This window comes from Caballeronia sp. AZ10_KS36 (assembly GCF_023631105.1).
In the GTDB taxonomy this organism is placed as follows: Bacteria; Pseudomonadota; Gammaproteobacteria; order Burkholderiales; family Burkholderiaceae; genus Caballeronia.
In genome coordinates, this window is sequence record NZ_JALQDQ010000025.1 from 397,078 (window position 1) to 452,966 (window position 55,889).

General features: G+C 64.3%; 55 protein-coding genes (1 of these 55 running past the window's edge). 26 read left to right on the plus strand and 29 right to left on the minus strand.

Annotated features, from left to right (window positions below; genetic code table 11):
• The 4 genes from NCR35_RS17240 to NCR35_RS17255 all read left to right on the plus strand — a co-directional run.
• Positions 1–1,311, plus strand: the 3' portion of a protein-coding gene (locus NCR35_RS17240) for an Hsp70 family protein (protein ID WP_250535309.1). 573 nt of this gene lie to the left of the window's left edge; the window shows 1,311 of its 1,884 coding nt (coding positions 574–1,884); its start codon lies beyond the left edge, outside the window; it ends in the stop codon at positions 1,309–1,311.
• Entirely contained in the window at positions 1,312–4,131 is a 2,820-nt protein-coding gene (locus NCR35_RS17245; protein WP_250535310.1) for an Hsp70 family protein, read from the plus strand.
• A 140-nt stretch (positions 4,132–4,271) separates the two neighbouring features.
• Positions 4,272–4,430, plus strand: a complete 159-nt coding sequence (locus NCR35_RS17250; protein WP_175941360.1) for a hypothetical protein — start codon at positions 4,272–4,274, stop codon at positions 4,428–4,430.
• Between the two features lie 244 nt (positions 4,431–4,674).
• A complete protein-coding gene (locus tag NCR35_RS17255) occupies positions 4,675–6,684 on the plus strand; it encodes an ATP-binding response regulator (protein WP_250535311.1) in 2,010 nt (669 codons plus the stop codon).
• On the opposite strand, the gene NCR35_RS17260 is transcribed toward NCR35_RS17255, so the two are convergent.
• From NCR35_RS17260 to NCR35_RS17280, 5 genes are all read right to left on the minus strand, one after another.
• Positions 6,671–7,348, minus strand: a complete 678-nt coding sequence (locus tag NCR35_RS17260; RefSeq protein ID WP_250535312.1) for an alpha/beta hydrolase — start codon at positions 7,346–7,348, stop codon at positions 6,671–6,673. The two genes, NCR35_RS17255 and NCR35_RS17260, sit on opposite strands and share 14 nt — an antisense overlap.
• A 12-nt stretch (positions 7,349–7,360) precedes the next feature.
• Positions 7,361–7,750, minus strand: coding sequence for an MAPEG family protein (locus NCR35_RS17265; protein WP_248322510.1), 390 nt, complete (start codon positions 7,748–7,750; stop codon positions 7,361–7,363).
• A gap of 40 nt (positions 7,751–7,790) precedes the next feature.
• Entirely contained in the window at positions 7,791–8,633 is an 843-nt protein-coding gene (locus NCR35_RS17270; protein WP_250535313.1) for a metallophosphoesterase family protein, read from the minus strand.
• Positions 8,630–9,637, minus strand: coding sequence for a diacylglycerol/lipid kinase family protein (locus NCR35_RS17275; protein WP_250535314.1), 1,008 nt, complete (start codon positions 9,635–9,637; stop codon positions 8,630–8,632). The genes NCR35_RS17270 and NCR35_RS17275 overlap by 4 nt, the downstream gene beginning before the upstream one ends.
• Before the next feature lie 131 nt (positions 9,638–9,768).
• The gene (locus NCR35_RS17280) at positions 9,769–10,209 is read right to left on the minus strand and encodes a CBS domain-containing protein (RefSeq protein ID WP_175941349.1); all 441 of its coding nucleotides are present in this window, start codon (positions 10,207–10,209) and stop codon (positions 9,769–9,771) included.
• A gap of 294 nt (positions 10,210–10,503) precedes the next feature.
• On the opposite strand from NCR35_RS17280, the gene NCR35_RS17285 reads away from it, so the two are divergent.
• On the plus strand, positions 10,504–11,460 hold the full coding sequence (locus NCR35_RS17285; protein WP_250535315.1) for a chemotaxis protein: 957 nt from the start codon (positions 10,504–10,506) through the stop codon (positions 11,458–11,460).
• 121 nt (positions 11,461–11,581) lie between these two features.
• Here NCR35_RS17285 and NCR35_RS17290 read toward each other — a convergent pair whose 3' ends face one another.
• The 3 genes from NCR35_RS17290 to NCR35_RS17300 form a co-directional block, all read right to left on the minus strand.
• On the minus strand, positions 11,582–11,857 hold the full coding sequence (locus NCR35_RS17290; protein WP_250535316.1) for a hypothetical protein: 276 nt from the start codon (positions 11,855–11,857) through the stop codon (positions 11,582–11,584).
• A 284-nt stretch (positions 11,858–12,141) separates the two neighbouring features.
• Positions 12,142–12,573: a response regulator gene (locus NCR35_RS17295; RefSeq protein WP_250535317.1), complete on the minus strand. Its 432-nt coding sequence runs from the start codon at positions 12,571–12,573 to the stop codon at positions 12,142–12,144.
• Between the two features lie 62 nt (positions 12,574–12,635).
• Positions 12,636–12,983: a hypothetical protein gene (locus NCR35_RS17300; protein ID WP_250535318.1), complete on the minus strand. Its 348-nt coding sequence runs from the start codon at positions 12,981–12,983 to the stop codon at positions 12,636–12,638.
• Positions 12,984–13,212: 229 nt separating this feature from the next.
• On the opposite strand from NCR35_RS17300, the gene NCR35_RS17305 reads away from it, so the two are divergent.
• A complete protein-coding gene (locus tag NCR35_RS17305; protein ID WP_250535319.1) occupies positions 13,213–14,235 on the plus strand; it encodes a transporter in 1,023 nt (340 codons plus the stop codon).
• A 21-nt stretch (positions 14,236–14,256) separates the two neighbouring features.
• Here NCR35_RS17305 and NCR35_RS17310 read toward each other — a convergent pair whose 3' ends face one another.
• Positions 14,257–14,724: a nuclear transport factor 2 family protein gene (locus tag NCR35_RS17310; protein WP_175941336.1), complete on the minus strand. Its 468-nt coding sequence runs from the start codon at positions 14,722–14,724 to the stop codon at positions 14,257–14,259.
• 92 nt (positions 14,725–14,816) lie between these two features.
• Between NCR35_RS17310 and NCR35_RS17315 the strand changes: the two genes are divergently transcribed.
• A complete protein-coding gene (locus tag NCR35_RS17315; protein WP_250535320.1) occupies positions 14,817–15,410 on the plus strand; it encodes a TetR/AcrR family transcriptional regulator in 594 nt (197 codons plus the stop codon).
• Between the two features lie 10 nt (positions 15,411–15,420).
• Here the strand turns inward: NCR35_RS17315 and NCR35_RS17320 are convergent, their stop codons facing one another.
• The 4 genes from NCR35_RS17320 to NCR35_RS17335 are packed head-to-tail and all read right to left on the minus strand — an operon-like array spanning position 15,421 to position 21,020.
• Complete coding sequence (locus tag NCR35_RS17320; RefSeq protein WP_250535321.1) at positions 15,421–16,752, minus strand: TolC family outer membrane protein; 1,332 nt, start codon at positions 16,750–16,752, stop codon at positions 15,421–15,423.
• Positions 16,745–18,865 carry a peptidase domain-containing ABC transporter gene (locus tag NCR35_RS17325; RefSeq protein WP_250535322.1) on the minus strand — a complete coding sequence of 707 codons (2,121 nt, stop codon included), beginning with the start codon at positions 18,863–18,865 and terminating at the stop codon, positions 16,745–16,747. The genes NCR35_RS17320 and NCR35_RS17325 overlap by 8 nt, the downstream gene beginning before the upstream one ends.
• Before the next feature lies 1 nt (position 18,866).
• Entirely contained in the window at positions 18,867–20,096 is a 1,230-nt protein-coding gene (locus NCR35_RS17330) for an HlyD family secretion protein (protein ID WP_250535323.1), read from the minus strand.
• A 42-nt stretch (positions 20,097–20,138) separates the two neighbouring features.
• Positions 20,139–21,020, minus strand: a complete 882-nt coding sequence (locus tag NCR35_RS17335; RefSeq protein ID WP_250535324.1) for a lysophospholipid acyltransferase family protein — start codon at positions 21,018–21,020, stop codon at positions 20,139–20,141.
• A 665-nt stretch (positions 21,021–21,685) separates the two neighbouring features.
• Between NCR35_RS17335 and NCR35_RS17340 the strand changes: the two genes are divergently transcribed.
• The gene (locus NCR35_RS17340) at positions 21,686–21,835 is read left to right on the plus strand and encodes a hypothetical protein (protein ID WP_250535325.1); all 150 of its coding nucleotides are present in this window, start codon (positions 21,686–21,688) and stop codon (positions 21,833–21,835) included.
• Between the two features lie 156 nt (positions 21,836–21,991).
• Here the strand turns inward: NCR35_RS17340 and NCR35_RS17345 are convergent, their stop codons facing one another.
• From NCR35_RS17345 to NCR35_RS17370, 6 genes are all read right to left on the minus strand, one after another.
• Positions 21,992–22,510: a fimbrial protein gene (locus NCR35_RS17345; RefSeq protein WP_250535326.1), complete on the minus strand. Its 519-nt coding sequence runs from the start codon at positions 22,508–22,510 to the stop codon at positions 21,992–21,994.
• Positions 22,511–22,585: 75 nt separating this feature from the next.
• Entirely contained in the window at positions 22,586–23,668 is a 1,083-nt protein-coding gene (locus NCR35_RS17350) for a fimbrial protein (protein ID WP_250535327.1), read from the minus strand.
• A 34-nt stretch (positions 23,669–23,702) separates the two neighbouring features.
• A complete protein-coding gene (locus tag NCR35_RS17355) occupies positions 23,703–26,294 on the minus strand; it encodes a fimbria/pilus outer membrane usher protein (protein WP_250535328.1) in 2,592 nt (863 codons plus the stop codon).
• A gap of 141 nt (positions 26,295–26,435) precedes the next feature.
• Entirely contained in the window at positions 26,436–27,179 is a 744-nt protein-coding gene (locus NCR35_RS17360) for a fimbria/pilus periplasmic chaperone (RefSeq protein WP_244850029.1), read from the minus strand.
• Between the two features lie 117 nt (positions 27,180–27,296).
• On the minus strand, positions 27,297–27,842 hold the full coding sequence (locus NCR35_RS17365) for a fimbrial protein (protein WP_250535329.1): 546 nt from the start codon (positions 27,840–27,842) through the stop codon (positions 27,297–27,299).
• A 426-nt stretch (positions 27,843–28,268) separates the two neighbouring features.
• A complete protein-coding gene (locus NCR35_RS17370) occupies positions 28,269–30,794 on the minus strand; it encodes an adenosylcobalamin-dependent ribonucleoside-diphosphate reductase (protein WP_250535330.1) in 2,526 nt (841 codons plus the stop codon).
• A 177-nt stretch (positions 30,795–30,971) separates the two neighbouring features.
• Here NCR35_RS17370 and mobB point away from each other — a divergent pair, with 177 nt between their 5' ends.
• Complete coding sequence (mobB, locus tag NCR35_RS17375) at positions 30,972–31,496, plus strand: molybdopterin-guanine dinucleotide biosynthesis protein B (RefSeq protein ID WP_250535331.1); 525 nt, start codon at positions 30,972–30,974, stop codon at positions 31,494–31,496.
• Here mobB and NCR35_RS17380 read toward each other — a convergent pair.
• A complete protein-coding gene (locus NCR35_RS17380; protein ID WP_250535332.1) occupies positions 31,493–31,990 on the minus strand; it encodes a cupin domain-containing protein in 498 nt (165 codons plus the stop codon). The two genes, mobB and NCR35_RS17380, sit on opposite strands and share 4 nt — an antisense overlap.
• A 74-nt stretch (positions 31,991–32,064) precedes the next feature.
• On the opposite strand from NCR35_RS17380, the gene NCR35_RS17385 reads away from it, so the two are divergent.
• Both NCR35_RS17385 and NCR35_RS17390 read left to right on the plus strand, forming a co-directional pair.
• Positions 32,065–32,802 (plus strand): ABC transporter substrate-binding protein, encoded by a 738-nt coding sequence (locus NCR35_RS17385; protein WP_250535333.1) that lies wholly within the window; start codon positions 32,065–32,067, stop codon positions 32,800–32,802.
• 1 nt (position 32,803) lies between these two features.
• Positions 32,804–33,223: a GNAT family N-acetyltransferase gene (locus NCR35_RS17390; protein ID WP_250535334.1), complete on the plus strand. Its 420-nt coding sequence runs from the start codon at positions 32,804–32,806 to the stop codon at positions 33,221–33,223.
• A 3-nt stretch (positions 33,224–33,226) separates the two neighbouring features.
• On the opposite strand, the gene NCR35_RS17395 is transcribed toward NCR35_RS17390, so the two are convergent.
• Positions 33,227–33,916, minus strand: a complete 690-nt coding sequence (locus NCR35_RS17395; protein WP_250535335.1) for a DJ-1/PfpI family protein — start codon at positions 33,914–33,916, stop codon at positions 33,227–33,229.
• A gap of 91 nt (positions 33,917–34,007) precedes the next feature.
• Here NCR35_RS17395 and NCR35_RS17400 point away from each other — a divergent pair, with 91 nt between their 5' ends.
• On the plus strand, positions 34,008–35,006 hold the full coding sequence (locus NCR35_RS17400; protein WP_250535336.1) for a GlxA family transcriptional regulator: 999 nt from the start codon (positions 34,008–34,010) through the stop codon (positions 35,004–35,006).
• A 136-nt stretch (positions 35,007–35,142) separates the two neighbouring features.
• The gene (locus NCR35_RS17405; RefSeq protein ID WP_250535337.1) at positions 35,143–38,019 is read left to right on the plus strand and encodes a bifunctional diguanylate cyclase/phosphodiesterase; all 2,877 of its coding nucleotides are present in this window, start codon (positions 35,143–35,145) and stop codon (positions 38,017–38,019) included.
• Between the two features lie 13 nt (positions 38,020–38,032).
• On the opposite strand, the gene NCR35_RS17410 is transcribed toward NCR35_RS17405, so the two are convergent.
• Complete coding sequence (locus tag NCR35_RS17410; protein ID WP_250535338.1) at positions 38,033–38,269, minus strand: hypothetical protein; 237 nt, start codon at positions 38,267–38,269, stop codon at positions 38,033–38,035.
• A gap of 124 nt (positions 38,270–38,393) precedes the next feature.
• Between NCR35_RS17410 and NCR35_RS17415 the strand changes: the two genes are divergently transcribed.
• From NCR35_RS17415 to pqqA, 3 genes are all read left to right on the plus strand, one after another.
• Positions 38,394–38,627 carry a DUF2795 domain-containing protein gene (locus tag NCR35_RS17415; RefSeq protein ID WP_250535339.1) on the plus strand — a complete coding sequence of 78 codons (234 nt, stop codon included), beginning with the start codon at positions 38,394–38,396 and terminating at the stop codon, positions 38,625–38,627.
• A 21-nt stretch (positions 38,628–38,648) separates the two neighbouring features.
• The gene (locus NCR35_RS17420) at positions 38,649–38,849 is read left to right on the plus strand and encodes a hypothetical protein (RefSeq protein WP_250535340.1); all 201 of its coding nucleotides are present in this window, start codon (positions 38,649–38,651) and stop codon (positions 38,847–38,849) included.
• Positions 38,850–39,016: 167 nt separating this feature from the next.
• Positions 39,017–39,091 (plus strand): pyrroloquinoline quinone precursor peptide PqqA, encoded by a 75-nt coding sequence (gene pqqA, locus NCR35_RS17425; RefSeq protein ID WP_008353049.1) that lies wholly within the window; start codon positions 39,017–39,019, stop codon positions 39,089–39,091.
• 71 nt (positions 39,092–39,162) lie between these two features.
• On the opposite strand, the gene NCR35_RS17430 is transcribed toward pqqA, so the two are convergent.
• Positions 39,163–39,483: a hypothetical protein gene (locus NCR35_RS17430; protein WP_175941294.1), complete on the minus strand. Its 321-nt coding sequence runs from the start codon at positions 39,481–39,483 to the stop codon at positions 39,163–39,165.
• A 188-nt stretch (positions 39,484–39,671) separates the two neighbouring features.
• Between NCR35_RS17430 and NCR35_RS17435 the strand changes: the two genes are divergently transcribed.
• The 5 genes from NCR35_RS17435 (at position 39,672) to NCR35_RS17455 (ending at position 42,808) form a co-directional block, all read left to right on the plus strand.
• Positions 39,672–40,289 carry a UdgX family uracil-DNA binding protein gene (locus NCR35_RS17435; RefSeq protein WP_250535341.1) on the plus strand — a complete coding sequence of 206 codons (618 nt, stop codon included), beginning with the start codon at positions 39,672–39,674 and terminating at the stop codon, positions 40,287–40,289.
• A gap of 13 nt (positions 40,290–40,302) precedes the next feature.
• A complete protein-coding gene (locus tag NCR35_RS17440; protein ID WP_250535342.1) occupies positions 40,303–40,719 on the plus strand; it encodes a DUF3175 domain-containing protein in 417 nt (138 codons plus the stop codon).
• A gap of 78 nt (positions 40,720–40,797) precedes the next feature.
• Positions 40,798–40,965: a hypothetical protein gene (locus NCR35_RS17445; protein WP_244850008.1), complete on the plus strand. Its 168-nt coding sequence runs from the start codon at positions 40,798–40,800 to the stop codon at positions 40,963–40,965.
• Positions 40,966–41,016: 51 nt separating this feature from the next.
• Positions 41,017–42,294, plus strand: a complete 1,278-nt coding sequence (locus tag NCR35_RS17450; protein ID WP_250535470.1) for a PQQ-dependent sugar dehydrogenase — start codon at positions 41,017–41,019, stop codon at positions 42,292–42,294.
• A gap of 1 nt (position 42,295) precedes the next feature.
• The gene (locus tag NCR35_RS17455) at positions 42,296–42,808 is read left to right on the plus strand and encodes a hypothetical protein (protein ID WP_250535343.1); all 513 of its coding nucleotides are present in this window, start codon (positions 42,296–42,298) and stop codon (positions 42,806–42,808) included.
• A 7-nt stretch (positions 42,809–42,815) separates the two neighbouring features.
• Here NCR35_RS17455 and NCR35_RS17460 read toward each other — a convergent pair whose 3' ends face one another.
• Complete coding sequence (locus tag NCR35_RS17460; protein WP_250535344.1) at positions 42,816–45,008, minus strand: hybrid sensor histidine kinase/response regulator family protein; 2,193 nt, start codon at positions 45,006–45,008, stop codon at positions 42,816–42,818.
• Between the two features lie 313 nt (positions 45,009–45,321).
• Positions 45,322–46,524: an ammonium transporter gene (locus NCR35_RS17465; RefSeq protein ID WP_250535345.1), complete on the minus strand. Its 1,203-nt coding sequence runs from the start codon at positions 46,522–46,524 to the stop codon at positions 45,322–45,324.
• Positions 46,525–46,922: 398 nt separating this feature from the next.
• Here NCR35_RS17465 and NCR35_RS17470 point away from each other — a divergent pair, with 398 nt between their 5' ends.
• The 3 genes from NCR35_RS17470 to NCR35_RS17480 all read left to right on the plus strand — a co-directional run bounded on the left by NCR35_RS17470 (position 46,923) and on the right by NCR35_RS17480 (position 50,688).
• Complete coding sequence (locus tag NCR35_RS17470) at positions 46,923–49,187, plus strand: TonB-dependent receptor (RefSeq protein WP_250535346.1); 2,265 nt, start codon at positions 46,923–46,925, stop codon at positions 49,185–49,187.
• Positions 49,188–49,264: 77 nt separating this feature from the next.
• Positions 49,265–49,951, plus strand: coding sequence for a Fe2+-dependent dioxygenase (locus NCR35_RS17475; protein WP_250535347.1), 687 nt, complete (start codon positions 49,265–49,267; stop codon positions 49,949–49,951).
• Positions 49,952–50,346: 395 nt separating this feature from the next.
• Positions 50,347–50,688: a host attachment protein gene (locus NCR35_RS17480; RefSeq protein WP_250535348.1), complete on the plus strand. Its 342-nt coding sequence runs from the start codon at positions 50,347–50,349 to the stop codon at positions 50,686–50,688.
• A gap of 59 nt (positions 50,689–50,747) precedes the next feature.
• On the opposite strand, the gene NCR35_RS17485 is transcribed toward NCR35_RS17480, so the two are convergent.
• Complete coding sequence (locus NCR35_RS17485; protein WP_250535349.1) at positions 50,748–52,133, minus strand: FAD-binding oxidoreductase; 1,386 nt, start codon at positions 52,131–52,133, stop codon at positions 50,748–50,750.
• 356 nt (positions 52,134–52,489) lie between these two features.
• Here NCR35_RS17485 and NCR35_RS17490 point away from each other — a divergent pair, with 356 nt between their 5' ends.
• Positions 52,490–52,876, plus strand: a complete 387-nt coding sequence (locus tag NCR35_RS17490; protein ID WP_250535350.1) for a hypothetical protein — start codon at positions 52,490–52,492, stop codon at positions 52,874–52,876.
• Positions 52,877–52,945: 69 nt separating this feature from the next.
• On the opposite strand, the gene NCR35_RS17495 is transcribed toward NCR35_RS17490, so the two are convergent.
• Together NCR35_RS17495 and NCR35_RS17500 are read right to left on the minus strand one after the other, a co-directional pair.
• A complete protein-coding gene (locus NCR35_RS17495) occupies positions 52,946–53,440 on the minus strand; it encodes an LEA/WHy family protein (RefSeq protein WP_502801690.1) in 495 nt (164 codons plus the stop codon).
• A gap of 48 nt (positions 53,441–53,488) precedes the next feature.
• Positions 53,489–53,995 carry a metal-dependent hydrolase gene (locus NCR35_RS17500; protein WP_250535352.1) on the minus strand — a complete coding sequence of 169 codons (507 nt, stop codon included), beginning with the start codon at positions 53,993–53,995 and terminating at the stop codon, positions 53,489–53,491.
• A gap of 229 nt (positions 53,996–54,224) precedes the next feature.
• Between NCR35_RS17500 and NCR35_RS17505 the strand changes: the two genes are divergently transcribed.
• Positions 54,225–54,731, plus strand: coding sequence for a M48 metallopeptidase family protein (locus NCR35_RS17505; protein WP_244849998.1), 507 nt, complete (start codon positions 54,225–54,227; stop codon positions 54,729–54,731).
• A 3-nt stretch (positions 54,732–54,734) separates the two neighbouring features.
• On the opposite strand, the gene NCR35_RS17510 is transcribed toward NCR35_RS17505, so the two are convergent.
• Positions 54,735–55,394 carry a 4'-phosphopantetheinyl transferase family protein gene (locus NCR35_RS17510; RefSeq protein WP_250535353.1) on the minus strand — a complete coding sequence of 220 codons (660 nt, stop codon included), beginning with the start codon at positions 55,392–55,394 and terminating at the stop codon, positions 54,735–54,737.
• Positions 55,395–55,889: the final 495 nt, after the last annotated feature.

Consider the following 55,889-nt stretch of genomic DNA (forward strand, 5'->3'; position numbering starts at 1 on the left):
GCGCGCATGACGCTGCTCGAAGAACCGCAAGCGGCGCTCTATAGCTGGATTCAGAAGTCGGGCGGCGGCTGGCGCAAGCAGGTCAAGGTGGGCGACGTGATTCTCGTCGTCGATGTCGGCGGCGGCACGACCGACTTGTCGCTGATCGCGGTGGTCGAGCGCGAAGGCAATCTCGAACTGCATCGCGTGGCGGTCGGCGAGCACATTCTGCTCGGCGGCGACAACATGGACCTGGCGCTCGCGCACGTCGTCGCTCGCAAGCTCGCCACTCAAGGCACGCAGCCCGATCCGTGGCAGTTGCGCGCGCTGACCTACGCGTGCCGGTCGGCCAAGGAAACGCTGCTCTCCGATCCGAACACCGACACCGTGCCGCTCGTCGTGCCGAGCCGCGGTTCGAAGCTGATCGGCGGATCGCTGCGCACCGAACTCACGCGCGCCGAGCTCACGCAGATTCTGCTCGAAGGCTTCTTCCCACAAGTGGACGCGTCCGCTCGCCCGGTGGCGCGCGCTCGCGTCGGTCTCACGCAGCTCGGGCTGCCGTATGCGCAGGATGCGGCCGTCACGCGCCATCTGGCCGCGTTCCTCGGCCGGCAAGTGAACGCGCTCGCCGAAGTCGAGGGCATTCAGCGCGACGTGCCGCCCGGCGCGACGCTCTTGCATCCCACCGCCGTGCTGTTCAACGGCGGCGTGTTCAAGTCGCACTTGCTGGTCGAGCGCGTGATGACGACGCTCAACGCGTGGCTCGCCGCCGAGAACGCGCCGCCCGCGCGGCTGCTCGAAGGCGCGGATCTGGACCTCGCGGTGGCGCGCGGCGCGGCCTATTACGGCTACGTGCGGCGTGGCAAGGGCGTGCGCATTCGCGGCGGCACGGCGCGGGCGTATTACGTGGCGGTCGAATCGGCCATGCCGGCCGTACCCGGACTGGAGCCGCCCGTGTCGGCGCTCTGCGTCGCGCCGTTCGGCATGGAGGAAGGCACCGACGCGGCGTTGCCCGCGCAGGAGTTCGGGCTCGTCGTCGGCGAGCCGGTGCATTTCCGCTTCTTCGGCTCGTCGGTGCGCAGGCAGGATCAGGTCGGCACGCTGCTCCATTACTGGCAGCCGGACGAATTGCAGGAACTGGAAGAGATCGAAGCATCGCTGCCGTCCGAAGGGCGCACGCCGGGCGAAGTCGTGCCGGTCAAGCTGCACGCGCGCGTGACGGAAGCCGGCACGCTGGAACTCGAAGCGGTCCCGCGCGGCTCGCAGGAACGCTGGAAGGTCGAGTTCGACGTGCGCGGCAGCGCAAGCGCGGATCACGGCGCGGGCCTGTAAGTGTCGGCGTGCAAGAAGAAGCCGTCGGCGGCGTCGGGCGCGCGGTATCGCGTCGGCATCGACCTGGGGACGAGCAATACCGTCGTCGCCTATGCGGAGGCCGGCTCGAACGATATCCGCGTGTTTCCGGTCGAGCAGCTCGTCGGTCCCGGCGAAGTGGCCGCGCAGCCGCTGCTGCCGTCGCTGCGGTATCACCCCGCGCTGGGCGAACTCGCGCCGGGTGACGTGCAATTGCCGTGGCCGCCGGCTTCGGCGACCGAGCCGCCTGCGGTTATCGGCCGCCTCGCTCGCCATCTCGGCGCGCAGGTGCCGGGGCGGCTCGTGTCGAGCGCGAAAAGCTGGCTTTCGCATGCATCGGTGGATCGCGTCGCGCCGATCCTGCCGTGGGGCGCAAGCGACGATGTCGCCAAGGTCTCGCCCGTCGCCGCGAGCGCGAGCTATCTCGCGCACGTGCGCGCCGCGTGGAACCAGCAGTTCCCCGACGCGCCGCTCGAAGCGCAGGACATCGTGCTGACCGTGCCCGCTTCCTTCGATGAAGGCGCGCGCGCCCTCACCGTCGAAGCAGCGCGCATGGCCGGGCTTCACGCGCTGCGGCTTCTCGAAGAACCGCAGGCCGCGTTCTACGACTGGCTCTTTCACCACCGCGAGACGCTCGGCGAGGAACTCGCGAAGACGCGCCTCGTGCTGATCTGCGACGTCGGCGGCGGCACGACCGATCTCACGCTCATTCAGGTCGAAGCCGGCGACGGCGAAGAGCCGCGTCTCACGCGCATCGGCGTCGGCAATCACCTGATGCTCGGCGGCGACAACATGGACCTCGCGCTTGCGCATCTCGTCGAGAAGCAGCTCGCGGGCGGCGACGGACGGCTGTCGGCGGCGCGGCTGTCGCAACTGGTCGAGCGGTGCCGCGCCGCCAAGGAGCAGTTGCTCGGCGAGAACGCGCCCGCGTCGGCGTCCATCACGCTGCTCGGCGCGGGATCGAAGCTGATCGGCGGCGCGCGCTCAGCGGAGGTGACGCGCGAAGAGATCGAACGGATCATCGTCGAGGGCTTCTTTCCGCTCGTGTCCGAGAACGAGCGGCCGGGGCGCACGCGCACCGGCATCGTCGAATTCGGGCTGCCTTATGCGAGCGATCCGGCGATCACGCGCCACGTCGCGGCGTTTCTCGCGCAGCACGCGACGCCTTCCCGCGAAGCGTTGCGCGAAGCTTCGAAAGCCGATGACGCCCTTCCCGTTCCCGACACGCTGCTCCTGAACGGCGGCGTCTTTCGCGCCGCTCCGCTCGCGCGACGCGTCGCCGACACGCTCGGCCGCTGGCGCGGCGAGCCTGTGCACGTGCTCGCCAACGACGACCCCGACGTGGCCGTCGCGCGCGGCGCGGTCGCCTATGCGCTCGCGCGCGCGGGCCATGCGCCGAAGATCGGCGGCGGCTCGGCGCGCAGCTACTTTCTGCTGCTGGACGAAGACGGCGACGCGTCGCGCGGCGTCTGCGTGCTGCCGCGCGGCACCGAAGAAGGCCAGGCGATCCACCTCGCCGATCGCACCTTCGCGCTGCGGCTCGGCGCGCCGGTGCGCTTTCACCTCGTCTCGTCGGTGGCGGATACCGCGTACCGGGCAGGCGAAATCGCCGATGTCAGCGCCGCAGGCGGCGACTTCGTGCGCCTGCCGCCGATCGCGACGGTCGTCGATCCGCGCGGCCACGCGAGCGCCGGCAAGCCGAGCGAGACGCCGGTGCAGCTCACGACATCGCTCACGGAAGTCGGCACGCTGGAGATGCACTGCATCGCCACCGACGATCCCGCGCAACGCTGGCTGCTTGAATTCCAGCTGCGCCGCGAAGAGCCGAAGGGCGATGCCGCCGCCGGAGAGACGCATCCGGCGCTGCCGAAGGCCATCGAACTGATCGATCGCACCTTCGGCACGCGCGCGCAGGACGTCGCGCCGAAGGAAGTGAAGCGGCTGCGCGCGCAACTCGAACAGGCGCTCGGCCCGCGCGACACATGGGACATCGTGGTGCTGCGCGAATTGTTCGGCGCGCTGTGGGACCGGGCGAAGAAGCGTCGGCGCAGCGCCGACCACGAACGCCTGTGGCTCAACCTCGCGGGCTATGCGATGCGTCCCGGCTTCGGGCATCCGCTCGACGAATGGCGCGTCGAGCAGTTGTGGACGCTCTTCGACCAGGGCATCCAGTACGTCAACGAGAACCAGATCTGGTCGGAATGGTGGACGCTCTGGCGGCGCGCGGCGGGCGGGCTCGACGAAGCCGCGCAACTTCGTCTGCTGGACGACATGGCTTTCGTGCTCCAGCCGCCCGGCACGAGCCGCTATCGACGCGCGGCAGGCGCGGCGCGCGCGGGCTACGAGGACATGGTACGGCTCGCGGCATCGCTCGAACGCGTGCCGGTCGAGCGCAAGGTCGAGGTCGGCGAGTGGCTGCTCACGCGCCTGAAGAAGCCTTCGGAGAATCTGCAAAGCTGGTGGGCGGTCGGGCGCATCGGCGCGCGGCAGCCGTTCTATGGCAGCGCGCATGGCGTCGTGCCGCCGGAGGTCGCCGCGCGCTGGCTCCATGCGATCCTCGCGCTCGACTGGAAGAAGGTCGAGCCCGCGGCGTTCGCGGCGGTGCAGATCGCGCGCATGACCGGCGACCGCTCGCGCGACATCGCGGACGACGTGCGCGCCGCCGTCATCGAACGGCTCACGACGCAAGGCGCCGCGCAATCGTGGATCGCGATGGTGAGCGAGAACGTCGCGCTCGATCGCGCCGACGAAGGCCGCGTGTTCGGCGAAACCTTGCCGGCGGGGCTGAAGCTGATCGGCTGAACCGGCCGCGCCGGCGCGTGCAATTGCTTCGCTCTCAGAAGCGATTTGGCGCGTTCGGATTCGCGATCGCTTGAATAGCGGCCGCACGCGTCCTAAGGTTATCAGTGTGTCGCTTCGACACTCACTGAAGGAGGTCCACCATGCCATCCCCGCGTAAGGCTCAAGCGAGCCATCCCGCCGACACGGAAATGTCGAGCCGCAAGAAAACCGCCGGCACCAAAGCGAACACCGCGAAGACCGCGAGCGCGAAGGAAATGAGCGTCGGCAAGCGCACCACGAAAGCAAAACCGAAGTCGTAAGTGATCGGCTGGTACCGCGCTCGAGCGCGGGGATCGGTCACGGCTGTCCTTCGAAACGGCGAGCGGCAAGCACATAGTCCGCTCGCCGTTCGGCTTTCTGCGCTCCCGAAAAGCAATCTCGATCCGCGAGACCGCACTTTTTGCCGCCCGCCAGCAGATCGGCGCGCAAAAAAGGCGTTGCCACATGGCAGCCTTCATCTAAAGTAGTTAACCTCTTTTGCACCGCTCTTTCGAGATCCCGACGATGGCCGTCCCGCCACGCGCCGCCTCCGTGCGCGCCGAAGGAATCCTGACCGCCGCCGCCCGCGAAGCCGGCGCGAGTCTCGTGCGCAACCTGTCGATTCCGGCGCCCTTCTCCGACGCCGCGCTCGAAGCGCAGTTCCTCGAAGACCACAGCCAGCGGTTCTGCGCGTTCCGGCGCGCGTCGGCGCTGCTCGCGCTCGTCATCTGGACGTGCTTTCTGTGGTGGGACTTCAGCTTCGTGCGCGGCAACAAGGCGCTCAACGTGCGGCTCGCGGACATTTTGACGCTGCGCTTCGCCGGCGTCGCGCTCCTGATCTGCGTCGGCTTTCTGGTGCTGCGGCCGTCGTTTCGCTCGCACGCCACGGCGCACCGCGTCATCCTCACCGGCATTTACGGCCTGCTCTGCCTCATCCTGACGATGGTGGCGATCACGCCCGCGCCGTACAACTACACGCAGTACTTCATCGGCCTGTACCTCGCGCTCTTCTTCCAGTTCAGCTTTTTCTACCTGCGTTCGCGCGCCGCGCTGATGGTCGGCGTCATCACGATGGCCTCCGTCGTCTTCCTGCAGATCACGGTCGGGCTGCTCAACCCGGAGGATTTCTTCGCCGGGCTCTTTTATATGTTCAACGTCGTGGTGGTCGGGCACGGCGTCTGTGCGCACGCCGAGCGCGTGTCGCGGGAACGGTATCTCGCCGAGCGCGCGCTGGCGTCGCTCAACGACGAACTGCGCGGCGCGAACGGCTCGCTGGAACGCAAGAATCGCGAACTGGAAATCGCGAAGAAGGATCAGGAGACGAAGACCAACGCGCTGCTCGCGCTGCGCGAACAGCAGATGATCGCCGCGCAGACGGCGAGCCGCGAGAAATCCAACTTCCTCGCCGCCGCGACACACGACCTGCGGCAGCCGATGCACGCGCTCAATCTCTTCCTGCAAGCGGCCGCCGAAGCCATTCGCAACGAGGACTTCGATCAGGCCGAGCGCCTCATCAACGAATGCGGGCGCTCGTCGGTGATTCTCGCGCGCCTCTTGAACGCCGTGCTCGACTTGTCGCGGCTCGAATCGGGGCGCGTCGTGCCGCGCTATCACGTCTTCGATGTCCGCGAGATCGTCGAGGAAGCCGCCGAGCAGTTGCGCCCGTTCGCCAAGAGCCGTGGCGTGGACTTGCGCCTGCGCCTGCCGAAAGACGAGGTCGTATGCGTGCGCAGCGACGCGCACTGGCTCGGCCGCGCGGTGGCGAATCTGGTGTCGAACGGCATCAAGTACGCGGATACCGCCAAGCGCGCGAAGCCGACGGTGATCGTCGGCGTGGTGCGCTCGCCGACGCGCGCGCGTATCGACGTGCTCGACAACGGCATCGGCATACCGGCCGATTACTTCGACGCCATTTTTCAGCCGTTCTTTCAGGTCGACAACCCGGAGCAGGATCGCGACAAGGGGCTGGGGCTCGGCCTGTCGATCGTGAATGCGGTGATCTCGATGCTCGACGAACACCGCATCGAACTGAAGTCCGCCGAAGGACGCGGCTCGCGCTTCTCCGTGGATATTCCGCTATGCGGGCCGTCGCCCGATCAGCCGTCCGCGCGCGCGCCGGCGCGCTCAGAAGCCGCGGAAGCGGCGCAACTGGACGGGCGCTATGTGCTGCTCGTGGAAGACGACGGTCTCGTGCGCGCCTCCACCGAGGCGCTGCTTTCGCAATGGGGCGTTCTCTACGACTCCGCCGCGACGTTCGAAGAATACGAAGCGATACTCGCGACCATCGAACGCTTTCCCGATCTCATCATCACCGACTACCGCTTGGGCGATGCGAAGACCGCCCGCGAAGTCGCGATGCTCGGCGCGCGCAAGCTCGGGCGCGCGTGCCCTTGCCTCGTGGTGACGGGCGAGCCGGCGGCGACCATCGTGCCGCTCGCCTGCGACCACGACGTGCTGAGCAAGCCGGTGAGCCCGGCCGAACTGCGTCGCGGCATGGTGTCGATGATCGAGGCGGACGCGTTCAACGGCCGGTGAGCCGCGCCGCGAACCACTCCCGCAGCGCTTCGACTTCTTCCATGCAGACCGTATGCGCCATGGGGTACGCGTGCCAGTCCACGGCGCAACCGTGGCCGCGCGCGAACTCGCACGCTTCCTCGCCGAGCCGCACGTCGAGCACGTCGTCGAAGCTGCCGTGCGCGGCGAACACCGGCGCGGCGCGGTTGCCTTCGCTGATCGAGGCATCGATCAGACCTGGCGACGGGATATAGCCCGACAGCACGATCAGGCCCGCGAGCTTTTCCGGATGCGTGAGACCGGCGTGATACGTCATCGCGCCGCCCTGCGAGAAGCCGGCGATAAAGATGCGCTCGGTCGGAATGCCGCGCGCGTTCTGCTCGGCGATCAACGCCCGCACGCGCTCAACCGACGCCTCGATGCCCGCTTCGTCCACCTTCCGGTTGATGCCCTCGAACGACAGAATGTCGTACCACGCGCGCATCACGTAGCCGTTGTTCGCCGTGACCGGAATCTCCGGCGCGTTCGGGAAGACGAAGCGCACGGCGGGCGCATCCGCGAGGCGCAGTTCGGGCACGAGCGGAACGAAGTCGTTCGCGTCGGCGCCGAGGCCGTGCATCAGAATGACGGCGAATTCGGGATTCGGCGCAGTTTCGATTTCGACGACCGACGGTGAATCGCTCATGAGCACTTCTCTCTAAATGATGGGAACGAGGATCTGAATGATGCCGACCACGGACACCAGCCACGCAAGCGAGCGCAAAAACGGCACGCCCGCCGCGTACAGCGGCACATAGACCACCCGCGCGACGAAGTAGGCCAGCGCGCCGTAGTGCGTGAGCGGGTTCTCGCGCCCGGTCACGTGGACGATCAGCACGGCGACCGCGAAGACCGGCAGCGTCTCGAAGAGATTCGACTGCGCGCGCATCAGACGCGCGGTGAGCTTGCCGGGCGGCGGCGCGGGGCCGTCGCGCGGGCCGGTGTTGTAGCGGATGCCGGTTTCGCGGTTGCGCAAGAGCGCCGGCAGCAGCACTTGCACCAGCGCGAGCACGAGCGTCCAGGCCAGCATCGTCAGTTCGAAACTCATGGCGTCTCCAGTCGGGCGTCTATTGTCTCAGGCGCGCGCTTCATTCGGCCGATGTCAGCGCGGCAGCCTGCGGCGCACTGTCGAGCGCGAGATCATGGCTCGCGAGCTGTTCGAAGCGGCCGCTCGGCTCCGCGTAATCCCAGCGTTCCACGCGCACGCGCCGCCCGGTCGCGTTGCACGTATAGCGGATGACGTTCACGGAATTGCCGACGGTCGCCCGCGTGCGCGACGACAGCGCCGTGCCCGCCTGCACCGCCCAGATGCGGCGCGGCAGATCGGCGAACGTGTCGTGCAGCGGCAGCACGTACGGCAGATGGATATGTCCGCCGAGAATCAAATCAGCGCCCGCGCGCGCCCAGCGCGGGACCGCGCGTTCGCGCCCGTGCAGCAGGTTCGTCTCGTCGCTCGCGCGCGAGACCGCCACCGGCTGATGCGTGACCACGACGCGCAACTGCGCCGCGCTCGCCGCCTCCAGGCGCGCCGCGACGCGCCGGATTTGCGGCATCGACACTTCGCCATCCTTGTGGCGATACGGCCGCGTCGTGTTGACGCCGAGCACGAGCACATCGCGCGATTCGAACGACGGCTCCAGTTCTTCGCCGAACGCGCGTTGATGGTTCGCGTACGGGCGCACGAGCCGGGTGAACACATCGTAGAGCGGAATATCGTGATTGCCCGGCACGACCACGGCGGGCGTCGCGCCGAACGTATTCATGAAGGCGCGCGCCTCGTCGAATTGATAGCGGCGCGCCCGCTGCGTGATGTCGCCCGACAGGATCACGACATCGGGCGGCACGGCTTCGGCAAGACGCAAGAGCGCCGCGACGACTTTGGGCCGCTCGGTGCCGAAATGCGGATCGGAAATATGCAGCAATACGGTCATGAGCGATTGGCTTCGGCCACGGCGGGCTCGGGCTTGAGCAACAGCAACGGCCGTTCCGAGACGCGGAATTCGAGCGGCATGTCGAGCCACGCGATTTCGCCGTCGGTCGCGGCTTTGACGCGGCGTCTGCCCGTCGAACGCAATCCGCGCGACGGCCGCGTCACCGTGATCCTGTCGAAAGTGAAGCTCTCGACGTGATCCGAATCCGCGAGACGTCCCGCCGCGCCGCGCAGTGACAAAAGCAGATGCGCGAGCCGCCCGATGGGTCGCGGCGCAATCGCGACGAGCAAGCCGTGTTCCACTGCGCGCGCCTCGGCCATGCCGATCTGTTCGAGCTGGAGCCGGTTGTTGCCGACGAAGAGTGTCGACGAACGCACTTCGCGCGTGCGTCCCTCATGCTCGATATGCAGCCTCAGATGACGATGCCGCCGCAATAGCGTGAAAAGCGCCGACCACAGCGCGACGAGCCGGCTGCGGCCGAATTGCCGCTTGTAGGCTTCGCGGTCTTCGAGCAGCTTCGGATACAGCCCGAGGCTCGCGTTGACGATGAACATGCGGTCGTTCACGTAACCGACCTGCACCGGATAGGCGCGCGCGTCGAGCAGCAGTTTCGTGGAGGCGTCGAGATCGGCGGGAATGCCGTGATCGCGGCTGAAGTAGTTGAAGGTGCCGCGCGGCAGCACGCCGAACGGCACGTCCGCTTTCAGCGCCGCTTCGGCGACCGTGCAGAGCGTGCCGTCGCCGCCCGCGCCGACGAGCACACCGCGTTGCGCGCGGGCCTCTTCGGCGGCTTCGCGTGCGACGGCGGCGAGACGCCGGGGCTTGTCGACCACGCGCAGATCGAAGCGCCGCCCCGCCGCGCCGAACTCGCGCGCCAAAGCCGCGCGTGTTTCGTCCGCCTGCCTGCGGCCGGAACCGGCGTTCATCACGATGAAAAACGGCGCGTCGGGCGCAAGCGCGCGAGCGGCGGCCGACGCATCGGCCAAGGGTGCGGACACGGTCATCGGCTGCGCTCCTTGCGGTTCGTCGCATGATTGCGTGCGCCGAAACGCGTCGAGCGGCCGGCGAGCCGTGCCGATTATAACGAAAGCCTTACAACCGGAGCGCGCCGCGCGTGACGTCTACAGCGGGACGCTTACGTGTGCTCGCCCCGAATGTAGTACTCGAGCTGCTGAATGGTGAACTGCTGCTCGGAGATGATGTTCTTGACCAGATCGCCGATGGAGATCATGCCGACGAGCTTGCCGTTGTCGATCACCGGCAAATGGCGCATGCGCTTGTCGGTCATGAGCGCCATGCAGTCGTCGGTGGTCTGGTCGGGCCGCACGTAGCGCACGTGCGAAGTCATGATGTCGCGCACCGGCGTGTCTTTCGACGAGCGGTCCATGAGCACGACTTTGCGCGCATAGTCGCGCTCGGTCATGATGCCGACGATTTCGTCGCCGCGCGTGACGATCACCGCGCCGATGTGCTTGTCCGCCATCAGCTTGATCGCGTCGAAGACCGGCGCCGTGTCCGCGATCGTATAGACCGTCTGTTCGGGTTTCGAGCTCAGAACCTTTGCGACTGTTGCCATCGACCGCCTCCGTCTGACTTGCGCGCCGTTTGCCGTCCGCGTGGTGGACGGCCAGGCGCGCTGCGTTGTATCCGGAACACGTTGCTGCGCTGTATGAGCGTAAGGCTTCCGGTCCGATGCCTTCATCGGCATTAACCCGACCATTCGCGAAGAGTATAGGACACGCATCGCCGTGGCACCTGTGCTTTGCCTGCCTTCAGTTTCGCCGATTCCTGCCGCTAATCAGGCATCGCGCGGGAATTCCGTCATCCGCCAGGACTACGCGGCGCAAGCGCCCACATCACAGGAGAAGCAGTGAGCACTTCACAACAGGATATCGAGCAGCGCGTGCGGCTCGCGGGCAGCAACATGTTCGAGTTGCTTCTCTTCAAGCTGGGCGAGGCGCCGGATTCGGAGCAGCGCGAACTGTACGGCATCAATGTTTTCAAGGTGCGCGAGATTCTCGCGATGCCGACGATCACCGCCGTCGCCGGTTCGAGCGAGGAAATTCTCGGCGTCGCGGACATTCGCGGGCAGATCATTCCGGTGATCGACCTCGCGCGCATCACCGGCTGCCGCCCGAAGAACGGCCCGAAAATTCTGCTCGTGACCGAGTTCGCGCGCACGACGCAGGGTTTCGCGGTCGAGGAAGTCGACGATATCGTGCGGCTGGAGTGGAATCAGGTGTTGTCGGCGGAGTCGCATTCGAGCGGTCGCACGGTGACGAGTTTCGCGCGCCTCGATGGCAACGTCGACGGATCGCGCCTCGCGCAGGTGCTGGATGTCGAGCGCATCGTGCGGGACGTGCTGCCGGGCCAGGAAGCGGACATCACGGAAGCGCGCACCGGCCGTCTGCAACTGAAGCCGGGCGCACGCGTGCTGGCCGCGGACGATTCGGGCGTCGCGCGGGCGCTGATCGAACAGAGCCTGACCGCGATGGGCGTGCCGTTCGTCATGACGAAGACCGGACAGGAAGCGTGGGATGTGCTCGAAGCCGCGCTGCGCAAGGCGCAGAAGCACGGCACCGAGGTCTCCGACGAAATCGCGCTCGTGCTCACCGACCTCGAAATGCCCGAGATGGACGGCTTCACGCTCACGCGCCGCATCAAGGCGGACAGCGGCTTGCAGCACATTCCGGTGGTGATTCACTCGTCGCTGTCGGGATCGGCGAACGAGCAGCACGTGCGCAAGGTCGGCGCGAACGCGTATGTGTCGAAGTTCGAGGCGTCGGAACTCGCCACCGTGATGCGCGGCGCGATCGTCAACGCCTGAAACGGCGGTACAAAAGCATCGGCGCCCGGAGCGGGGAGACCTTGTGAGTCTGCCGCGCCGGGCGCCGAATGGGTCGCTTCAGTCTTGAGAGCCGGCGGATAAGCCGGCCAGACCGGTTCGATTAGTGACCGAAAAAGACCGAGTTGGTGCTGTTTGCTGCTTGCGTGCGGGCGCCGGACTGAGCCAGCGAGTCACGCGAACCACCGTAGGCGTTAGCGTCGACGCCGTGTGCGTGCTCTTCAGCAGCGATCGCTTGTGCGCTCGGGCCTTGTTGCGACGTCGGAGCGCCGGTGGCCGGGCGATAGAACGGAGCCGGGCCGTAGCCGCTTGCGAAAGCGGGCGCAGCGAGGGTGGCGGAAGCGGCGATAAGCAGGGTAGCGAGAAGATTGCGTTTCATGGTGTGCTCCAAAGACGGTTGACGTTCAATCAGAAAGCGCCGCAGCGGTCTTGCGAGAAACTGTCTGCTACGTCGATGGAAAACAGTGTATACCCCTACTATCGTTTTTTTATCCCGATATATTTCAATACACTTTTCATCCAGCGCCAACAATCGCTGGCCGCACGGGCGTGCGAAATGGCTTGAAGCCGCGCCGCATAAGGCGCAGAGCATGGTCCGCGTCGACGACGCTGTTCGCTAGGGACAGAACAATCACGCGCTTCAAAGCGCGATTCGGGACGTTGTCAGTGAACGAGACGCTGCATCAGATGGACGAGCGTCTCGGGAGAGTTGCCCTTTTGGCAGTACGCGTCGAAGCCGGCGTGCAGCCCTTTCGTGCGCACGAGTTCTTCGCCGAGCGCGGTGAACGCGATGATCCCCGCGTCGCGCGTCCGGGCGATGCGCCGTAGCACACGCGCGGTCGCGAAGCCGTCGTGCTCCGGCATGCTGATGTCCAGAATGACGATGTGCGGCACCCAGCCGTCGACCGCATGAAGCGCATCGACGCCGGACAGCGCGACTCGCGTCTCGAATCCGTCGGCGGTGAGCGCCGCGGCGAGCGCCTCGGCGCTGGAAGCGTTGTCATCGACGACGAGAATCCGCCAGCACGGGAGATCGACGTCGATACTGCGGTTGGTCCAGAGAGCGCATCGGGGCGAATGCAAATTCACGGGCATGGCAAGTCGAGATATTCGTCTGACGGCCGTACCGCACGAATCGCGCCAGCCCGGACGACCGGTCAGGCGCTGGCTTCGCGCTTGCCCTTGCGCCGTTTCGCGGCGTTTTCTTCGCTCTCGCGCAGGCGCGCATTCGCCTGAACGAGCGAGGCGGCGTCGCGCTGCCGCAGCGCCAGGTCGAGTTCGCCGAGCGCGGCCACGAGCGCATCGCGGTCGGCCTCCTCGCAGGCCGGCTCGCCGCCGGCCGCCACGCGCCGCGCTTCCTTGTCGAGCCGCTTGTAGAGCTTTGCGCCGAAGCGCGTGTCGAGCGCGCCTTCGCGCGCGAGACCGGATATCACCGATGCAAGGCGTATCAGTCCCGCTGCGGTGGTTTGCGTCGCGCCATCCAGATCGTCACGGTCATCGTCCACAAGCCTTCTCCCCAAGTTTGACAGTCGGCGCGCGCCGGGAACGGCGTCTATCGTCGCGTACGCGGTCATCATACGCCGTCAATATGACAATCATTCTTACATTCCGCGGCACGAATGTCGCGACTGTTTCCGCGGGCGAGCACACCCGAGCCGCGTCGCGAGCCCGAGCGGTGGCACACTAGCGCCTGACGAAGCAAGCCGCCAGTCTTCGACCGCACATAACGACCGCATGAAAACCGCTATCCCGCAAACATCGCTCTACGGTTCCGACTTCACCGGCCTCGTCTGCGGCTTCCGCTTTCGCGTCGATCAACCCGGCGAGCCCATCGATTCGGAGCAGGCAAGCGACTGGGTCGGCCGCGACGACACGGCGAAAGAGTTCCTCTGGCTGCACTTCGACCTCGCCAACAGCGCATGCGAGCGATGGATCAAAACCCGGCTCGGCTTGCCCGACGCATTCTTCGACACGCTGCACGAGGGCTCGCATTCGACGCGCATCGAGCATCAGGAAGGCGCGTTGTTCGCGGTCATCAACGACGTCATGTTCAATTTCGAGCTGACGCCCTCGGAGATTGCGACGCTCTGGGTCTACACGCACCAGAAGCTGCTGGTCACGGCGCGCATGAAGCCGCTGCGTTCCGTCGATTCGCTGCGCGAGTCGGTGCGGCGCGGCGAAGTCTTCCGCTCGCCGGCGGAGCTGCTCGCGCATCTGCTGCGCGATCAGGCGGATCTGCTCGTGCAGATCGTGCGGCGGACGAGCGCGGAAGTGGACGGCATCGAGGATCGCTTTCTATCGACGCACGCGTCCACCACCCGCTCCGATCTCGGCGCGCAGCGGCGCGTGCTCGTGAGGCTGCAACGGCTGCTCGCGCCCGAACCGGGCTCGGTGTTCCGGCTGCTCGCGCGCCCGCCGCGCTGGCTGCACGCGCAGGACATCCAGGACCTGCGCGACGCGACCGAGGAATTCTCGCTCGTCCTCAACGACCTCGCCGGGCTCGTCGAGCGTATCAAGCTGCTGCAGGAAGAAATCGCGACGCGCATGGACGAGCAGAGCAACCGCACGCTTTTCACGCTGACGCTCGTGACCGTGCTCGCGTTGCCGATCAATATCGTGGCCGGTTTCTTCGGCATGAACGTCGGCGGCATACCGCTCGCCGAGAACCATCACGGCTTCTGGCTGCTCGTGGCGATCGTCGCGAGCTTCACCGTGCTCGCCGGATGGTGGGCGTTCCGCCGGCGGCGCGATATGTGAGCATCGCCCGCCTCTCTTCGGCTACAGCCCGAGATCGCTCAGTCCCGGGTGATCGTCGGGGCGGCGCCCGAGCGGCCAGTGATACTTGCGCTCGGATTCCTTGATCGGCAGATCGTTGATCGACGCATGCCGATGCGTCATCAGCCCGGCCTCGTTGAACTGCCAGTTCTCATTGCCATAACTGCGATGCCAGTTGCCCGAATCGTCATGCCATTCATACGCGAAGCGCACGGCAATGCGGTTTCCGGTGAACGCCCACAGTTCCTTGATGAGCCGATAATCCAGCTCGCGCACCCACTTGCGATGCAGAAACGCCTCGACTTCCGCGCGTCCGTTGACGAACTCCGCGCGATTGCGCCAGCGCGTGTCCTCGGTGTACGCGAGCGCGACGCGCTTCGGATCGCGCGTGTTCCAGCCGTCTTCGGCGAGACGAACCTTGAGGGCGGCAGTTTCAGCGTCGAACGGCGGGAGAGGCGGTCTGGTTTCCATGGCATGTCCTGTTGACGTTGGCGCGGTAGACAGAGTTGTCTACCTGAAGCGCACTCTAGCGCAGGTAGACAGACCTGTCTACAATTAGCCGCATGAACATGATCGCCTCCCCCGCCGATTCCACCGACCCCACCGAGCTTCCACCGGATGCCCGCATTCTGCGCACCGCGCACGACCTCTTCTACCGCGACGGCATCCGCGCGACGGGAATCGACCGGGTGATCGCGGAATCGGGCGTGGCGAAGAAGACGTTCTATCGGTACTTCGCGAGCAAGGACGATCTCATCGTCGCGTTCCTGGAATATCGGCACGACAACTGGATGACGTGGTTCCGCGACGGCCTTTCGCGTCACGGCGGCACACTGTCGGCGCTCGTACCGACGCTCGCCGAATGGTTCGGCGGCGACGCGTATCGCGGCTGCGCCTTCATCAATTCGGTGGTCGAAGTGGGCGGCACGCTGCCGCAGGCCGTCGAGATCGCGCGGCGGCACAAGCGCGACATGACCGCCGCGATTCGCGCGCTGATGCCGCCGTCACGCACCGCGAAGGCGGACGCGCAGGCGCTCGCGCTCGCGGTGGATGGGGCGATCGTCGCGGCGCAATTCGCCGACGCCCCCGCCGATGCGTTGAAAGCCCTCGCACGCGTGGTCCGCGCGGTGAAGCGCGCGGCAACGAGCGCGGAGTGATGGGCGACGCCTAACGCGCGTCCGCGCTCGACGTCTGCAATGCGCAGCAGAGTTTGCCGTTCAGGTCCGCGATGTCGTCGGTGCTCAAGGTAGCGACGTCCGCCTTCAACTGCAGAAACGCCACAACCGCCGCATAACGCGAGCGCAGCAGATCGCGGCGGGCGGTGTACAGCGTGTCGATGGCGCGCAGCACGTCGTTGCCGGTCCGGCTTCCAATCTTGAAACCGACTTCGGTGGCACTGAGCGTATCGCGGGCGCTTTCCACGAGATGCGAAAGCGCGTCCGTCCGCTGGCGTTCGCGCACGTACTTGGCGAAGTTGTCGCGGGCCGAAGCCTCGGCCTGATTCGAAGCAAGCTCGTAGCTCTCTTTGGCCTTGTCTTCGAGAGCAAGCGACTGCTTCATGCGCGCCTGAATTTCGCCGCCGGAATAAAGCGGAATCTGAATCTGCAGCATGCCGGTCGTGGTCGTCGTCGGGCGCGCATAACCCGACGCGGCGCCGGCGGGCGTATAACTGCCGGTCACGCTGACGACCGGATAATGCGCCGCCCTCGCCTTGGCCGAATCGAACTTGGCGATCTCCCAGCCGAGTTGCTTCGACTGCACCTCGTAGCCGCGGGCCTTGGCTTGCTCGATCCACGATTCCTCGCCTCCCGCGAGCGTCGGCAAGGCCGTGCCCGCCGGCAACGGGGCGAGCGCCGCGAACGGCCGCCCGGTCACTTGCTGCAACGCGCGGCGCTTTGCACTCAGTTCTTCACGCGCATCGACCTGTTGCAACTGCGCCTGCTCGCGGGCGGTGTCGGCCTCGCGTTGGTCGATGAGCGTCACCTCGCCCACGGCGCGCTTCCGACGCACCTGCTCCAGTTGCGCGTCGATGGCGGCGAGATACTCCGTGCTCCGTTTCACTTCGTCCTCGGCGGCAAGCTCGTCGAAATACGCGCGCACGGCCCGCAGAATCGACGCCTGTTGTGCGCCGGCAAAATCCACCGCGCCCTGTGCGACGACGAAATCGGCCTGCCGGTAAGCGGTCCACTTGCTCCAGTCGAAGAGCGGCTGGGTCACGGTCACCATCCAGCCGTTCTGCCAATACTTCTGACGCGGAAAACCGTCCATGTCGATGCGGTTGTACGAACGTCCCCACCCGCCCGCGATCTGCGGCAAGAGCGCCGCCCGAGCGATGGGCACCGCCTGCTTCGCGGCTTCATACGCGGCCTGCGCCTGGCCGAGTTCCGCGTCGTGATCGAGCGCCTGTTGCACGATGGCGACCAGATCGTCAGCGCGTGCGGCATCGACGAGGACGAGCGCGCACGCCAGCCCGGCCAGCCAAATGCGTCGCTTAAGCATGGAGCGTCTCGCCTGCCGTGGCCGTGCTCGATGCATCGCTCTCCGGCACCAGCGCGCCCGCAGCGAACCGATAGCGCGTGTCGAACGCCGAAGCGAGCGACATGTCATGCGTAATCACGACGACCGTGCGATCGAGATTACGCAGCAGCGACGCGATGCGCCGCACCGACGCCGGATCGAGGTTCGATGTCGGTTCGTCCAGCAGCAGCAGTTCGCGCTGCTGATACAGGGCGCGCGCGAGCAACAGCCGCTGCCGCTGACCGGCGGAGATATTGGCAATGGTGTCGCTGATGACGGTGCGCGTGCGCATCGGCAAACGCATGATGTCGTCGAGGAGACCGACATCGGCGAGAATCGCGTGAATGCGGTCTTCGTCCGTCTCGGCGGCGAACAGCGTCACGTTATCCGCAATGGACCCGTGCAGAATGATGTCGCCTTGCCGCATATGCGCCTGATGGCGGCGAATTTCATCGACCGTGAGGTTCGGCCATGCGATGCCATTGAGCGCAATATGTCCGTGCTGCAGCGGTTCCGCCGCCGACAGCAGCTTGAAAAGCGTGGACTTGCCGCTGCCCGAAGGACCGGTAATCGCGATCTTTTCGCCCCGGCGAATATGGATGCTCGCGTTCCTGAGAACCGGCTCGTCGGAAATGCCGTAGCTGAACGTCACGTCGCGCACTTCGATGTCCTTGAAGGACCGTACTTCGGTGGCGCGCTGAGTATTCGCGAGCGGCGTATAGCGTTCGTTCTCGCTCTCCACGATATCGTCGACGCGCGCAGTGGGCACGCTCAGCATGAAGTACTGGAACGTGGCGTTGATCCCGCTCGCGAGCCGCTCGGACATGAGCGACTTGTAGATCAGGAACGAATAGAACACGCCGACCGACACCTTCCCGCCGAGCATCAGCCGCGCGGCCAGCCACGTGATGACGATGGTATCGGCGTAAGTCACGAGCTTCAGCAAGCCGTCGCGGGTACACGTCAGACGGCTGCTCTTGAGAAGCGCCGCCGCATACGCCTTGTAGATCGTCATGTAGATGGCGGTGCGCCGCGTCTCGCCCTGCGCCAGCTTCAGCAGTGAGGCAGCGCGAATGGTCTCGATCAGCGAATCGTCGCAGCGCGCGGACGTTTCCAGCACCAGCGCATGGTTATCGCGCATGGCGGCGAACATGCTGACCGCCAGCGCGACGTAGACGGCGAAGATCAGCAACGCCACGCCGGCCAGTTGACGGCTCTGTATGAGCATCAGCACGAGCGCGAGCGCGCCGACAGTCAGGTCGATGAAGAGCGACACCGTGGTGCGCGTGGTGAACACGCTGATCTCGTCCTGCGCCTTCACGCGCGCGAAGACATCGCCCACGTGGCGCTTCTCGAACCACGGCATCGGATTGCGCAGCAGATGGCCGAGCAGGCCCTCGGTCGAGTTGATCTGCGTGATGTTGTACAGCAACTCGGTGAGGTACTTCTGAACGAATTCGCTCAGCGCCCCAAGCAAAAAGATGCTGGCGAAGGTCGCGACGAGCACGTTCAGCAGATTGCGGTTGTCCGCCGCCACCACGTAGTCGAGCACGAGGTTGCCGAAGTACGGCGCGGCGAGAATGGCGAACTGGCTGCCGAGCGCGACGAACACGATCTTGCCGATCTGCGACTTCATCTGCGGACTGAGCGCCCGCACGCGCTTGAGCGCCGCCGGCACGCGCGATTTCGCGCGAATGCGCGGCATCTGCGACGTGGGGGCGAACTCGAGCAGGAAGCCCGAGACGGCGGAGCGGAACGTGTCCATCGACACGCGGCGGCGACCGGTAGCGGGATCGATCACACGGACATAGCCGTGCCCCGCTTTCTCGAACACCACGAAGTGCGCGCCGCCGAAGTGAAGAATCGAGCCCTTCTTGACCGCCGATAGGTCCGATGCATCGAAACGATACGCCTGCACCGCAAGCCCGAAGTCGGTGGCGACATCGTACAGGTCCATGAGCGACAGGCCATTGGCCGAGATCGGCTTGTACGCAGACAGTTCGCGCACTTCGGTCGCGCGTCCGAGATGGGACAGCACCATCGCCAGACACGCATAGCCACATTCGGCGACTTCGTTTTGATAGATAACGCGCACATCAACCTCTCAGAATTCTGAACAGCGGCGCCAGGACCCACTCGGCAATCGTCCGGCGCTCGACGACGATGCTGGCCGTCGCGCGCATGCCCGGAAGAATCTTGAAGTGCTGCCCGTCGAAATCGAAGGTATTGCCGCGCAGCGTCGCCCAGGCCAAGTAATCGCCGTCGGACTCCTTCGTGGTTTGCGTCTCTTCCGACGGGTCGGGCGCGCCGGGCGTGCCGGGCGGCGCGACCGGACTCGCGGGCAGCACCGTGGTGCCCGAAATCGAATCGATGCGCGCCTCGTACGTCCCGAACTTCGCATACGGGAACGCATCGAACTTGAGGCGCACGATCTGGCCTTCGCGCACGAAGCCGCGTCGGCGCGATGGAATGCTCAACGCCACGCGCAGCGGGCCGCTCGCTTGGGTGGAAATCACCATCGCGACATCGCCGGTCGCGAGCATGCGGCCCGCCACCAGACTGGAAAACGTGACGACGCCGCCCTTCGGCGCGGACACCGTCGAGTCCTGACGTTCGCGCTCGAAACGCGCGCGAACGTCCTGTACGTCGCGTGCATGGCGTGCATCCAGCTCGCGCAACTGCGCTTCGAGATCGGTCTGGCTGCTGGTGGACGCGCCCAACTCACCTGCGAGTTGCTGTCTGCGCGCGATGCTCTGCGCGACCGTCACCTTGCCCTGATGAACGTCGGCGCGAGCCTGTTCGAGCTTGTCCGCCGTCACGTAGTCGGAGACCGAATTGAGGCGCGCGAGCCGTTGCTCGAATTCGCCGACGAGTTGGGTGTTTTGCGCGATCTGGGCGTCGAGCGAGCCGAGTTCCGCGCGCTTGCTGGCTTCGCTCAGCCGCGCCGTCTCCCGCTGCGCATTCAACTGAACCCGGCGCTCGCTGTACTGCTCGTCGATCGAGCGGATCTGGTCGTCGCGCATCTTCTCGTCGAACGCTTGCCGACGCAGGCCGTCCGTTGTCAGCGAAAAGTCGCGCTGAAGACGGAACAGCGGCGTGCCCGGATCGACATGCTCCGAAGGCCGCGCGTAGATCGCCGATACGAGCCCCGCTAACCCCTGGATCTTGACCTCGGATGCGGAAACGACCTCGCCGGTCACGTCCTGCTTGAGCTCGATTTCATGCACGAAACCGAAGGCAACCGCGACGATCGTGAAGATCGATGTGGCGTACGCTATCCAGCGCCACGGGACATCTTTGAATTCGGGAATATCGGTCGGTTGCATGAATAGTTGCGTGTAATACGAATGCCGGTTCGCGTGAAGCGTCTATCGCGAGGGCGCGAATGCGTACATGGCGGGATGGCCAGCCGGGAGCCACTGCTCGTAGTTGTCGGCGAGCGCCGTTTCGATATAGCCGGCAAGACGCTGCGGCGATTCGGGCGCGCCGAGTGGAAGAGGATCGAACAGCCGCGCCTCGAAGCGGCCATGCGCGAAGCGAAGATAGAACGGCAGCAGCACCGCGCCGAACGTCTCACCCATGCGAAACACGCCGTTGTGTATGCGGGCGCTCTTGCCGAACATGGTGACTTCCACCGTCTCCATCGGGTAACGGTGCATGGTGAACGGCGGCACGTCGCTGAAGAGCACCGCCACGCCGTCGCGCTTGAGCGAGCGCGCCACACGTACGCCTAGCCCGTTGCGGTTGGCGTCGCCATAGGTGTAGAGCACCTTGATGCCAGGAATCAGCGCGTGGTCGTCGCCGTATTGATTACGCGGCACGCCGGACACCACGGACATCGACTGCAAACCGAGCAGCGCCGCCATGCGCTCAACGATATAGATGTTCGCGTATTGAGAGACGAAGTGGAACGGCGAGATGAAGACCGGGCGCGCAGGCGCTTCGCGCTTCAGTTTTTGGACGGCTGTCACCAGGACGGTCGCGATGGCATCCAGATCCGCCCACGCTTCCCGCTTGCGAATATCGCGCCCAAAATAGATGCGCTGATCGATGAGCTTTTCGACTTGCGCGCCGAAACACGCCCGGTTCGCGCGGCTCTGTGGCAACCGAAGGACTGAGCCTGCAATCTCGGCGCGAATACGGCCATTCGCGCGACAAGTCGCGTCGAACAGGCTACGCACGCTCCACGACAAACGCGCAAGCGCTTCGACCGAACGCATGGGAATTCGGCCGACGATGAAACGGCGCATGCGATGCTTTCGTAGGGCAAGCCATTTTTTCAACGCGGGACGCAAAGCAGGCATGACGAACTCTTTCTGGAACACGGCGGGGCGGGTCCGCGGCCCCGCCCCGCTTTGGCTATTCCCCGCGGAAACGGCGCAGGCGGGAAAACAGCCGGTTATGCGAAGCGAAGCGAGTTACTTACCCTGGATGTAAATAACCACCGTCGTGTTCGCCGACGAGCGGCTGCTTGCCTTGTGGCAACCGCCTGCCAGTGCTGCTTGAGCCAGTGCATTGCGTTCGATCTTTTGCATTTCATTCCTCCTGCCAGTTGCTGAATATACGTGGTCCGAACTAATGTCAGTCCACTCGATCACCCGCCCTTCATACCTCCGGGCTTCGTCAGGAACCATTTAATATTCCTGAACGATGGATATTAGATAGTTCGCGTATGACGGTAAACCGCGAAAACTCCGAAAGAAGCGACAAGAAGCAATTCCCGACGATGATTCGTTTGGTAATGGCAAGGTATTAATCGACTCGTAAGCAAAGTGGCGCGCTATCCGTGTGAAGACGCAGACTTATCACGCACGCAACTGACCAATGGCAGCAATCCCGCGCTGCTCGAATCCGCAAAAAAAACAGGCCACCCTTGGACGAGGATGGCCTGTTCGACTAAGCGCGCGATCAGTACGTGCTCACTCCGATCGCGAGGGTGGCTTTGTCATTCGAGTTGTTGCTGCCGCCGGACCCGCTCGACGCTCCGGCAATCGAAATGTTGACGTTCGTCGAGGATGACGAGCTGCTGGTTGCCTTGGTGGCACCGCCTGCCACATCGCTGTAAGTCAGGGCGTTTCGTTCGATTCTTTGCATTTCAGTTTCTCTAGGTTCCAACATTCGAGGGACAGTGACGCAGTTGATGTGTCACGCGGCCCAATTCTCCGTGCGGACCCGGCGCAACACTATAGGGCCTCGCACGGATATTCTGTAATCCTGCCGATCAGTTATAGGCGAAGTTGACGGTGGCCGTTGCGGACACGGTGCCGCCTGTCATGGTACCGAGGCGATAGAACTGAGCCACCATCGGAATGGTCAGGGAGTTGGTCGCACCCACAGTCCCTATGCTCAGGGACGAGTTCAGGGTAATCGGCGTGCCGGTCGTATCGCCTGCGTTGACGGCCTTCAACAGCTGCACGCCGACTTGCGCGGCCGTGCCGGTGTTCGCGAGCACGCTTTGGACCGTATCGGAGGTTCCGTTGACTGTCATTGCCACGTTCGTGTTGGTCGCGCAGTTGTTCAGCGTGATATTGAAGGCCGTCGGGTTCTTCGTGTTGCCCACAGCGGCGAAATCCGTCGTCCTCGCGGTCCCGAGGGCGATCGTTTGATTGACGGAATTCGAATCGACAGTACACGTCGGCAGGATAATGGTGCCGGTGAATGTCAGCGTGGCGTCGGCCGCGAACGCCGACGCGGCGCACGTGAGCCCAAGGGCCACGATCCCGATCTTCAGCTTCTTCATGTTTTGCTTCTCCTTAATCTCTGTTGCTGGCCGCTCGTCAGCGACATGACGCACGCCATGCCGCCGCTTCACGGGTCACTGGTACAGCACGGTCATCGTCATGGTCGCGTTCGCGGGACCGGCACCGAGCGCGCCTGTGCGGTAGTAGCGCGCTTGCATCGGTATGGTGTAGTTGCCGCCGTTCGTACTGTCGAATCCGTTCAGCGTCACATACGTGCCATAGGGAAACACCGCGCCCGTGTTGTCGTAGAGCTGAATGCCGACGCCCGCCGCGCTCGGCGATCCGCTCAACGCGGCCACGTTGCTGTAGCCGGACACGAGTCCGTTCGATGGATCGATCCTGTACTGGATGCTGTGAATCTGCCCTGCCGATGTTCCGCTCACGGGCGTTCCGCCGGGGCAGTTATTCAGGCTCATATTGAACGATGAGACCTTGTTCGGCGCAGGGCCGATGCTCGGCAGGTCCGCCGGTCCCTGAATGCCCATGGGAACCGTGACATCGGGCGTCTGACAGGTCAGCACGGTGATGACCACCGGCGTGATATAGAAGTTGATGACACCGGCCGACGGCACGTCCCCCGCGGGCGGCGGCGTCAGCGTCTGCCACGAGAACGCCTGCGCGATCATGCCGGTCGCGGTGCCGGGCGTGATGTCGCCAATCTTCACGAGGGCGACGATCAACTGTCCGCCGTTGTAGATCGTGCCATTCGCATTCCACTGACGGCCGAGCTTCGAGAACGTGCGCGGCCCGGCGGGCAGGCTGTTCGGAATGACATAGCCGCCCATTGCGATGCCGACGCCCGGCACGTTGGTCGGATACACCTCGAAATCGACGCCCTGATAGTTCGCGGTGTACACGGTCGGTCCGGCGGTCGTGATGCCCGCCGTTTCGAAGTCGGTCCCGGTATAAACCTGCCCGGTGACGATGCAGGTCCAATAGTCGTTCTTCGAGGGCGACAGTGACCATGCCGTGAGAATCGATCCATTCGGCAAATCACGCGCCACGGCCACCGACGGCGGAAGCGTCAACGTGAACGAACTGTAGTTGACCGTGCAGCTTGCCGTCGCCCAGGCAGACGACGGCACGAACACCAGTGCAGCGACCCAGCACAACACACACCGCAGCAGTCCGGCTGCGAGCCGATCCATGATTTTCATTTTGATTTCCTGACTCAATGAATGTGAACGGCGCTCACTGACAGACAGCGTCCGATATGCTGATGGAGTTCGGTTTCGAGGCATCCGTCACCGCGGGCAACTGATAGCGCACCGCGCAACGCTGCTCGGGCGCTTCGCCCCACTTCACGTTCAGCGTGCCGGCGTCGGACTTCAAACCGGTCGCGATGATGCGGCTGCCCTGCGCCACCGTGCCGACGCTGCGATTCTCGGCGTCGAACACTTCGGAGCCGAACGGCAACGGCTGGCCATCCGCCTGCGAGACGCGCATGACCGCCGGCTTGCCCATGTTCTCCGTCTCGAACTTGAGGCGCACCACGGCGCCCGCAGTCGGCGCCGTGCGCTGCACGGTCGACTTCAGCGCGATGTTGATCGGCAAGCCCTTCGGGTCCAGTTCGATGTCGTTGTTCGAATACGGCTGCATGCCGGAGACGACAGCGTGTCCCCACCGGTCCACGCGCAAGCCCGCACCGTTGGCGAGGCGTGCGCCGGCCGCATCGCTCGCTTCGACGACGGCGACCGTATCGCCCATGTTCGGCGTGAACGCGACGCCGTCGCGCCATGCCACCACACCACCCGACATGCCCGCGCCGACCTGCGAGAAGTTGCGGCCCGTGCTCGCATTCGCGGTAAGCATCGCAAACGGCGCGACATAACCGACGTTGCCGCCCGCGCTCGCGGAACTGCTCGCGTGACTGCCGCCGTCGTTGAAGCTCGCGTTGATGCCGTAGCTGAATGCGTTGTCGACGCCGAGCGTGCCCGTGACCGATTGCTGGATGGTCGAGCTGCTGTTGCCGGTGTCGTGCTGGAAGTTGGTGGTCGACTGCGGCGCGTGCGCCCCGAAGCCCAGCGGAATGGACATGTTCAGCATGATGCGGTTGTCCCACCGGTTCGTGTTCACCTGGAACTGCCGCACGAACGACGCGCCGTAGGTCATGCGCTTCCAGCTGTTGGTGTAGCCGATCTGCAGCTGCGTATCGTGACTGGAGCGGTTCCAGTACGTCTGGAACGAACCCATCGCATAGAGCGAGCCGTAGCGCGCGCCCTCGCCGATGCTCTGATTCAGCGTGAACTGCAGGCGCGACTTTTGCAGCGCGGTCATGAGACCGAGTTGATGCTCCGCGTTCAACTGACGCATCATCATCGCGTCGGGCAGCGAGAAGAAGCCGCTCGTCGAATAGCGATACGCGGCAATGGCGATGTTCGTATTCGTCGGCTCGAACAAGCGCGAAAAGCTGAGTCGCACGCTCGCCCCGTTGCGCGTGCCGTAGCCCTTGAAGCTCGCGCTTGCCTGCGTCACGTCGAGACCGAACGCGCCGACGCTCGTATTGAGCGCGGTGCCGATCATCGTCGAGAAGTACATGTCCGCCGCGCTCACGCCGCCGTACAGCGTCACCAGATTGCTGATGCCCCGCTGCAGCGTGAACTGCGAGACGAACGGATGAATATCGATGTTGGGATCGCGATACTCGCCGATGCTCGCGCTATAGCGCGTGACCCCCGGCCGCAACGCATTCACCGCCGCCGCATAGGGAACCGTCGAGATGTGCTGAGTGCCGTCGGCCTCGGTGACGATCACATCGAGATTGCCGCCGTAGCCCGTCGGATAGAGGTCGTCGATCTCGAACGCGCCCGGCGCGACCGTCGTCTCGTAGATGATGTTGCCGTTCTGCCTGACCTGCACGCGGGCATTGCTATTGGCGATGCCATGCACCACCGGCGCGTAGCCGCGCTGCGACTCCGGGAACATGCGGTCGTCGGTGCCGAGCGTGGCGCCGCGTAAGCCGAAGCTGTCAAACAGCGCGCCGTCCGTGAAGGTGTCGCCGACCGTGAACTGGCTCTTGATGTCCTTGAACGCACGCTGCGCATACGTCTGCACGCTTTGATAATGCGAGCCGCTGATACTGTTGTGCGTGACGTTGCCCTGATAGCGGAAACGCCACGGACCGAGGTTGATGCCGCCAATCAGCCCGAGGTAGGCCGAATTGTTGTCGAAGCCGCCGGCGGTGCTGTGATACACGTTCGCGTTGTACTGCAACGTGCCCGCGTTGATGCCGTCGTCCCAATACTTCGGATCGACATAGCCGCGCGCCCTGCTGTTCATCGCGATTTGCGGCACGCTCACATCGAGACGCTGCTCGCCGCCGTCGAACGTGGCGATGGCGCCCGGGATCAGTTCGGGCAGCGTCAGGCAAGCATTGCCGGCCGCTTCCAGCTTCGCGGCGGCTTCGGGCGAGAGCTTGCGCAAATCGACACCGAAGCGTTCGAGCAGATCCGTCGTCACGCATGGTTGCACGACGCCAGGGTGTTCCGTGGAGTCGCGCACGTCGACGCTGAACTTGCCGCGCCATACGTTGTTGACGTAGGTATCGGCGCGATACGTGCCCGGCAGGACCGGCTGCCCGTGATTGAAGCGTGAGATGTCCAGCTTCTGGCCGCCGCCGGAATCGAGAAACTGCTCGTTGAATTCGACGGCTGCGGGCTGCGCGGAAGCGTCCGCCCAGGCATGCGCGCTTACGCCCATGGCGGCCAGAGCCTGGAGCGTGAACAGCGTGACAGGTCTTAATCGCGCGCCGGACAGATGGGCGCTGCAGTAGTGCGTTTTCATTCAGTTATCCGAAATATACGGGCTCAGCGATCCCGGGCATGCCGCAAGGGCATGCGCGCTAGTGCATCTTCACGGGGTCATTGCGGCGCGCGACGGCGCGGGCGTCGGGCAGCCGGCTCGGGACTGGCGCGAACCCGCCGGTCAGGGCGCGAGCGTGGCGTCACCGGCCTGCGGGCCGCCGTAGTCGTTGATCGCGGTATAGCGCACCTTCGCGCCGGCAGCGGGAAGCTCGCCCTTGAGCGGGAACGCACGGCTCTGGCCCGGTCCGACCATGCCGCCGTCGGTGAATTGCGCCGTATGCACGCCATCGGTGAGGTCGATGCGGTCGAACGATACGTGGTACTGCGTCGGGTTATCGGCCACCAGCGTGTTCTTGCCGCCTTCGCGCTTCAGATGCCATACGATGGCTTCGGGCGCGTCACTCGCCTGCCCCTTCAGCCCCGTCGGGCGATAGAAGAACTTGATGCGCGTACGGAACGCGAGTTGCAGCTGATTGGCGCTGGCTTCATCGCCTGTCGGCTTGGGCGGCACTTCCAGCACGTTCAGATAGAGCACGGATTCGGCGTCGCCGGGCAGAGGCTCGCCGGTCGACATGATGCGCAGCGTCTGCGACTTGCCCGGATCGATACGCATCATCGGCGGCGTGATGGTGAACGGCACGTCGATCGTATCCGGCTTGGCGTCGGCATCGCCCTTGTCGATCCACACTTTGGTGAGACCGGGGAGCTTGCCGTTGTTGGTCAGCTTGACGGTGACTTCTGAATCGCTCTGGTTATACACCACGCGCGTACCGGCGATGACCACCGAAGCACGGGCCTGCGGGGCGAAGCCCTGGATCGCGGCGAGGAGCACCGCGACGGATGCGAGTCGGCTAAACAGTTTCATAGTGACGAAGAAGCGCCCAAGCGAAGCACGATATCAAGGAGAGGCGGGCTTGCGCCCGCCCTTGCACCGGACCATTCGCGAATGTGCGAAGCGAATGGTCCGCTGTCACGACACCGCTTATTGGTAGTCGATGCTGTACACGACCGACGAGTTCGCCGGACCTGCGGACGTCGCGCCTGTGGCGTAGTAGCGCACGTCGTAGTACAGCGTGGCCGCGCCCGACGCGATGGACGCCGGCTTCGAGTTCTGCAGGTCGCTCGAGTAGCCCGCCTTGATCTGCGATCCGTCCTGGTTCAGCAGTTCCAGCTTGACGTTGCCCGCGCCGCCGGCAGCCACGAGCAGACGGCCATCGGAAGGATCGACCGTGGTGCCTGCTTCATAGAACACCGATGCCTTGCTCGTGCTCGTGACCGGCGAGCATGCGGAGAGCGCGATGCTGTACGACGTGGTGCCCGCCGTCTGGCCCGCCGCGGTCAGCGTCGAGGTGGAAACGGTCGGCAGCGTCACCGTGAAGTCCTTCGACGAGGTGCCGTTGCCGTTGATCGTGCAGGTGGCGGCCGTGAGCGCGCCGTTGAACGTGATGGTTCCATCGGACGCGAACGCGCCGCCGGCAGCCACGCTCAACACGCCAGCGATGAGAGCCGAGATTAAGGACTTCTTCATTTTGAAACTCCAAGCAATTAAAAAAGTGGGATCCAGATTCGAGCGCGGCGCCGCACCGATACCGCAGCAGCGCCCGCTCCCCTTGACGCCGGACAAGTGCATTCCCCTGTGGCCGACACTGCGTAAGCCAGCGACGGCGTGGCCCTCGGTTTATTTTTAGCCCGTCCAGTTGAAAGCACCCGGGCGGAATTTTCCAATCAATCGAGTTCGAAAGACACCCGAGAATTCTTAATTAGTAAGTCGTCTTGAATGATTGACGGAACGATATGTAAGCTGCCTTTCGCTTGGGAAGAGGCAGCGTTGCGTGCGAAGGGAGCAGCGAGGACGGGTCAGCGCGAGGTGGGGAAACTCGTGCTGACCTCGGGTTTTCGGCGCGGGAATGGCGCTTTGGATTTTGAATTCAGAACGAAGGAACGAAGCGACTCCTCAACCGCACGCACCAATCTCCCCACAAGCAGTACAGAAATCACACCCGTCCTTGCGAATCACCGCATTTGCGCCGCACGTCGCGCATTTACGTCCGTGCATCTGCGCGAGTCCATGCGGATCGGCAGGCGCTACAGCCACGTCGTCGGGCGCGTCCTGCTCGTCTTCGGGCTGCAAGGTGCGTAAAGGCGCCGCCGCCTCGCTGCGCTTGCGCGCGAGCACGCGCGAAGGAACCTGATTGCCTTCTGCATCCAAAAAACCGCGTCGATACAGAATCTGCTGGATCGCGTAAGCCAGCGCCGCGACCTCGGAGTCGTGCCAACGCGGACTACGATGACCGTCGAGCCGCTCGACATCGCCGAGCCGCACTTGTCCCCGGTCCCACGACACCTTGCGCATGTCCTGCAACGTGCGCGCCGCGAACCCGCCACGCGCGGCGAGCGAGAGCGAACGCATCGTCGCCGTGATCCACTGCTGCGATTCGTCGCTCTGCCCTGTCGGTATAAAGAATTCAATCGGACGTTCGATGGTCACGTCCTCGCCCGCGATGCGCCCCGTCACTTCGATGAACGACACCGCGAGATACAGCGACTTCTTGCCCGCTTGCGTCAGATATTCGACCTTTTCGATGATCGCGGGCAATTCGCCGCGCGGCCGATGGTCGATCGCGATGCGCAGCGGATCGAGGTCGAGTTCGGGATCGGGCGAATCGCTCGGCGTCTCCTGCGGCGTCACCGAAAGCACCGCGCCGAGCGTATCGTTCGGCCGGTAAGTGGCAAGACCCTTGAGCCCGCGCCGCCATGCTTCGAAGTAAAGGTCCTGGAACTTGTCGAACGGATAGTCGGCCGGCACGTTCACCGTCTTCGAAATGGACGTGTCCACGAAAGGCTGCACCGCCGCCATCATTTCGAGGTGATCGTGCGCGGACATGTCGAGCGCGCTCACGAAGTAATCAGGCAACGTGTTCACGTCGCCGCCCATCTCGCGATAAAGCCGGTACGCGTGGTCTTCCACTGCGAAGCTCTGCCGCGAGCCGTCCGCCATGCGCTTGGTGCGTTGATACGTCCACGAGAACGCGGGCTCGATGCCGTTCGACGCGTTGTCCGCGAACGCGAGACTGACCGTGCCCGTCGGCGCGATGGAAAGCAGATGGCTATTGCGAATGCCGTGCGCGCGAATCGCGCTCGTAATGTCGTCGGGCAGGCGCGATGCGAACGTGCCCTCTTCCAGATAGCGCCGCGCGTCGAAAAGTGGGAAAGCGCCGCGCTCGCGCGCCAGTTGCACGGACGCGCGATACGCCTCGTCGCGCATGGTGCGCGCCACGCGCGCGGCGAAGTCGCGTCCGTCCTGCGAGTCGTATCGCAAGCCGAGCATGACGAGCGTATCGCCGAGCCCCGTGAAGCCCACACCGATGCGCCGCTTCGCCTGCGCTTCGCGCGCCTGCTCCGGCAGCGGCCAGAGCGTTACGTCGAGCACGTCGTCGAGAAAGCGGACTTGCGTGCGCGTCGTCCGCGCGAGGCCGTCCCAGTCAAAGCGCGGCGCGCCGCCACGCATCTGCGCGAACGGCTCGGACACGAAGCGCGTGAGATTGAGCGGCCCGAGATTGCAGCAGCCATACGCGGGAAGCGGCTGCTCGCCGCATGGGTTCGTCGCGCGAATGGCTTCGAGCGAGCGCAGGTTGTTGTCGTCGTTCATGCGCGAAATAAAGACGACGCCCGGCTCCGCGACATCGTAAGTAGAACGCATGATCGTGTCCCAGACCTCCCGCGCCCGTACTTCGCGATACACCCACAGGCCATCTTCACGCTGCCGGATATCGGCCGATGCGCGTTGCGCCGGCGACGGCTCCGCCTTGTGCACGAGTTGCCACACCGCGTCATCGGCGACGGCCTGCATGAATTCGTCCGTCACCGCGACCGATACGTTGAAGTTGTTCCAGCGCCCTTTCGTGTGCTTGGCGGCGATGAATTCGAGCAGGTCCGGATGCGTGCAGTCGAGAATGCCCATTTGCGCGCCGCGACGCGAACCCGCGCTTTCCACGGTGCGGCACGAGGCATCGAACACGTCCATGTAGCTGCACGGCCCTGACGCCGCCGATCCTGTCGAATGCACGCGCGCGCCGCGCGGACGGATTGCCGAAAAGTTATACCCCACGCCGCCGCCTCGCCGCATGGTCTCGGCGGCCTGCAACAGCGCGACGTAGATGCCGGGCAAACCGTTGTCATCGACACCTTGTATCGCATCGCCGACCGGCTGCACGAAGCAGTTGATGAGCGTGGCATCGATGCCCGCGCCCGCCGCGCTCATGATGCGGCCCGCGCCCAGTGCGCCGCGCTTGAAGTTGTCGACGAACTCGGCTTCGATCTTCGCGCGCGCTTCGGGCGGTTCTGCGAGCGCGACGCCGCGCGCCACGCGTCGATAGATATCGTCGACGCGCGTCTCGTCGCCCTTGGCGTACTTTTCGAGCATGACGTCGATGGAAAACTGCTGCGGAGCGAGAGCGGTGCTGGGATTGTCTTCGGCCATGTCCTGATCCTGTGAAGTGCGCTGATGCTCGACACGTTCCACGTGCCTCGCGCGTTACGCAATGCAGCGCGGTCGATGCAAGCACGATGCCTGACGATAGCGCGATTCGGCCCGGCTCGCTAAGGAGCCGCTACACTTGCCGAACCCGTTCGATGACTATAACGACACAACCTTCGCATGAATTCGTCGCACCCGCCGCTATTCGGCATTGCCGGGCGCTCCGGCCAAGGCAAGACCACGTTGATCGAAGCCCTGCTGCCGTGGTTTCGCGCGCAAGGGCTCACGGTCAACGTCATCAAGCATAGCCATCATTCCATCGAGCTGGAGCCGCCGGGCAAGGACAGTGCGCGCTTTCGTCGCGCGGGCGCAAGTGAAGTGCTGATTGCGTCGCCGTATCGCTATGCCATATTGCACGAACTCAGCGATGAACCCGAGCCGCCGCTCGCGTCGCTTGCCGCGCGCCTTTCGCACGCCGACTTCGTGATCGTGGAAGGTTTCGCTCGCGAAGCCATGCCACGGCTCGAAGTCGTGCGGCCGTCGACGGGCAAGGACCCGCTCTATCTGACCGATGTCGAGATGCTCGCCATCGCAACGGACGACGCCGCCGCCATCGAAACGGCATTGCCGGTGCTCGCCCTCGATGACATCGAGCGTATCGGCGCGTTCGTCTGCGCGACGCTCGGCATTGCGCTGCCTCGCTAAGCGAGCCGTTCGATCAACTCGCGATGCTGCGGATACCGCGCCGCGAGTTCATCACAACGGGCAAGCTCGAACTCGCTGAATTCGAAGCCCGGCGCGACCGTGCAGCCGACGAGCGACGCGCCCGACGCGATGCTGCATTCCGCGGCGAACCAGTCGCCTGCTGCGACGACACCCTGAAACACCGTGTCGGCATGCTGCGTCATGTCGCCGAGCCGGTGCGTGGTGAGCGCGCCGTGCGCATCGAGCACATGCACGAGAAGCGGATCGCCCGCATGGAAGTGCCAGACTTCGTCGGAGCGTATGCGATGCCACGCCGAATGCGCGCCTTCGCAGAGCAGATAGTAGATTGCCGTCGACGCCGAACGCGTTTCGCTCGCGCCCTCACGCGTCACGCGCTGCTCTGCACGATAGGTCTCACGAAAGTAGCCGCCTTCGGGATGCGGCTGCAAGCGAAGGCGCGTGATGAGGGCTTTGGCATCGAGCGGTGCGGGCATGGCGGTATCCTTTTGCAAGCGTGGTCACGGTTCGCGTATTCTGCATGCTCATGCAACATGAGGCGCACGAAGCCATGACTCTTTCTTCGACCTTGCTGCAAGCCATCGCGCCGACAGGCGTGCTGCGCGCATCCCTCAATCTGGGCAATCCCATTCTTGCGCACCGCGATGCCGAAGGCGAGCCCGGCGGCGTATCGGTCGATCTCGCGCGGGGACTGGCGTCGCGGCTCGGCGTGGACGTTGCGTTCGCAGCTTTCGACACCGCAGCGAAATCGGTGGAGACCGTGACCAACGAAGCGGCCGATATCGGCTTCTTCGCGATCGATCCCTCGCGCGGCGCGGGCATCGCCTTCACTGCGCCTTACGTGTTGATCGAAGGCTTCTATCTCGTGCGCAACGACTCGCCGCTCGCGCGCAACGACGAAGTGGACCGCGCGGACAATCGCATCGTGGTCGGCAAGGGCAGCGCGTATGACCTCTTTCTCACGCGCGAGATCACGCATGCGCAGATCGTTCGAGCGGCGTCGTCGCAAGCGGTCGTCGAGACCTTCCTGCGCGACGGGCTGGAGGTCGCAGCGGGCGTCAAGCAGCAACTCGAAGCCGATGCCGCGCGCACGCCCGGCCTGCGTCTGTTGAACGAACGCTTCATGGTGATTCAGCAGGCGATGGGGCTGCCGAAATCGCGCGGCGAAGCAGCCGCCGACATGCTGCGCGAATTCGTCGAAGACGTGAAGCGTTCCGGTTTCGTCGCCGAAGCACTGGCGCGGCACGGGATCAAGGGCGCATCCGTCGCGCCGGCCGCGAGCGTGTGACATGAGCGACGTGAGCGTGTCCGTCACCGACTGGATCGACGAATCGTTCGAAGACGAAGTCGCGGGCGGGCTCGCCGCGTTCAATGCGGCGCAGCTCGGACCGAGCGGTCATCGCGATCTCGCCGTGTCGCTCTACGTGGACGACGCGTTCGTCGGCGGACTCGCGGGCTTCACCGCGTGGAACTGGCTCTTCGTCAAATGGCTCTGGATACGCGAGGACGCGCGCGGCCGCGGCCTCGCCACGCGCGCCCTCGAAGCGGCGGAAGCCGAAGCGAAAAAGCGCGGCTGCGGCGCCGCGTGGCTGGATACGCTCAATCCGCAGGCGCGCGATCTCTACGCGCGCTGCGGCTATCAGACATTCGGCGAGCTGCCGGTCTTTCACGGCGAACGGTCGCGCTACTTCATGCAGAAGCGCTTCTAGTGCTCATGCGCTCGCATTGAGCCGTTGCGCGACGCGCTGCGTGATCTCGCGCCGCGCCGCCAGCGACGCCGCCTCGTGCTGCCGCACCATGTCGACCACATCGGCGCTCGCGCGGTCGGGATCGCCTGCATCGAAAGGCGGTGCGGGCGCGTATTCCATCGCGAGCTGGATCGCCTGCGCGCCCTGCTCGCCGATGAGTTCCGCCGCGAGCGTCAACGCGAAGTCGATGCCCGCCGTAATGCCGCCGCCCGTCAGCACGTTGCCGTCGCGCACCACGCGCTCGCGCACGGGTATCGCGCCGAGTTCGGCGAGCAGCGCGTGATACGCCCAATGCGTCGTCGCGCGCTTGCCGCGCAGCAACCCGGCCGCGCCGAGCACGAGCGCGCCGGTGCAGACGGACGTCACATAGCGCGCGCCCGACGCTTGCCGGCGCAAGAACGCGAGCGTCTCGTCGTCCTCCATCAGCGCGCCGACGCCTCCGCCGCCGGGCACGCACAGCACGTCGAGCGCGGGGCAGTCGGCGAATGTCGTGTCCGGCGTGAGCACCATGCCCGCCGTCGATCGCACCGGCTCGCGCGTCTTCCAGATCAGGTGAACCTCGGCGCCGGGCATGTGCGCGAAGACGTCGTAGGGGCCGGTCATGTCGAGTTGCTGCACGCCCGGAAACAGCAACAGGCCGATGTGCAAGGTCATCGCTTTCTCCTTGATGGATGTGAGTGGACGAACCCATGTTACCCGGCTACGCTATGGCGAAATCGACAGCCAGCCCACGTTTTACGCCACCATGAGCCGCCCAATTGAGCCGACGCCGCGCGACGTCGACGTTCTCGCCTTTCCCGACGTGCAACTGCTCGATGTCGCCGGGCCGCTGCAAGTGTTCGCGTCGGCGAACGAGCTGGCCGTGGCGGCGGGCATGCCGCGCCCTTACCGCGCGCGGGTGGTCATGCCCGGCGCGGCGGCGACGGCTTCGGCGGGCCTCGGCCTCGTCGGCCATCCGCTGCCGGCGGCCGACGCGCCTTGTGACACGCTGATCGTCGCGGGCGGCTGGGGCGTGCATGGCGCGGTGCGCGACACGGCGCTCGTCGACTGGCTTCGCGAACACGCGAGGCATGCGCGGCGCACGGCGTCCGTGTGTACCGGCGCCTTTCTGCTCGCGGCGGCGGGCCTTCTGAACGAGCGCCGCGCCCTCACGCACTGGACCCGCTGCGAGGAGCTTGCCGCACGCTTTCCGGCCGTGCGCGTGGAACCGGATCCCATCTTCATTCGCGACGGCGCCGTCTGGACATCGGCCGGCGTGACGGCGGGCATCGATCTGGCGCTGGCGCTCGTCGAGGAGGATCTCGGGCGCGCGCTCGCGCTCGACGTGGCGCGTCATCTCGTCGTGTTTCTGAAGCGTCCGGGCGGGCAGGCGCAGTTCAGCGCCGCGCTCTCGTTGCAGAAAGCGGGCGACCGCTTCGGCGAGCTGCACGCGTGGATCGCCGAGAATCTGGCGGCGGATCTCTCGGTCGCGACGCTCGCCGCGCGCGTCGGCATGAGCGAGCGCAGCTTCGTGCGCCATTACCGCGCGCAAACCGGCATGACGCCCGCGCGCTCCATCGAACGGATGCGGCTGGAAGCCGCGCGGCGTCTTCTGGGCGATACCGCGCTGCCCGTCAAGCGCGTGGCGGCGCGCTGCGGCTTCGGCACCGAGGAAACCATGCGGCGCGGCTTTCTGCGCTCGCTCGGCGTGTCGCCGCAGGCCTACCGCGAACGTTTTGCAGGAAGCGGCGCATCCGCTGGCTGACGCGCTTTCGCACGATTTTTTTCCCTGAAGCTCAAGCCTGTATTCTGGCTGCCGTTAGCCCGGTAAGAGCGAATGCTCGAAAAAGAGCGGACCGCCGGCTCGGCGGTCAACGAAATCCGAATGGCCTGGAGCGCCGATGACTGTGTTTTCCGCGTACAACGCGCCCGTTTCGACGCCCGGCGCGCCAGGAACCGACGTGTCCGATGCCGACCCGATCGAGGCCTTGCTGCGCGACGCCGCCGCGACGGGCTGCGGGCAGGCGTGGGCGTGGTATCGCGCGGGTGAGCAGTTGCATCTCGCGCAGCGCGGCGATGCCCCGCTCGTCTGGCCGCGCAGCATCCCCGAGGAGCGTCTGGAGGGCCTGTGCGCCGCGCATGGCTGGCACCGCTGGCCGACAGGCCGTGGCGAAGGCGTGCTCGGCTGGCTGCTCGCGCCGCTCGCGCAACGCGACGACGCGCATCTCGCCGAGCTTGCGCGGCGTCTGGGCGAGCGCGTGCAGTCCGATGCGCTCGCGCGCGCGCAGCTCACGCAGCGCGTGCTGTACGAAATCGCCTATCTGGCGAGTTCGGTGCCGGACCGCGCCGGGTTTCTGCGCTGCGTGCACGAGCGCCTCGGCACGCTGATCGACGCGGAAAATTTCTATCTCGCGCTGTACGACCGCAAGACCGGCAAGATCACGTACCCGTATTACGTGGACGTGATCGACAAGGACGTCGTCGAAGCCGACAACTTCGATATTCTCGACCCCGATCACCTCTCGATGACAGGCCGCGTGCTGACGAGCGGCAAGCCGCTCTTCGTGACCACGGCGGACATCACGGCGGCCGAGCGCGAGGGCCGCTTCTACTGCCTGGGCGACCGCCCCGAGTTCTGGATGGGCGCGCCGCTGAAGAACGCATCCGACGAAGTGTTCGGCATGCTCGCGATGCAGGTCTACGACGTGTCGCGCATCTACACGGCGGAGGACCGCGCGCTCTTTCTCGTGGTGGCGCGGCATGTCGCGATGGCGCTCGACCGCATCCTGCATCGCGCGGATCTCGAAGAGAAGGTCGCGCGCCGCACGTCCGAGCTATCGCAACTGAACGCCGCGCTGCGCCACGGTATTGCGGAGCGCGAGCGCTCCGAGCATCTGCAGGCGGCGCTGTATCAGATCGCGGAACTGTCGAGCCGGCCGGGCGACACGATGGAGTTCTTTCGCAGTCTGCACGGCATCGTCGGCGAGCTGCTCTATGCGCGCAACTTCTATATCGCGCTGTACGAAAAGGAAACCGACGAGGTGTCGTTCCCGTATTACGTGGACGAGATCGTGCACGAGCGCCCCGATCCGCGACGCGGCCGGCGCGGGTTGACGGAATACGTGATCCGCGAGCGTCGCCCGCGGCTGATCGATCATCAGGAAGCGGTGCGGCTCATCAGCGACGGCGCGTTCGAGGCGGACAGCGACTCCGTGCGGCTGCGCTCGTGGCTCGGCATTCCCCTTTTCGACGGCGATGACGTGCGCGGCGTGCTGGCCGTGCAAAGCTATTCGCCGCTCGTCCGTTACTCGCTGCGCGATCAGGAACTGCTGACCTTCGTATCGCGCCATATCGACACAGCCCTCTCGCGCCGTCGCGATGCGGAAGCGTTGCACGCCGCCAATCTCGAGCTCGAAGCGCGCGTGCAGGCGCGCACGCGCGAACTCGACGAAGTGAATGCGCGCCTCGTTCACGAGAATTCGCATGACGCGCTCACGGGCTTGCCTAACCGAAGCTATCTGATGCAGCGGCTGCAAGGTGCATGGAATGACTATCGGGCGCGCGGCCATGACCTCTCGGTCATGTTCATCGACCTGGACCGGTTCAAGGTGGTGAACGACAGTCTCGGTCATCATTTCGGCGACATGCTGCTCGTGCAGGCCGCCGCGCGCCTCGGCGCCTGCGTGCGCGCCTCGGATTTGCTCGCGCGTCTCGGCGGCGACGAGTTCGCCATTCTTTCGCCGAACGCGCTCGTTCAGGATGCCGTCGCCATCGCGAAGCGTATTCTCGCGGCCTTCGATCTGCCGTTTCACATCGAAGAGCACGTGGTGTTTTCATCGTGCAGTATCGGCATCGTCAGCGCGGACAGTCAGTTTCACACCGAGCCCGCCGATCTGCTGCGCGACGCCGATACCGCGATGTATCGCGTGAAAAACGCGGGACGCGACAGCTTCGTCGTGTTCAACCAGGAATTGCGCCGGCAAGTGTCCGATCAGGTCGAGCGCGAGGGCGCGTTGCGCAATGCAATGAAACGCGACGATGAATTGCTGCCCTACTTCCAGCCGATCGTCGATGTAAAAAGCGGTGAAGTCGTGGCGCTCGAAGCGCTCATTCGCTGGCGGCAGTCGGATGGGCGCATCGTGGGGCCGGGCGAATTTCTGCCTGCTGTGGAAGGGCTGCGGCTCATCGGCCGACTCGATCTCTACATGCTCGAACGCGTGGCGGCCATTCTCTCGAACGAGCGTTTCATGCACTGGCCGCCGGTCCACGTGAATTGTTCGAGCTATAGCATGACGCGTCCCGAATTCGCCGACGACGTGCTCGCGCTATTGCGGCGCTATCGCGTGTCGCCGTCGCGCGTGTGCCTCGAACTGACCGAAGGCGCGCTCGTCGCCGAACCGGATCTCGCGCGGCGCACCATGCAGCGGCTGGCGGATAACGGCATGTCCGTCGTGCTCGACGACTTCGGCTCGGGCTTTTCGTCGCTCAGTTACGTGCACCAGTATCAGTTCAGCGGCCTGAAGATCGACAAGTCCTTCATCCTCGAACTGACGCGCAGCCCGCGCAGCCGCGCTATCGTGCGGGCGATCGTACGCATGGCCGAATCACTCGACCTGACGCTCGTCGCCGAAGGCGTCGAAGATGCGGCGACCCTCGCGGTCCTGCGCGACATGGGCGCCGCGCAGGCGCAGGGCTATTTCTTCGACAAGCCATTGCCGCTCGAAGCGTTGACGCGCGAATCGCTCGCGCCCCGCTCGACGACGCACTCGCTGCTCTGATTGCGAACGGCGATCAGGGCATGCCGCCGAGCGACGGCGAAATGATGCTGCCCGGCTCGCCTTCTGCCGGGCCGCCCGTCGTCGTCGCGGCGCGCGTCGAAACAGGCGCGTGGTTGCGAGTGCAGGCGTCGAGCGTGTCGCTTCCCAGACATTGCTGGAACGCATCTGCCCTGTCTTTGCCATCGAACGTGTAGATGGTCTCTTCGACCTTGATCTCGGTATCGGAGAGTCGCTCCGCGGAAAAAGTCATGCGCGTGTCCTCCTTCTGACGTTTGTTATGGGTTGCATAGCATCTTGCGCGCCCGGCAGAACCATGCACGGGTATGCGTGTTGCTGCCATTTCGACGTTGCAGATCAACTGGAAAGGAGGCGCTATGTCACAACATCCCGCGCAGTCGCAGAATCAGCGGCATCTGGATGAGCCGGGGCCGGACGCCATCGTGCGCGCGCTCAAGGGCGCGGAGTATCCAATGCACAAAGAGAAGCTGCTGGCGCTGGCGAAAAGCAATGGCGCGGACGGTGAAGTGCTGGCCGTGCTCAGGAAGATGGCCGATCGCAATTTCGACAGCGACTCCGCCGTGCTGCGCGAAGCGGCACGCGTTGAATGAATCATCGTACGAGGCAATCCAATGGCTGAAACCCCCAAAGCACCCGATACACACGACAAATCGCACGCGCCCGGCGGCAACGAGCTGAACAATATACGGCCGGAGGATGTGGATAGGGTTATCCCGCGTCCGGGCGAAATGATGGAGCGCGACGAAGCGACGGACCCTGACAAGATCAGTACGAACCCTGACGATTCCGGAAGCCGGCCGCGGCCGCTATGACGCTATAGATAAATTAAATGAATGCCGAGGCAATTTCCAATGATGCAGGCGGCGAAGTCGCGCTAGGATGAAAGAGCGTCGATTTGAGCGCCGCGCTGCACGCGCTCAGGAAAACAACCGCGCAACGGCACGGCATCCGTCGGCCGCTCAATGCACAAGGAGGCTCTATGAAGTGGGAAACCCCTAGCTTCACCGATATGCGCTTTGGCTTTGAAATCACGATGTACATTGCCACGCGTTGATCGGCGATTCCGCATGAAAGCAAAGCGGCCGCAATGAGCGGCCGCTTTGCTTTTGCGTTTTTACTTGGCGGTTAATTTCCGCGAGGCGGCACGTCCTGTCCCGGCGATGCCGCGACGTCGCTGACCTGTCCGCCTCGTCCCGCCGGCTCCGGACGATTGCCCGAGCCGAGCGGCACTTCGGCTGTCTGATGCGGCTGCTGGTCCAGACGACGATTTTCCGGTTCGACTTCCCCCGCGTTCGGCTGACGCACGCCCTGATGCGGATCGCCGCCCGTCGCCGCGCCCGGCCCCGGCAGATTGCCGAACGAACCGCCGCCGGTGGCGCCGCTGCCTGCATCGCCGAGCGGCTTGTCGGTGCTGCCGGGTCCTTCGATACGATCGTTGTTGCTCATCTCTGGCCTCCTTTGCTCAGGTGCTAGAGGAGCAGCAACGGGCATTCCCACAGCATTGCGGACGAAGGTTCGGCAATTGCTACCAGCTTCGAAAAGTCTCGGAGAACGCATGCCCATGATTCCATTCGAGCCTGCTCGCGTGCGCGCCGCCACGGCGTTGTCACCTAGCGCTTTCGCGTAAGGTTCTCATGGCGACGACCCCACAGCCCGGCGTAGAGCCCGATCAGACACCGGACACGCTCGATGCCTGTCATCGTTGCGCGCTCTACAAAGACGCAACGCAAGCCGTTCCGGGCGCGGGTCCGCGCCACGCGCCGCTGATGATCGTCGGCGAACAACCGGGCGATCAGGAGGATTTGCAAGGCAAGCCCTTCGTCGGTCCGGCTGGCGCCATGCTGGACCGCGCGCTCGAAGAAGCCGGCGTCGCGCGCAAGGAAGTCTATGTGACGAATGCCGTCAAGCACTTCAAATGGGAACCGCGCGGCAAGCGCCGCATGCACAAGACACCGGCCCAGCGCGAGATCGACGCGTGCCACTACTGGATGGACCGCGAGACGGCCGACATCGACCCCAAGGTGATCGTCGCGCTGGGCGCGACCGCGCTCAAGTCGGTGATGCGCGATTCGAAGGCCAAACTGCAAGCGTCGATGGGCCATCCCATCGAGCATGAGGGGCGCGTGGTCGTCGCCACGTATCACCCGTCGTATGTATTGCGCGCGCCTGATCCCGAGACGCGCCACGCCGCTTATCAGGCTATCGTCGATGCGCTGCGGGAAGCGCATCGGCTGATGAAACATAAACGTTAATGGAGGAACCGTCATGCCGACGGCAAGCAAGACCAAGAAGACCGGAACTAGCGCGGGCAAGACGAGTTCAGGCAAGCGCAGCACCACGCGGCAGCGCCATACGCTCGCGAGCGATCACAAGAAATCCGGAAGCAAGAAAGCGAAGTCCGCCAATTCGACACACCGCTGGTCGCATCATGTGATGGAAACGAGCGACGCGATGGATATTCAGCGCGATATCTTCAAGAACGGCAACGCCGAAGAGATCGCGCAGTCGCTCAAACGCTCGTCGACCGAAAGCACGCGGCGCAAGGGCACGCCGTTTCAGTCGGCCATGTCGATGCTCAATTTCTATATCAATCGCGCGGGACGCAACTTGCCGAAGACGCGGCGCAATACGCTCGAGCAAGCAAAGAGGCACTTGCGCGAAGCATTCGGACGCAAGCCCTGAACACGAACGCACCGCTTGGCACGTTACTGCGGAATAGTCTTTGCTTCTCGCCAAGGCACATCAACCAAGGAGACAGTCATGGCGCAAGAACCTCCTCTCAGTCCAGGCGATGAAGCCGAACCGGGCGCACCCGGCACCGGCGAAGACATCTGTCCCGACTGCAACGGCACAGGCAAGCAGGACGGCGCGGATTGTCCCACGTGCGACGGCACCGGAAAGATCGTGCAAGGCATCGGCGGAGGCTGATGCATGGCGTTTCCTGACGCGCGCAAGTACCGCTGCGCCGCGCTCGCCGCGATGCTGACCGTCTCGTGCAGCATCGCGCTCGCGGATGACTATCCGACTGACTTCGGGCCTGATCCCGCGCTTCCCGCGCCGCGCCGCGCGTTGTTGCCAACGGTGAACATCGCGCCCGCGAAGCAGTGGGCGCAAGGCCAGAAGCCCGTATCGCCTGCGGGCTTCGATGTAACCGCTTTCGCGTCCGGGCTCGATCATCCGCGCTGGATCATCACGCTGCCCAACGGCGACGTGCTCGTTGCAGAGAGCAACGCCCCCGCCCAGCACGACGAGAACTCGGGCATCAAGGGCGTCGTCATGAAGAAGGTGATGAAGCGCGCAGGCGCAGGCATGCCGAGTCCCGATCGCATCGTGCTGTTGCGCGATGCCGACGGCGACGGCGTCGCGGAAACGCGGACCGTATTCATCGATCATTTGCATTCGCCCTTCGGCATGGCGCTGGTCGGAAATGATCTTTATGTTGCCGATACCGATGCCGTGCTGCGCTTCAAGTATCGGACCGGCGAAACGGCCATCGAATCGACGGGCGAGAAATTCATCGATCTGCCGGCAGGGTCGATCAACCATCACTGGACCAAGAACATCATCGCGAGTCCGGATGGCAAGCGGCTATACGTGACGGTCGGCTCGAACAGCAATGCCGCGGAGAACGGCATCGAGGCGGAAAACGGGCGCGCGGCCATCATGGAAGTGGATATCGCAAGTAGACAGACCCGTCTCTATGCAACCGGGCTTCGCAATCCGAACGGAATGTCGTGGCAGCCGCAAACCGGCGCGTTATGGGCGGCCGTGAATGAGCGCGACGAACTCGGCAACGAGCTCGTCCCCGACTACATGACGGCAGTGAAGGACGGTGCCTTCTATGGCTGGCCTTATAGCTATTACGGCCAGCATGTCGATGATCGGGTCAAGCCGCAACGCGCGGATCTAGTCGAGTCGGCTACCGTGCCCGACTACGCGCTCGGCGCGCATACGGCCTCGCTCGGTCTCGCTTTCTACGACGCAAAAGCCTTCCCGCAGCATTACTGGAACGGCGCGTTCATCGGTCAGCACGGGTCATGGAATCGCAAGCCGAGAAGCGGCTATAAGGTGATCTTCGTGCCGTTCCAGGACGGCAAGCCTTCCGGCCCGCCCGAAGATATCCTGACCGGATTTCTTTCGGCAGACGGCCATGCGCTTGGTCGTCCCGTCGGCGTCGCCGTGGACCACGCAGGCGGCTTGCTGGTCGCCGACGATGTCGGCAATACGGTATGGCGGCTCGCGCCCGCATCGAAATAACATGGCCGCGCGCAAACCCGCATCGAAGGCAAGCACTGCGCCGAAGACGAGTCTCTTCGCGCTTGCCGAACGGCAGATCGTCGGTTTATACGATGCAGGCGTGCTCTCGCCTGCGGTGCTGCAACATGTGATCGCAGCGTATGCCGGCAGCGGCATCGACTGGACGGAAGCAGGCACGCTGCATACCGTCGATGATCGCACTGTGCAAGAAGCGGTTGTGCTCATCATGATGCCGGGTCGCGCGCTCAAGTCCGCGCAGAAGGACTTCGTCTCGGTCATGGAGCATCTCGCAGGCGCCGGGCAAGCGATCGCCGCGCCCGCGCAAGACGACTCGCAAGACGACGCGGAAGCAGACGAAGAAGCCACCGACGACGAAGACCTGCTCGATCAACTCGGCGGCAAGCGCACGAATGCGCGCGGCGCGAAGCCCGCGGCCGACGACGAAGCGCCGACAGAAAAGCGCCGGTCGTTCAATCCTCTCGTCGGCGCACGCCCCATGCCGAAGCATAAGTAACCTCCGCTCAGTGCGGCACGCCGTCCGTGATCAGGTCGCGCAAGTCGTCCATGTCGAACGGCTTCGCGAGGATCGGCACGCCGAGATGCTTCGCGCGTTCGATCTCGTCCGCATAGCCCGTCATCAGCACGAGCTTTTGCGAAGGCAGCCGCTTCACGATCTGCTCCGCGAGGTCGATGCCGTTCATCTTGCCGGGCATCTGCACGTCGGACAGCACGAGATCGAAGCTGTAGCCCTCGCCCATGAGCGCGAACGCCGCATCCGCGCTTTCCTCGTGATGCACGGTGCAGCCGAAGACTTCGAGCACGGCCATCACGCCCGCCGCGACGTCGGTGTTGTCTTCGACGAGCAGCACCGACATGCCCTTGAACGGGTGGTCGTCGTCCGCGACTGGCGACGGTTTGGCGGGTGGCTTCTCCGTCTCGACGGGCGCAGCGGCAGGCGCCGCTACCGGCCCGTGATACCGCGGCAGATAGAGGCGCACGGTGGTGCCCGCGCCCGGCACGCTCGTGATGCGCGCGGTGCCGCCCGCCTGTTCGCAGGCGGCCAGCACTTGCGAGAGGCCGAGCCCCGTGCCCGCGCCGCGTACCTTGGTCGTGAAGAGCGGTTCGAACGCGCGGCGCAGCACGGCTTCGCTCATGCCCTCGCCGTTGTCCGTCACGGAAATGAGCACGTATTCGCCATCGGGCAGATCCGTTTCCGCGCCACGCAGGCGCGCGTTCTGACAGCGGATGACGACGCGCCCGCCATGCGGCATCGCCTCGCTCGCGTTCGCGACGATGTTGACGAGCGCCAGTTCGAGCTCGACTGCATCGGCCATGATGGGCCATACGTCCGCTGAGAACTCGACCGTCAACGAGACCGACGGATGCACCGCGCGCTTCGCGATTTCGAGCATGCTTCTGATCCACGCGGCGGGGTCGATCACTTCCTGCTTCAGCGGATGCTTGCGCGCGACGCTCATCAGCCGCCGCGCAAGCGACTCCGCGCCGGCCGTCGCGCGTTCCACCGCGAGCACTTCGCTTTCGACATCGTTGAAATGCTTGCGCCGTGCAAGAGCCATGTTCGCCGACACGACCATCAGCAGATTATTGAAGTCATGCGCGACGTTCGCAACGAGATTGCCGAGCGCGCCCATGCGCCGCAAGTGCCGGGTCGATGCTTCGACGGACAGCCTCGTCGCGACTTCCGCCTGCCAGCGTTCCCACGCGGCGCGTTCCGCATCGAGCCGGCGGATCGAGAAGGCGATGAGAAGCCATACGGCCATGCATGGCAGCGCCGCTATCGCTGCCACGAGCGCGAAGTTCTCGCGCCAGCGCGCCCGCACGACCGACGTCGCATAACCGGTCGCGACATAGAGCGGAAAATCGCTGACGCGCCGGTAGGCAAGCACGCGCTCGACCTGATCGATGGTCGATGTCATGCGCACGCGTCCGAACAGTTCGTTGTTGCGGAACGCGTCGGTGAACGGCGTGTTGTTCGCGGCTTGCGACGAGGCGGGACTCGGCGGATAGCGCACGAGAATGCCGCCATCGCGCCGATATAGACCGATCACGAGCGCTGCATCGCCCGCCGCGATCTCGCGATAGAAGTCGACGAAGTAGTCGCGCTTCAACGCAATCGACACGACGCCGAGAAACTGCCCGTTATGGCTAATGCGCCCCATGGTCGTCGTGAAGACGTCCGAGCGCGCCACCTTGCCGCGCAACGGCAGCGAGAAATAGGTGACGGGCGCGAAGGCGCGCGCTGAAAGGAAGTCGTCGCGCTCGGCAATGGACACTTCCGGCGCGGGGTAGTAGCGGCTATTGGCAAGCAGCGCGCCGTTTGCGCCGAAGACTGAAATCGCTGCAACCTGTGCAAGCGTGCCGCTCATGTCGTCGAGCGCGCGATGCAAGGCTTCTTCGCGCATTTTGACGTCCGCGTCGCCGCTGTCGCCCAGCATGTCGACGACGCGCGTCTCCAGTTGCTGATTCAGGTCGAGCACTTTGAGCGCGTGTTCGTTCGCCACGCGTGCGAGCCGCTCGGTCAAGTCTCCGGCCTCGGCGATGCGCCGCTGATAGTCGTAATAGCCGTAAATGCCGAGACACGCGAGCGGAACGGCGACGGATGCGGCCAGGACGAGCAACAGCACGCGTCGCGTCAACGCGAAGTTGCGCGACGGAAGCGGTAAATCGAAGGACCCGGTCTCTGTAGGATTCAAACTCTCGGCCTTGTTGAGGATCGGCCGGTATATCGTAACCGGCGAGCACGCATCGGCATAGCAAGCCGACCGTGACCGGGCCGCGATTCTCGTCAATCGAAGGGTTCTGCGTCAATCAGGCAAAGACGCGTCGCTTGCCGGTTGCGCGCCGGTCGGGTCGGAGCGGTCGCTTTCAGCGAAGCGCATGCCCGGGCTTTTACGGCGACGCCGGCTCGCGACAGTCGCCAAATCACCCGGCGGCGGCATGCAAAATGCCAGTGGGGTGCATCTTGCATGCAATCCGGCGCTAAAGGCCGGAGGGCGAAGTGCCAGTTCAACCGGCCATTTCGCGATCCGGCGTCGACGAGATGCGATGGATCGCCAGATCCGCGCCGTTGAACTCGTCCTCGCGGTCGAGGCGCAGGCCCACCGTCATCTTGATGACGCCGTAGACGGCAGCGCCGCCCGCGAGCGCGAGCAAGACCGCGCCGATGGTGCCGATGCATTGCGACCACATCGACACGCCGCCGATCCCGCCCAACGTCTTCTGCCCGAACACGCCTGCCGCGATGCCGCCCCACGCTCCGCAGAGGCCATGCAGCGGCCAGACGCCGAGCACGTCGTCGATCCGCCAGCGGTTCTGCACACACGTGAACATCTGCACGAACAGGACGCCCGCTACAGCCGCGACAATCAACGCGCCGAGCGGATGCATCACGTCGGACCCCGCGCAGACCGCTACCAGTCCGGCGAGCGGTCCGTTGTAGGCAAAGCCCGGATCGTTGCGACCCGCGACCCACGCGGCGAGCGTGCCGCCGACCATCGCCATGAGCGAATTCACCGCAACCAGACCGCTGATCTTGTCGACCGTCTGCGCGCTCATCACATTGAAACCGAACCAGCCGACCGCGAGCACCCACGCACCGAGCGCGAGGAAGGGAATGCTCGACGGCGGATGCGCGGCGATGCGTCCGTCCTTGTGATAACGGCCGTGGCGCGGCCCGAGCAGCAACACCGCCGGCAACGCGACCCATCCGCCGAACGCGTGCACGACGACCGAACCCGCGAAGTCGTGAAACGGCGCACCGAATGCGTGCGTGAGCCACGCCTGGACGCCGAACCGTTCGTTCCAAGCGATTCCTTCGAGCAGCGGATAAATGAACCCGACGATCACGCAGGTCGCGAAGAGCTGCGGATTGAACTTCGAACGCTCGGCGATGCCTCCCGACACGATCGCCGGCACGGCTGCCGCGAACGTCAAGAGGAAAAAGAAGCGCACGAGCGCGTAGCCGTTGTGCTGCGCGAGGACGTCGGCTCCATGCATGAACTGCACGCCGTATGCAATGTTGTAGCCGATGAAGAAGTACGCGAGGGTGGATACCGCGAAGTCCACGAGGATCTTGACCAGCGCGTTCACCTGATTCTCGCGCCTGACCGTTCCCAATTCGAGAAACGCGAAACCCGCGTGCATGGCAAGCACCATGGCGGCGCCCAGCAATAGGAACAGGGTGTCGGTACCGGATTGAAGTGCCTGCATGTCGACTGACGTCTCGAAAAAAGCGGCGACATGTGCAATATCCGGGCCAACCGCGCGTTGTCTGTGCACTCTCTGCGCGAAAGCTGTGCAGCCGCCTGCAGACAGTGCAGCTGATTCAATCTCGCGTAGATCAGCCGGACCCACGTTGGTGCTAATTGCGCCGTAATGCTCTCTGCAAGTGCATTTTGTGCATTGAATGGTGCATCCAGTATGCAAAAGCCGCCCCGACGCCAACGCCTCGGAAATAGCAACGGGTACTTACAAACCCTTGTCATTTTATGTAATGATACTGATTCTCATTTAGCACCGCGCGCCGGCGTCGGATGCAGATGACGTATGCCGAACGGACAGACGTCCATCGTCGATCCGAACTTACTAACAAAATATCGGGGAACGATATGCTGAGGAAAACGCCGCTCGCCGCGGCTTTGGTCACTGTGGCAACCGTGCCGATGGCCACGCCGCTCTACGCGCAAACGGCAGCAGACAACACACCAGCCGCCTCCTCCGTTCAGAGCGGCTCGGCAGACACGGCCAACGGCGCCGCAAGCGTGAACGCAGATGCCGCTGCGGCCGCGCCGGAAACCGCCGCCCTGCCCGCAGTCAAGGTGACGGGACAAAGCGACACGTCGCGCGACTTCCAGCCCGAAGTATCGAGCGTCGGTGCGAAAGTGCCCACCGCCTTGCGCGACATTCCGCAAGCAGTCGTCGTCGTGCCGAAAGCGGTTCTGCAATCGCAGGCGGTGAGCTCGTTCTCCGATGCGCTGCGCAACGTGCCGGGCGTTACGCTCGGCGCAGCCGAAGGCGGCCAGATCGGCAACAACATCAATCTGCGCGGCTTTACCGCGCGCACCGATATTTATCTCGACGGCTTTCGCGACCGCGGCCAGTACTATCGCGATACGTTCAACCTCGAATCGATCGATGTGCTGTACGGGCCGTCGTCGCTGTACTTCGGGCGTGGCTCGACAGGCGGCGTCATCAATCAGGTCAGCAAGCAGCCGGAGTTGAAGCCGCGCGCCGATGTATCCGTGCAAGCGGGCACGCACGACCGCTACCGCACGACCGTCGACATCAATCAGCCGATGACCGAGACTTCCGCGTTTCGCATCAACGCGTTCGGTCAGGACCTGGGCTCGACCCGCGATCAGATGAAGAGCAAGGACTATGGCGTCGCGCCGGAAGTGAAGTTCGGCATCGGCACGCCGACGCAGGTGACGCTATCCGCCCTCATTCAGCACAACCGCGATCAGCCCGACTACGGCATTCCGCCGTTGAACGGGCATCCGGCGCCGGTCGATACGAAGACCTTCTATGGCTTCACCGACGACCGCACCATTCAGGACGTGCAAACGCTCAACGCGCGCGTGGAGCATCGCTTCAACGATGTCTTCACGCTGCGCAATCAGACGCAATTCAGTCACTACAGCACCGAAGCGCGCGCGACGAACGCAGCCGCCGTGCTGACTGGACCGCTCGGCACATCCCCTGCACTGACGAACGGAAACTACACGACGCTGCCGCTCTCGTCGCTCTACGTGCGGCTGCAAGGCAAGGATCGCAACATCAACGACCACTCGGTCTACAACACGACCGATTTCGAAGGCAAGTTTTCGACGGGCTTCCTCAAGCACGACATGCTCGTCGGCGTCGATCTGAGCCACGAGACTTATAGCAACCAGAGCTTCACCGCGACTACGCCCGGCCTGCCGTCCAATACGCTTGCCATCGTGCCGCTCGTCAATCCGACCTATACGACGCGTCCGTCGAATTATCGCGAGGTCGCTACCAATCTCGCAGAATCCAGCGCGAACGGCATCGGGCTCTATCTCAACGACACCATCTCGTTCGGCGAGCATTGGAAGTGGATCGGTGGGGTGCGCTGGGACCGCTATGAAGCATCGATTCATAACTCGATCAACGCTCCGCGTTATGCCACGCAGACGAACTATTTCACGAGCGTGCGCACCGGCGTCGTGTGGCAGCCGAGCGAATGGCAGTCGTATTACGTGTCGTATGGCACGTCGTTCAATCCGTCGCTAGAGGCGCTTACGCTCACCAACAATCAGCAGAACACGCCGCCCGAGAAGAACCGCTCGTACGAGATCGGCTCGAAGTGGGACCTGTTGAACGGCGGGCTTTCGGTGACGCAGTCGCTCTTCAACATCGAGAAAACCAACGCGCGCACGCAGGTCTCCACCGGCGAATACACGCTCGATGGCGATGTGCGCGTGCGCGGCTATCAGCTCGGTCTTGCCGGCCACCTCACGAACAAGTGGCAGGTGTTCGGCGGCTATACCTACATGGACGGCACCGTGCAGAAGGCGCTCGACGGCACGACCGGCAACACGCTCGCCAATACGCCGCATCACATGCTGACGCTCTGGTCCACGTATAACGTCACGCCGAACTGGGAATTCGGCGGCGGTCCATCGTATGTGTCGTCGCGCTATGCGGCCAACAACAACCTCGTGCAGGTCGGCGGCTATACGCGATGGGATGCAATGGCCGCGTATCATCAGAAACGCTACGATATTCAGCTCAACGTGGTGAACCTGACCGACAAGAAGTACTACGATGCCCTTATCCCGTCCGACGGCGGACGCGCGGTGCCGGGCCTTGGCCGCACGTTCCTCGCGACGTTGAACTACCGCTTCCGCTGATGCACCTCTGATCTGAAGCATCTGAAGCGCGCGCCGTTTGAGCCCGGCGCGCGCAGCGACATCATCGAGCCCATGCCATGATTCTTTCGATACCCGGCGTCCTGAGCGCCGAAGACGCCGCCGCCATGCGCTCGCGCCTCGAAGCCGACACTGACTCATGGGTCGACGGCCGCGCCACCGCGGGTTATCAAGGTGCGCCCGTCAAGCGGAACCAACAGATTGCCGAAGGCTCCGCCATTGCCCGCGAAATGGGCGATGTGATCGTCGGGGCGCTCGAACGTCATCCGCTTTTTATCAGCGCGGTGCTGCCGAACCGCGTGTATCCGCCGCTTTTCAATCGCTATGAAGGCGGCATGCATTTCGGCAGTCACGTCGATGGCGCCATTCGCATCGTGCCGGGCCATGGAGCCCGCGTGCGCACGGATGTATCGGTCACGCTCTTCCTTTCGCGCCCTGAAGACTACGACGGCGGGGAACTCGTTATCGAGGACACGTACGGCGTGCAGGAAGTGAAGCTGCCCGCGGGTCACGCCATCGTGTATCCGGCAACGAGCCTGCATCAGGTGCGTCCTGTCACGCGCGGCGCGCGCGTATCGAGCTTCTTCTGGGCGCAGAGCCTCGTACGCGACGATGCGCAACGCGCGCTGCTTTTCGATCTCGACAACTCGATACAGCGTCTCAATGCGACGAACGGCGACGAAGCCGCGAAGCGCTCGCTCGTCGGCTGCTATCACAACCTGCTGCGCATGTGGAGCGAAACGTGAGAACGTGAGGGCAGCGGTGTGATGTGCCAAATGCGTTATCTCCCTTTCAGGTGGGTATCCGCACCATTGCCGATACCGTGCTTTCGGGATTGCGCGTGTCGCGTTTCGAAGCATCGGTCAAGCATCGTGCCGATGGCCCCATCAACGTGGCCGACGATCATCGACAGGTGCGCGCGTCCGCTGTATCGCAATTTCTCGCGCGACCGATACCGCGGCGCAGCAACGCGCAGTGGACACGCGCCGCATTGTCCGCATCGGGCGCTCCCCTTGCATGAACGCTTCGTAAAGACCGCTTCCATGCTGCAACGCGACAGCACGCCGGGCTGTTGAGCGCCGCAAATCGGCGCACAATGGCGCGAGCGTCGCTCGAAGCCGGGCGAACAGGAGGAAGCATCATGACCGCCATCACGTGGGTTCTTGCCGCCGACGAACATCGCGCCCGCATCTTCGAAACGCGCGGACTCAGGGTCGATCTTCAGCAAGTGGAGGACATCAGGAATGCCGCTCCCACGCGAAGCGGGGCAAGCGAAAAAGACCGCGAGACATTCGCTCGAGCCATTGCGACTTTCCTCGAACAGGCCAGGCAGCAGCATCGCTTCAATCGATTGCGTCTTGCCGTGGACGCAAGATTCCTCGGCATATTGCAAGCGTGCTTGAGCAGCGAAACACGCATGCTGGTTTATGACGACAGCGCCAACGGCGCCCCGAGCGCGCAGCGCTACGTGGAACGTCGATGAGCGTCGATGAACGTCGATGAGCGACGCGCGCCGCTCCCTCGCACGGCGCGCGAGAATCGTTATGCAGGCTGGATGTTCTGATTGCTGCGGAACACGTTCTCCGGATCGTAGCGGCGCTTCACTTCTGCGAGCCGCTCGTAGTTCGGTCCATAGGCCGCTTTCACGCGATCACCCTCGTCGCCCGTCAGGAAGTTCACGTAGACGCTCCCCAGCGCATGCGGCGTCAGCGCGGCGAACATGTCGCGCGCCCATTGCGTGCAGGTGTCGTCGTCCGCCGCTTCGGTCCAGCGACCGTGTATGTTGATGGTGAACACCGAATCGCGATTCGCGTAAGCGGTCGCATTCGCGGGAACGCGGTTCGTCTGACCGGCCATCGCACCGATAAAGATCTCGCAATGCGGCGATGGCAACGCCTTCACGGCATCCGAGAGAATGCGCAACGTCTCGTCGTTCAGCGCGGCGAAGTTATGAGACTTCCAATAATTGCGCGCGCCGGGTGTCAGCAACGGATCGAACGCCTTCTGCCATGCGGTAAAAGGCATCGGTCCGAGGTGCTCGCCATACGGCGTGCCGAATTCACGCACGGCCTGCAACGCCTCGGGACCGCGCCCGACATCACCGATATAGCAGCACGCGAGCGCAATGACCGGCTTGCCGTGCACGTCGGCCGGCAGGAACGGTAGTGGCGGCGCCAAGCGCATGACCGCCCATACCGTCAGGTCGTCGGGCGCATCGGCGATGAACGCGCGATACTTCGGCAAGACCTGATCCGCCTGTTCGAGCGGATAAACGACAAGCCCGCCATAGACCTGCGGCCCGACTTCGTGCAGGCGAAATTCGAACATCGTCACGATGCCGAAATTGCCTCCGCCGCCGCGCAGCGCCCAAAAAAGATCCGGCTCGGATTCAGCGCTGACGCGGCGCCACTTGCCGTCTGCCGTCACGATGTCAGCGGCGACGAGATTGTCCACCGTCACGCCATATTTGCGGCTGATCCATCCGAAGCCGCCGCCTAGCGTGAGGCCCGCCACACCCGTCGTCGAGTTGATGCCGAGCGGCGTCGCGAGACCGAAGGCCTGTGCTTCGTGATCGAAGTCGGAAAGCAGCGCGCCCGGCTCGACATAGGCGCGTTTCGCTTGCGGATCGATACGCACCGACTTCATCGCGGACAGGTCGATCATGAGTGCATCGTCGCTCACGGCGCTGCCCGCGATATTGTGCGCGCCGCCGCGAATCGAAAGCAGCGCGCCGTGTTCGCGCGCGAAACCGAGCGCCGCGAGCACGTCGGCCGTTCCTGCGCAACGCACGATGAGCGCCGGGCGCCTGTCGATCGTAGCGTTCCATACCTTCCGTGCTTCGTCGTAGTCGGAGTCGGTGGGCGAAATGACCTTGCCGCGCACGGCGGACTTGAGCGTATCGATTGCGTCGACCGGGAAGTTGATCATGGATGACCTCGCTGCATGAGAAGCGCGCCGCGACGTGCCCGACCTGCCATCTGGAACGTGAAAGCGCAAGAATTTCGCTTCGCGCGCCACCGACGCCGCGCATCGGAGAGGAAGCGGATTGCGATGACGGACGCGTTCGTCCGCTCGTTGATTAAAGTCTTGCGATTACGAAATGTAAAGACGAGGACCCGCAATTTCGCGCACGATATCTAGCATGCATCGGCCAAAGTTTCCGGAAACGCGCGGTGTGATATGCAGCGCTCCTTTCATTGATTCGCATCCCTTACTTCATGCCGCTTTAAGGATGCGTTGCTTACATACGTCGCATCGACTTATCGCCGATCTGCGAAACATTGTTGAATGTCCTTACAGCAAAGCAACAAGCGTCAACGCGTGACGAACGCAAACGTTGGTTGAGCATGGCAGATCATCCGGTCTGCATGTTCAAAGCAAGGAAGTTCGACATGAAAAAGCTGTTTGCTGCTGCTCTCATCGCCTGCCTGTCGGCGGGTGCATTCGCCAAGTCACACGAAGCCGAGCGCCATCTGCGACTCGAGCGCAAGGAGCATCGCGAGCGCGTCGATGAGGCACGCGAGCGCGATGCCCGCAACGAACGCGAAGCCCATGTGGCGCGTGAAGAACACAAGCGCCAGGAAGAAATCGCCCGTCACGACGCAGCGCCGGGCAACCCGCACGTCGAATTCCACAACGGCGAGGCAAACGGCCTGCACGTCACGCACTAAGCCGCGTGAATCAACGAGCCGTTGATTGGAACGAGCGCCTGCGGGCGCTCGTTCGTGCGTAGCGACAGATCAATAGCCGAAAGCGCCGCTTCCGGTCGGGAAGTCGATCGTGCCCTGGTCGGAGAAGCGCGCGCCGCCAAACGGCCCGCCTGCGAGACGGCCGCGCGCGACGTACGACACCTTGGTCACCTCGTCGCCGCTCGCAAAGCCCAACGCTTGCCGCGCCACCGACCATGCCGACACCGTCACCGGCACGGACACCACCAGTTCGCCGAAACGCGGCACGGATCCGCGCTGCGGACTCACGCCGCTCGCGAAAGCGCGGCCGTTCACATCGAGATCGAGCGCCACGCCGTCGAAGTCGATCGGCGCATCGTTTGGATTCTGCACGCGCAGCTTAATGGCGAAGCGCATCTCGAGCCCCTGCCCTTCAAGCGGCTCGATGCCCGCAACGCTGACGCGCAACGCATCGCGGTTCATGAAGCCCGCGCATCCGCCGAGCATGAACGTGGCCAACACGAAGAGGACGAGGAAGATGCGGTTTCGCGCTTGATTCATATGCATGGGTCGTGTTCCGGTAGCGTAGTGAGAATTGGCAGGATTCTAGTGCGATCAGACGCGCAACACGTTGAGCAGCATGCGGCCATACGCATGATGAAACCAGACACCGTCGGCGACATAAAGTGCCGCAATCCACGCAGCGCCCACGACGATCAGGTCGCAATGCCCGCTCGTCCACAGTCTCAACGAATGGCGTCCGCCGATCCAGGGGACGCCCAGAGGGTTCGGCCAGTCCGCGAGCAAATGCATGATGCCGCCGCACGCGAAGCCGAATGCGAACGGCACGGCGGGGTGTTGCCCGAGCAGATGCCATGACAACGCCAGAAGCGCGGCCCAGCCCACGCCCCAATGCGTGAGCGTGCGATGCGTGATCCACAGCTTGCGCTTGCGGGTCCACCACGCGACTTCGAGCCAGTCCGGCGCGGTCGCCCCGATCACACCGCCCAACACGGCCAGCGCGCAGGCGAGATAGTCGACGCCTGCCGCCTTCGTGACCAGCGCCGCCGCGATAATGCCCGCTGCCCATCCCGTCGCATGATGGGCCTTGCTCGATGCCATGTGAACCTGCCTTGAACCGCTTGCATAAGAAAGCGCGCATGTTCGCACGGCGCATGCTTCAGTGTGCGAGGCGATACACAAACTTACGCAATTGCGTGCGCTGGGGCACCATTGGCGCGCCGCGGCGGCGAGCTCGCGCGTCTATGACTAAAATGATTGATGGCACCGTTGCGCGACTACCCGCGCGCGTCGACGTATCCCGCCAAGGCCCTCTATCTCGTCAGCCGTCATGCAACACCTGAAATACCTGAGCGCCTACCCGAGCACGCTTCAGGAAAAGGTGCGCCGACTCATCGCCCAACAGCAACTCGGGCCGTATCTCGACGCACGCTATCCTTCGAAGCATGCCATCCAGTCGGACCGCGCGCTGTATCAGTACTGCGCCGATCTGAAGAACGAATTCCTGCGTGTCGCGCCGGCCATCGACAAGGTGTGCTATGACAGCAAGCTCGACGTCCTGCGCCATGCGCTCGGCCTGCATACCGCCATCTCGCGCGTGCAAGGCGGCAAACTCAAGGCGAAGAAGGAGATCCGCATCGCGTCGTTGTTCAGGGACACGGCGCCCGAATTTTTGCGGATGATCGTCGTGCACGAACTCGCGCATCTGAAGGAGAGCGACCACAACAAGGCGTTCTATCGCCTGTGCGAGTTGATGCAGCCGGGCTACCATCAGATCGAATTCGATTTGCGTCTGTATCTCACGCATCGCGATCTGATGCGGAATCACACGGTCTGACGTTCAGTCCGCCGACCACGCCAGCACGGCTGCATAGCCGCGAGGCGCGGCGAGCGACGCTGCCCGATACGCGCCTGCTTCATCGGACAGCGAATAGCGCGCGCCATCGCGCGGCAGGACGGAGAAGCCGTGCATCGCCAGCGCCTGGCTTCCGATGCCCACGCCATGCGCCTTCAGCACCGCCTCTTTTGCGGTCCAGCATGCGAGAAAAGCGTCGCGCTGATCGGCTTGCGGCAGGGCGTCAATGACGCGCTGGTCCGCAGCATGCAAAACGGTCGTTTGCAGTTCGCGCCAGTCGAACGAATGCCGCGCCTCTTCGAGGTCGACGCCCACGCGCCGCTCGAATGACATCGCGATCAATCCATGCGCGCCCGAATGCGCGACGTTGAAATCGGGCGCGTCGGGGATGGCGAGCATTGGACGGCCGTTTGCGTCCGACACAAGCGCAAGTTTCGCGGGAGAGCCACCTAGCTCGACGGCGAGCAGGCGGCGCAACGCGGCGCGCATCGTGGCGAAGCGGGCGGCATCTTCATGTCGCATGAAGCGGCGTGCGCGTTGCAGCTCGTCGGCATGCAATATACCTTCGGCGGCTTCCGGCAACGGCACGCTGAGATCGATGTCGACGAGCCACACGCGGACGTCGGCGGGGGCTTCGGTCGGCAAAGCTGTGCATGGTGTTGTCATTTGCCTTAACGGGTATCTAAACACGCAGCGGGCGGTGTCGCGGAGGTGATAGCGAAGGTCGACCTCAGTTGGGTTGCCGCTCTGCTTTCTGTCGGTCAATGCGAGAGCGGTATTCTTCATACCGAATACCTCCTTGAAAAACAGCTCCCGTGAATGCTATCAAGCGCTCGGGCATCCATAAAAGCGTTCGTGGGGGCGGCGCTCTGTTCGCTCGACGTGCCTCGATAATCTTGCGGCTTGCGCTTTCTACTCGTTCCGCCGCGCGCGGGTGCAGCTTGGGTAGCGACGCCCTGTACGGTATCGAACTCATGCGGCGCGTTTCGGCGCCGCTTGCGCACAACCACGCAGGAGCCACTGGAACCGTGGAAGCTCGAAGCACCTTCCAATCCCGAACAGGCGTCTCATGCCGTGCTTTCTCGGCGCTTATGGTTTCGTCGCTTGGTTTGCCCATGGGCACGACAAAGGCAGCGGCCG

Excerpts from the sequence above, each read along its gene's own strand:
- NCR35_RS17405 (WP_250535337.1), top strand. The coding sequence starts at position 35,143 with ATGACTGTGTTTTCCGCGTACAACGCGCCCGTTTCGACGCCCGGCGCG.
- NCR35_RS17290 (WP_250535316.1), bottom strand. The coding sequence starts at position 11,857 with ATGAAACGCAATCTTCTCGCTACCCTGCTTATCGCCGCTTCCGCCACC.
- NCR35_RS17330 (WP_250535323.1), bottom strand. The coding sequence starts at position 20,096 with ATGCAACCGACCGATATTCCCGAATTCAAAGATGTCCCGTGGCGCTGG.
- NCR35_RS17310 (WP_175941336.1), bottom strand. The coding sequence starts at position 14,724 with ATGGAAACCAGACCGCCTCTCCCGCCGTTCGACGCTGAAACTGCCGCC.
- NCR35_RS17470 (WP_250535346.1), top strand. The coding sequence starts at position 46,923 with ATGCTGAGGAAAACGCCGCTCGCCGCGGCTTTGGTCACTGTGGCAACC.
- NCR35_RS17480 (WP_250535348.1), top strand. The coding sequence starts at position 50,347 with ATGACCGCCATCACGTGGGTTCTTGCCGCCGACGAACATCGCGCCCGC.
- NCR35_RS17355 (WP_250535328.1), bottom strand. The coding sequence starts at position 26,294 with ATGAAAACGCACTACTGCAGCGCCCATCTGTCCGGCGCGCGATTAAGA.
- NCR35_RS17465 (WP_250535345.1), bottom strand. The coding sequence starts at position 46,524 with ATGCAGGCACTTCAATCCGGTACCGACACCCTGTTCCTATTGCTGGGC.
- NCR35_RS17255 (WP_250535311.1), top strand. The coding sequence starts at position 4,675 with ATGGCCGTCCCGCCACGCGCCGCCTCCGTGCGCGCCGAAGGAATCCTG.
- NCR35_RS17265 (WP_248322510.1), bottom strand. The coding sequence starts at position 7,750 with ATGAGTTTCGAACTGACGATGCTGGCCTGGACGCTCGTGCTCGCGCTG.
- NCR35_RS17410 (WP_250535338.1), bottom strand. The coding sequence starts at position 38,269 with ATGACTTTTTCCGCGGAGCGACTCTCCGATACCGAGATCAAGGTCGAA.
- NCR35_RS17435 (WP_250535341.1), top strand. The coding sequence starts at position 39,672 with ATGGCGACGACCCCACAGCCCGGCGTAGAGCCCGATCAGACACCGGAC.
- NCR35_RS17495 (WP_502801690.1), bottom strand. The coding sequence starts at position 53,440 with ATGCATATGAATCAAGCGCGAAACCGCATCTTCCTCGTCCTCTTCGTG.
- NCR35_RS17350 (WP_250535327.1), bottom strand. The coding sequence starts at position 23,668 with ATGAAAATCATGGATCGGCTCGCAGCCGGACTGCTGCGGTGTGTGTTG.
- NCR35_RS17320 (WP_250535321.1), bottom strand. The coding sequence starts at position 16,752 with ATGCTTAAGCGACGCATTTGGCTGGCCGGGCTGGCGTGCGCGCTCGTC.
- NCR35_RS17380 (WP_250535332.1), bottom strand. The coding sequence starts at position 31,990 with ATGCCCGCACCGCTCGATGCCAAAGCCCTCATCACGCGCCTTCGCTTG.
- NCR35_RS17440 (WP_250535342.1), top strand. The coding sequence starts at position 40,303 with ATGCCGACGGCAAGCAAGACCAAGAAGACCGGAACTAGCGCGGGCAAG.
- NCR35_RS17270 (WP_250535313.1), bottom strand. The coding sequence starts at position 8,633 with ATGACCGTATTGCTGCATATTTCCGATCCGCATTTCGGCACCGAGCGG.
- NCR35_RS17250 (WP_175941360.1), top strand. The coding sequence starts at position 4,272 with ATGCCATCCCCGCGTAAGGCTCAAGCGAGCCATCCCGCCGACACGGAA.
- NCR35_RS17430 (WP_175941294.1), bottom strand. The coding sequence starts at position 39,483 with ATGAGCAACAACGATCGTATCGAAGGACCCGGCAGCACCGACAAGCCG.
- NCR35_RS17395 (WP_250535335.1), bottom strand. The coding sequence starts at position 33,916 with ATGACCTTGCACATCGGCCTGTTGCTGTTTCCGGGCGTGCAGCAACTC.
- NCR35_RS17485 (WP_250535349.1), bottom strand. The coding sequence starts at position 52,133 with ATGATCAACTTCCCGGTCGACGCAATCGATACGCTCAAGTCCGCCGTG.
- NCR35_RS17370 (WP_250535330.1), bottom strand. The coding sequence starts at position 30,794 with ATGGCCGAAGACAATCCCAGCACCGCTCTCGCTCCGCAGCAGTTTTCC.
- NCR35_RS17475 (WP_250535347.1), top strand. The coding sequence starts at position 49,265 with ATGATTCTTTCGATACCCGGCGTCCTGAGCGCCGAAGACGCCGCCGCC.
- NCR35_RS17450 (WP_250535470.1), top strand. The coding sequence starts at position 41,017 with ATGCTGACCGTCTCGTGCAGCATCGCGCTCGCGGATGACTATCCGACT.
- NCR35_RS17295 (WP_250535317.1), bottom strand. The coding sequence starts at position 12,573 with ATGCCCGTGAATTTGCATTCGCCCCGATGCGCTCTCTGGACCAACCGC.
- NCR35_RS17365 (WP_250535329.1), bottom strand. The coding sequence starts at position 27,842 with ATGAAGAAGTCCTTAATCTCGGCTCTCATCGCTGGCGTGTTGAGCGTG.
- NCR35_RS17280 (WP_175941349.1), bottom strand. The coding sequence starts at position 10,209 with ATGGCAACAGTCGCAAAGGTTCTGAGCTCGAAACCCGAACAGACGGTC.
- NCR35_RS17400 (WP_250535336.1), top strand. The coding sequence starts at position 34,008 with ATGAGCCGCCCAATTGAGCCGACGCCGCGCGACGTCGACGTTCTCGCC.
- NCR35_RS17275 (WP_250535314.1), bottom strand. The coding sequence starts at position 9,637 with ATGACCGTGTCCGCACCCTTGGCCGATGCGTCGGCCGCCGCTCGCGCG.
- NCR35_RS17455 (WP_250535343.1), top strand. The coding sequence starts at position 42,296 with ATGGCCGCGCGCAAACCCGCATCGAAGGCAAGCACTGCGCCGAAGACG.
- NCR35_RS17335 (WP_250535324.1), bottom strand. The coding sequence starts at position 21,020 with ATGCGCCGTTTCATCGTCGGCCGAATTCCCATGCGTTCGGTCGAAGCG.
- NCR35_RS17315 (WP_250535320.1), top strand. The coding sequence starts at position 14,817 with ATGAACATGATCGCCTCCCCCGCCGATTCCACCGACCCCACCGAGCTT.
- NCR35_RS17390 (WP_250535334.1), top strand. The coding sequence starts at position 32,804 with ATGAGCGACGTGAGCGTGTCCGTCACCGACTGGATCGACGAATCGTTC.
- NCR35_RS17345 (WP_250535326.1), bottom strand. The coding sequence starts at position 22,510 with ATGAAGAAGCTGAAGATCGGGATCGTGGCCCTTGGGCTCACGTGCGCC.
- NCR35_RS17415 (WP_250535339.1), top strand. The coding sequence starts at position 38,394 with ATGTCACAACATCCCGCGCAGTCGCAGAATCAGCGGCATCTGGATGAG.
- NCR35_RS17260 (WP_250535312.1), bottom strand. The coding sequence starts at position 7,348 with ATGAGCGATTCACCGTCGGTCGTCGAAATCGAAACTGCGCCGAATCCC.
- NCR35_RS17385 (WP_250535333.1), top strand. The coding sequence starts at position 32,065 with ATGACTCTTTCTTCGACCTTGCTGCAAGCCATCGCGCCGACAGGCGTG.
- NCR35_RS17500 (WP_250535352.1), bottom strand. The coding sequence starts at position 53,995 with ATGGCATCGAGCAAGGCCCATCATGCGACGGGATGGGCAGCGGGCATT.
- NCR35_RS17360 (WP_244850029.1), bottom strand. The coding sequence starts at position 27,179 with ATGAAACTGTTTAGCCGACTCGCATCCGTCGCGGTGCTCCTCGCCGCG.
- NCR35_RS17420 (WP_250535340.1), top strand. The coding sequence starts at position 38,649 with ATGGCTGAAACCCCCAAAGCACCCGATACACACGACAAATCGCACGCG.
- NCR35_RS17505 (WP_244849998.1), top strand. The coding sequence starts at position 54,225 with ATGCAACACCTGAAATACCTGAGCGCCTACCCGAGCACGCTTCAGGAA.
- NCR35_RS17445 (WP_244850008.1), top strand. The coding sequence starts at position 40,798 with ATGGCGCAAGAACCTCCTCTCAGTCCAGGCGATGAAGCCGAACCGGGC.
- NCR35_RS17305 (WP_250535319.1), top strand. The coding sequence starts at position 13,213 with ATGAAAACCGCTATCCCGCAAACATCGCTCTACGGTTCCGACTTCACC.
- mobB (WP_250535331.1), top strand. The coding sequence starts at position 30,972 with ATGAATTCGTCGCACCCGCCGCTATTCGGCATTGCCGGGCGCTCCGGC.